General features: G+C 69.4%; 55 protein-coding genes, 1 pseudogene and 1 riboswitch. Of the genes and pseudogenes, 20 read left to right on the top strand and 36 right to left on the bottom strand.

All coding sequences use genetic code 11. From position 1 onward, the window contains the following. Positions 1-23: 23 nt before the first annotated feature. Complete coding sequence (locus tag FHW79_RS04110) at positions 24-899, top strand: TIGR01459 family HAD-type hydrolase (RefSeq protein WP_183177783.1); 876 nt, start codon at positions 24-26, stop codon at positions 897-899. A 24-nt stretch (positions 900-923) separates the two neighbouring features. Here the strand turns inward: FHW79_RS04110 and FHW79_RS04105 are convergent, their stop codons facing one another. Beyond that, the gene (locus tag FHW79_RS04105) at positions 924-1,244 is read right to left on the bottom strand and encodes a ribbon-helix-helix domain-containing protein (protein ID WP_082188189.1); all 321 of its coding nucleotides are present in this window, start codon (positions 1,242-1,244) and stop codon (positions 924-926) included. Between the two features lie 269 nt (positions 1,245-1,513). On the opposite strand from FHW79_RS04105, the gene FHW79_RS04100 reads away from it, so the two are divergent. Further along, complete coding sequence (locus FHW79_RS04100; RefSeq protein ID WP_183177782.1) at positions 1,514-2,650, top strand: hypothetical protein; 1,137 nt, start codon at positions 1,514-1,516, stop codon at positions 2,648-2,650. Positions 2,651-2,658: 8 nt separating this feature from the next. After that, on the top strand, positions 2,659-3,333 hold the full coding sequence (locus FHW79_RS04095; RefSeq protein ID WP_183177781.1) for a hypothetical protein: 675 nt from the start codon (positions 2,659-2,661) through the stop codon (positions 3,331-3,333). Here FHW79_RS04095 and FHW79_RS04090 read toward each other — a convergent pair. The 6 genes from FHW79_RS04090 to FHW79_RS04065 all read right to left on the bottom strand — a co-directional run bounded on the left by FHW79_RS04090 (position 3,330) and on the right by FHW79_RS04065 (position 10,758). Continuing rightward, positions 3,330-5,171: a transglycosylase domain-containing protein gene (locus tag FHW79_RS04090; protein WP_183177780.1), complete on the bottom strand. Its 1,842-nt coding sequence runs from the start codon at positions 5,169-5,171 to the stop codon at positions 3,330-3,332. The genes FHW79_RS04095 and FHW79_RS04090 overlap by 4 nt on opposite strands. 186 nt (positions 5,172-5,357) lie before the next feature. Then, positions 5,358-5,885, bottom strand: a complete 528-nt coding sequence (infC, locus tag FHW79_RS04085) for a translation initiation factor IF-3 (protein WP_035675720.1) — start codon at positions 5,883-5,885, stop codon at positions 5,358-5,360. An 84-nt stretch (positions 5,886-5,969) separates the two neighbouring features. Next, positions 5,970-7,934, bottom strand: a complete 1,965-nt coding sequence (gene thrS / locus FHW79_RS04080) for a threonine--tRNA ligase (protein WP_183177779.1) — start codon at positions 7,932-7,934, stop codon at positions 5,970-5,972. A gap of 151 nt (positions 7,935-8,085) precedes the next feature. Further along, positions 8,086-9,303: an EAL domain-containing protein gene (locus FHW79_RS04075; RefSeq protein WP_183177778.1), complete on the bottom strand. Its 1,218-nt coding sequence runs from the start codon at positions 9,301-9,303 to the stop codon at positions 8,086-8,088. Positions 9,304-9,325: 22 nt separating this feature from the next. After that, a complete protein-coding gene (locus tag FHW79_RS04070; RefSeq protein ID WP_183177777.1) occupies positions 9,326-10,399 on the bottom strand; it encodes a quinone-dependent dihydroorotate dehydrogenase in 1,074 nt (357 codons plus the stop codon). Beyond that, a complete protein-coding gene (locus FHW79_RS04065; protein WP_183177776.1) occupies positions 10,396-10,758 on the bottom strand; it encodes a DUF952 domain-containing protein in 363 nt (120 codons plus the stop codon). Before FHW79_RS04065 ends, FHW79_RS04070 begins: the two co-directional genes overlap by 4 nt. 306 nt (positions 10,759-11,064) lie before the next feature. On the opposite strand from FHW79_RS04065, the gene FHW79_RS04060 reads away from it, so the two are divergent. Next, positions 11,065-11,313, top strand: a complete 249-nt coding sequence (locus FHW79_RS04060; protein WP_183177775.1) for a hypothetical protein — start codon at positions 11,065-11,067, stop codon at positions 11,311-11,313. Positions 11,314-11,409: 96 nt separating this feature from the next. On the opposite strand, the gene FHW79_RS04055 is transcribed toward FHW79_RS04060, so the two are convergent. The 9 genes from FHW79_RS04055 to FHW79_RS04015 form a co-directional block, all read right to left on the bottom strand. Further along, on the bottom strand, positions 11,410-11,892 hold the full coding sequence (locus FHW79_RS04055) for a cell wall hydrolase (protein WP_183177774.1): 483 nt from the start codon (positions 11,890-11,892) through the stop codon (positions 11,410-11,412). Then, positions 11,889-12,224: a hypothetical protein gene (locus tag FHW79_RS04050; RefSeq protein WP_109071805.1), complete on the bottom strand. Its 336-nt coding sequence runs from the start codon at positions 12,222-12,224 to the stop codon at positions 11,889-11,891. Before FHW79_RS04050 ends, FHW79_RS04055 begins: the two co-directional genes overlap by 4 nt. A gap of 87 nt (positions 12,225-12,311) precedes the next feature. Then, positions 12,312-13,868, bottom strand: a complete 1,557-nt coding sequence (terL, locus tag FHW79_RS04045; protein ID WP_183177773.1) for a phage terminase large subunit — start codon at positions 13,866-13,868, stop codon at positions 12,312-12,314. Next, complete coding sequence (locus FHW79_RS04040) at positions 13,868-15,898, bottom strand: glycosyl hydrolase family 28-related protein (RefSeq protein ID WP_183177772.1); 2,031 nt, start codon at positions 15,896-15,898, stop codon at positions 13,868-13,870. Before FHW79_RS04040 ends, terL begins: the two co-directional genes overlap by 1 nt. Positions 15,899-15,936: 38 nt before the next feature. Then, positions 15,937-16,602, bottom strand: a complete 666-nt coding sequence (locus FHW79_RS04035) for a hypothetical protein (protein WP_183177771.1) — start codon at positions 16,600-16,602, stop codon at positions 15,937-15,939. Continuing rightward, on the bottom strand, positions 16,602-18,497 hold the full coding sequence (locus FHW79_RS04030; RefSeq protein ID WP_183177770.1) for a hypothetical protein: 1,896 nt from the start codon (positions 18,495-18,497) through the stop codon (positions 16,602-16,604). The genes FHW79_RS04035 and FHW79_RS04030 overlap by 1 nt, the downstream gene beginning before the upstream one ends. Further along, positions 18,497-19,066, bottom strand: a complete 570-nt coding sequence (locus FHW79_RS04025) for a hypothetical protein (protein WP_183177769.1) — start codon at positions 19,064-19,066, stop codon at positions 18,497-18,499. Before FHW79_RS04025 ends, FHW79_RS04030 begins: the two co-directional genes overlap by 1 nt. A 176-nt stretch (positions 19,067-19,242) precedes the next feature. Beyond that, positions 19,243-19,512: a hypothetical protein gene (locus FHW79_RS04020; RefSeq protein ID WP_183177768.1), complete on the bottom strand. Its 270-nt coding sequence runs from the start codon at positions 19,510-19,512 to the stop codon at positions 19,243-19,245. A 37-nt stretch (positions 19,513-19,549) separates the two neighbouring features. After that, complete coding sequence (locus FHW79_RS04015) at positions 19,550-20,368, bottom strand: phage capsid protein (protein WP_183177767.1); 819 nt, start codon at positions 20,366-20,368, stop codon at positions 19,550-19,552. 419 nt (positions 20,369-20,787) lie between these two features. On the opposite strand from FHW79_RS04015, the gene FHW79_RS04010 reads away from it, so the two are divergent. Next, on the top strand, positions 20,788-21,225 hold the full coding sequence (locus FHW79_RS04010; protein WP_183177766.1) for a PRC-barrel domain-containing protein: 438 nt from the start codon (positions 20,788-20,790) through the stop codon (positions 21,223-21,225). A 56-nt stretch (positions 21,226-21,281) separates the two neighbouring features. On the opposite strand, the gene FHW79_RS04005 is transcribed toward FHW79_RS04010, so the two are convergent. The 7 genes from FHW79_RS04005 to FHW79_RS03975 form a co-directional block, all read right to left on the bottom strand. Next, a complete protein-coding gene (locus FHW79_RS04005; protein ID WP_183177765.1) occupies positions 21,282-23,627 on the bottom strand; it encodes an EAL domain-containing protein in 2,346 nt (781 codons plus the stop codon). A 221-nt stretch (positions 23,628-23,848) separates the two neighbouring features. Then, on the bottom strand, positions 23,849-24,550 hold the full coding sequence (locus tag FHW79_RS04000; RefSeq protein ID WP_183177764.1) for a hypothetical protein: 702 nt from the start codon (positions 24,548-24,550) through the stop codon (positions 23,849-23,851). Between the two features lie 25 nt (positions 24,551-24,575). Then, a complete protein-coding gene (locus FHW79_RS03995; protein ID WP_183177763.1) occupies positions 24,576-24,848 on the bottom strand; it encodes a hypothetical protein in 273 nt (90 codons plus the stop codon). Continuing rightward, the gene (locus FHW79_RS03990) at positions 24,841-26,346 is read right to left on the bottom strand and encodes a portal protein (protein ID WP_183177762.1); all 1,506 of its coding nucleotides are present in this window, start codon (positions 26,344-26,346) and stop codon (positions 24,841-24,843) included. Before FHW79_RS03990 ends, FHW79_RS03995 begins: the two co-directional genes overlap by 8 nt. 4 nt (positions 26,347-26,350) lie before the next feature. Next, positions 26,351-26,782 (bottom strand): hypothetical protein, encoded by a 432-nt coding sequence (locus FHW79_RS33200; protein WP_183177761.1) that lies wholly within the window; start codon positions 26,780-26,782, stop codon positions 26,351-26,353. Positions 26,783-26,848: 66 nt separating this feature from the next. Further along, the gene (locus FHW79_RS03980) at positions 26,849-27,259 is read right to left on the bottom strand and encodes a hypothetical protein (RefSeq protein ID WP_348984034.1); all 411 of its coding nucleotides are present in this window, start codon (positions 27,257-27,259) and stop codon (positions 26,849-26,851) included. After that, entirely contained in the window at positions 27,256-27,621 is a 366-nt protein-coding gene (locus FHW79_RS03975; protein WP_183177760.1) for a hypothetical protein, read from the bottom strand. Before FHW79_RS03975 ends, FHW79_RS03980 begins: the two co-directional genes overlap by 4 nt. Positions 27,622-27,817: 196 nt before the next feature. Between FHW79_RS03975 and FHW79_RS03970 the strand changes: the two genes are divergently transcribed. Both FHW79_RS03970 and FHW79_RS03965 read left to right on the top strand, forming a co-directional pair. Continuing rightward, the gene (locus FHW79_RS03970) at positions 27,818-28,450 is read left to right on the top strand and encodes a helix-turn-helix transcriptional regulator (RefSeq protein WP_014241596.1); all 633 of its coding nucleotides are present in this window, start codon (positions 27,818-27,820) and stop codon (positions 28,448-28,450) included. Between the two features lie 140 nt (positions 28,451-28,590). Then, positions 28,591-28,866, top strand: a complete 276-nt coding sequence (locus tag FHW79_RS03965) for a hypothetical protein (protein ID WP_247884174.1) — start codon at positions 28,591-28,593, stop codon at positions 28,864-28,866. Positions 28,867-28,879: 13 nt separating this feature from the next. Here the strand turns inward: FHW79_RS03965 and FHW79_RS03960 are convergent, their stop codons facing one another. Next, the gene (locus FHW79_RS03960; protein ID WP_183177758.1) at positions 28,880-29,458 is read right to left on the bottom strand and encodes a hypothetical protein; all 579 of its coding nucleotides are present in this window, start codon (positions 29,456-29,458) and stop codon (positions 28,880-28,882) included. Between the two features lie 137 nt (positions 29,459-29,595). Beyond that, the gene (locus FHW79_RS03955; protein ID WP_183177757.1) at positions 29,596-30,444 is read right to left on the bottom strand and encodes a branched-chain amino acid aminotransferase; all 849 of its coding nucleotides are present in this window, start codon (positions 30,442-30,444) and stop codon (positions 29,596-29,598) included. 153 nt (positions 30,445-30,597) lie between these two features. Between FHW79_RS03955 and FHW79_RS03950 the strand changes: the two genes are divergently transcribed. Beyond that, positions 30,598-30,801: a hypothetical protein gene (locus FHW79_RS03950; protein WP_183177756.1), complete on the top strand. Its 204-nt coding sequence runs from the start codon at positions 30,598-30,600 to the stop codon at positions 30,799-30,801. Between the two features lie 84 nt (positions 30,802-30,885). Here FHW79_RS03950 and FHW79_RS03945 read toward each other — a convergent pair whose 3' ends face one another. The 5 genes from FHW79_RS03945 to FHW79_RS03925 form a co-directional block, all read right to left on the bottom strand. Continuing rightward, complete coding sequence (locus tag FHW79_RS03945) at positions 30,886-31,662, bottom strand: succinate dehydrogenase iron-sulfur subunit (protein WP_014241601.1); 777 nt, start codon at positions 31,660-31,662, stop codon at positions 30,886-30,888. Between the two features lie 30 nt (positions 31,663-31,692). Beyond that, positions 31,693-33,474: a succinate dehydrogenase flavoprotein subunit gene (sdhA, locus tag FHW79_RS03940; RefSeq protein WP_035675802.1), complete on the bottom strand. Its 1,782-nt coding sequence runs from the start codon at positions 33,472-33,474 to the stop codon at positions 31,693-31,695. Between the two features lie 6 nt (positions 33,475-33,480). Beyond that, positions 33,481-33,876 carry a succinate dehydrogenase, hydrophobic membrane anchor protein gene (gene sdhD / locus FHW79_RS03935; RefSeq protein WP_035675804.1) on the bottom strand — a complete coding sequence of 132 codons (396 nt, stop codon included), beginning with the start codon at positions 33,874-33,876 and terminating at the stop codon, positions 33,481-33,483. A gap of 11 nt (positions 33,877-33,887) precedes the next feature. Beyond that, entirely contained in the window at positions 33,888-34,277 is a 390-nt protein-coding gene (sdhC, locus tag FHW79_RS03930; RefSeq protein ID WP_014241603.1) for a succinate dehydrogenase, cytochrome b556 subunit, read from the bottom strand. 248 nt (positions 34,278-34,525) lie between these two features. Further along, on the bottom strand, positions 34,526-34,789 hold the full coding sequence (locus FHW79_RS03925) for a hypothetical protein (RefSeq protein ID WP_014241604.1): 264 nt from the start codon (positions 34,787-34,789) through the stop codon (positions 34,526-34,528). 132 nt (positions 34,790-34,921) lie between these two features. Here FHW79_RS03925 and FHW79_RS03920 point away from each other — a divergent pair, with 132 nt between their 5' ends. Both FHW79_RS03920 and FHW79_RS03915 read left to right on the top strand, forming a co-directional pair. Continuing rightward, complete coding sequence (locus tag FHW79_RS03920; RefSeq protein WP_183177755.1) at positions 34,922-35,941, top strand: aspartate-semialdehyde dehydrogenase; 1,020 nt, start codon at positions 34,922-34,924, stop codon at positions 35,939-35,941. Then, positions 35,938-36,405, top strand: coding sequence for an acetyltransferase (locus tag FHW79_RS03915; protein WP_183177754.1), 468 nt, complete (start codon positions 35,938-35,940; stop codon positions 36,403-36,405). Before FHW79_RS03920 ends, FHW79_RS03915 begins: the two co-directional genes overlap by 4 nt. 4 nt (positions 36,406-36,409) lie before the next feature. On the opposite strand, the gene FHW79_RS03910 is transcribed toward FHW79_RS03915, so the two are convergent. Beyond that, positions 36,410-37,288 (bottom strand): NAD(P)-dependent oxidoreductase, encoded by an 879-nt coding sequence (locus FHW79_RS03910; protein WP_247884173.1) that lies wholly within the window; start codon positions 37,286-37,288, stop codon positions 36,410-36,412. 11 nt (positions 37,289-37,299) lie between these two features. Beyond that, the gene (locus tag FHW79_RS32500) at positions 37,300-37,704 is read right to left on the bottom strand and encodes a tellurite resistance TerB family protein (protein WP_038529588.1); all 405 of its coding nucleotides are present in this window, start codon (positions 37,702-37,704) and stop codon (positions 37,300-37,302) included. A gap of 147 nt (positions 37,705-37,851) precedes the next feature. Between FHW79_RS32500 and FHW79_RS03905 the strand changes: the two genes are divergently transcribed. Both FHW79_RS03905 and metA read left to right on the top strand, forming a co-directional pair. Next, positions 37,852-38,799, top strand: coding sequence for an AEC family transporter (locus tag FHW79_RS03905; protein ID WP_183177752.1), 948 nt, complete (start codon positions 37,852-37,854; stop codon positions 38,797-38,799). A 68-nt stretch (positions 38,800-38,867) separates the two neighbouring features. After that, a riboswitch (SAM-I-IV-variant riboswitch) is annotated at positions 38,868-38,972 on the top strand. A gap of 49 nt (positions 38,973-39,021) precedes the next feature. Beyond that, the gene (metA, locus tag FHW79_RS03900; protein ID WP_183177751.1) at positions 39,022-39,945 is read left to right on the top strand and encodes a homoserine O-succinyltransferase; all 924 of its coding nucleotides are present in this window, start codon (positions 39,022-39,024) and stop codon (positions 39,943-39,945) included. Between the two features lie 7 nt (positions 39,946-39,952). On the opposite strand, the gene FHW79_RS03895 is transcribed toward metA, so the two are convergent. Then, positions 39,953-40,441: a hypothetical protein gene (locus FHW79_RS03895; protein WP_247884172.1), complete on the bottom strand. Its 489-nt coding sequence runs from the start codon at positions 40,439-40,441 to the stop codon at positions 39,953-39,955. 749 nt (positions 40,442-41,190) lie between these two features. Here FHW79_RS03895 and FHW79_RS33490 point away from each other — a divergent pair. Beyond that, positions 41,191-42,870 (top strand): methyl-accepting chemotaxis protein, encoded by a 1,680-nt coding sequence (locus FHW79_RS33490; RefSeq protein ID WP_183177749.1) that lies wholly within the window; start codon positions 41,191-41,193, stop codon positions 42,868-42,870. 39 nt (positions 42,871-42,909) lie between these two features. On the opposite strand, the gene FHW79_RS03885 is transcribed toward FHW79_RS33490, so the two are convergent. Beyond that, entirely contained in the window at positions 42,910-45,678 is a 2,769-nt protein-coding gene (locus tag FHW79_RS03885) for an ATP-dependent DNA helicase (protein WP_183177748.1), read from the bottom strand. A gap of 119 nt (positions 45,679-45,797) precedes the next feature. Between FHW79_RS03885 and mtgA the strand changes: the two genes are divergently transcribed. Together mtgA and FHW79_RS03875 are read left to right on the top strand one after the other, a co-directional pair. Next, a complete protein-coding gene (mtgA, locus tag FHW79_RS03880; protein ID WP_183177747.1) occupies positions 45,798-46,484 on the top strand; it encodes a monofunctional biosynthetic peptidoglycan transglycosylase in 687 nt (228 codons plus the stop codon). Positions 46,485-46,636: 152 nt separating this feature from the next. After that, positions 46,637-47,461 carry a hypothetical protein gene (locus tag FHW79_RS03875; RefSeq protein ID WP_183177746.1) on the top strand — a complete coding sequence of 275 codons (825 nt, stop codon included), beginning with the start codon at positions 46,637-46,639 and terminating at the stop codon, positions 47,459-47,461. 14 nt (positions 47,462-47,475) lie between these two features. Here the strand turns inward: FHW79_RS03875 and FHW79_RS03870 are convergent, their stop codons facing one another. After that, entirely contained in the window at positions 47,476-47,799 is a 324-nt protein-coding gene (locus FHW79_RS03870; RefSeq protein ID WP_038529606.1) for a multidrug efflux SMR transporter, read from the bottom strand. A 141-nt stretch (positions 47,800-47,940) separates the two neighbouring features. Between FHW79_RS03870 and FHW79_RS03865 the strand changes: the two genes are divergently transcribed. Further along, positions 47,941-49,509 carry a lysine--tRNA ligase gene (locus tag FHW79_RS03865; protein WP_183177745.1) on the top strand — a complete coding sequence of 523 codons (1,569 nt, stop codon included), beginning with the start codon at positions 47,941-47,943 and terminating at the stop codon, positions 49,507-49,509. A 604-nt stretch (positions 49,510-50,113) separates the two neighbouring features. Then, positions 50,114-51,343 (top strand): DUF2336 domain-containing protein, encoded by a 1,230-nt coding sequence (locus FHW79_RS03860; RefSeq protein ID WP_183177744.1) that lies wholly within the window; start codon positions 50,114-50,116, stop codon positions 51,341-51,343. 31 nt (positions 51,344-51,374) lie between these two features. Here the strand turns inward: FHW79_RS03860 and FHW79_RS03855 are convergent, their stop codons facing one another. Continuing rightward, positions 51,375-51,884 (bottom strand): hypothetical protein, encoded by a 510-nt coding sequence (locus FHW79_RS03855; protein WP_183177743.1) that lies wholly within the window; start codon positions 51,882-51,884, stop codon positions 51,375-51,377. Between the two features lie 272 nt (positions 51,885-52,156). Between FHW79_RS03855 and mdh the strand changes: the two genes are divergently transcribed. The 3 genes and pseudogenes from mdh to FHW79_RS03840 all read left to right on the top strand — a co-directional run. Further along, complete coding sequence (mdh, locus tag FHW79_RS03850) at positions 52,157-53,125, top strand: malate dehydrogenase (protein ID WP_014241628.1); 969 nt, start codon at positions 52,157-52,159, stop codon at positions 53,123-53,125. 250 nt (positions 53,126-53,375) lie between these two features. Continuing rightward, positions 53,376-54,572, top strand: a complete 1,197-nt coding sequence (gene sucC / locus FHW79_RS03845; RefSeq protein WP_183177742.1) for an ADP-forming succinate--CoA ligase subunit beta — start codon at positions 53,376-53,378, stop codon at positions 54,570-54,572. A 1-nt stretch (position 54,573) separates the two neighbouring features. Next, positions 54,574-54,803 (top strand): annotated as a pseudogene (locus tag FHW79_RS03840) (succinate--CoA ligase subunit alpha); the annotation flags it as partial.

The raw sequence follows: 54,803 nt of genomic DNA, 5'->3' as shown, positions 1-54,803 counted from the left end.
CGCCCGTCACACCACCGGACCTCATGACCGACATCGTCCAGCTTTCCGGCATCGCCTCCGTCATCGACCGTTACGACGGGGTCATTCTCGACCTGTGGGGTGTCCTGCACGACGGGGAACAGCCCTATCCCGGCGTGCCGGAGTGTCTGGACCGGCTGCGCGCCGCGGGCAAGGTGATCTGCCTGCTGTCCAACGCGCCGCGCCGCACCGGCGGCGTCATCGCCAAGCTGGACGGCATGGGCATCGGGCGCGAGCGCTATCATCACGTCATGACCTCGGGCGAGGCCGCCTACGACGCGCTGCGCGACCGCGACGACCCGTGGCACGCCGCTCTGGGCCGGCGGCTGTACCACATCGGTCCGGACCGCGACATGGACGTGTATGAGGGTCTGGACTACACGCTCGCGGCGTCGCCGGACGAGGCGGATTTCGTCGTGAACACCGGCATCGTCGACTTCGGGGAGTCGCTGTCGGTCTACGAGCCGGCGCTGGAGGCCTGCCGCCGCCGCAACCTGCCGATGGTCTGCGCCAACCCCGACCTGATCGTGATGGTCGGCGAACAGATGGTCATCTGCGCCGGCACGCTGGCCCAGCGTTACGAGGAGATGGGCGGCGACGTGTTCTGGCACGGCAAGCCGCACGCCCCGGTCTACGACCGCTGCCTGTCACTGATGGGCATCAAGGACAAGGGGCGCATCCTGGCGGTGGGCGACAGCCTGCGCACCGACGTCGCCGGAGCCAACGCCGCCGGGATCGACGTGGCGCTGGTCACCTTCGGCATTCATCGCGAAGAGCTGGGCGGGGCTTGGGGCGAAGCGGTCGATCCGGCCAAGCTGGCCGCCGCCGCCGCGGCATCCGGCCACCAGCCGACCTACGGCCTGCCCAGCCTGCGCTGGTGAGACGGCAGCCGTCCCGTCCCCGGTTCAATCGAAGGGCGGGATGGCGTCGTCCATCGCCTTGCGCAGGATGCTGGACGGTCCGTCTTCGGAAAAGCCGCGGCTTCCGATGGCGTTGCGGAAGTAGCTGACAATGAAGACGCGGATGGAGGCGGTCAGATTCGCTTCGCCACGCCTTTGATCGATCTGGGTGCAGATGTCGTTCAGCGTCAGCCCCTCACGCTCACAGATTTCCTTCAAGGAGTCCCAAATATAGGGCTCCATCCGAAGACTGGTGCGCCGGCCGGAAACCTTGACATTGCGACAGACCAGGACCGGCCCTTCCTTGTTCCCCTGTCTGCCCGCCATATCGTTGCCCTTGGTCCCCTGCCGTTGCGGAAAGGCGCTCGCGTTTCCGGCGAATATACATTCACTTGTATGATGATATTGCAAGCGGCGTGTGGGCACAAAGCCAATTTCGACCGGGGGTCGCGATCCTGGCCCGGGGTTCACCGTTCCAGCCGCTGCGCAACCTTGGCCCGGGCAAAAGCCGCTTCCCTTCCCGGGCGCCTTCGCTGTACCAGTGCTTCGATGGGCCAACACAAGCTGTAGTGGCCGCTTCCGGTGGAGAACGAGCGATGGTGCGACCGGCGGCGTGGGGGATCGCGGTGACGCTGATGGCCGGGCTGGCGCCCGTTCCGCCAGCGCGCGCGTCCGACCTGCCGATCGACCGCATCCGCGCCGAGGTGTCGCGCCTCGTCCCGCCGCCCTGGACCGTCGAGGAGGTGACGGCGGACCCGATTCCCGCCCCGGCGCCCGATGGCAAGGCCACCGCGAAATCCACCGAATCGCGCACCGCCGTCCGAATCGGCGCCAAGCTGCGGCTCGCCAAGCCGACCTACGCGGTCGAAAGCCGCGACGGCGCCGTGACCTTCATCCGCCCCGTCGCCGAAGCCGGGCTGGAGAAGACGCTGACCGCCACGGCGCTCGCCACGCTCGGCCCCAAAGGCTGGAACGCGCGCATCGAATTGCGCAACCCGGAGGTGCTGGAGGGCATCGGCCAACCGCTGGAGGAACTTCCGGGCCGCCCGGTGCTGGCCGGCTCCGCCGAGGCCAACCGCCTGCGCGAGCAGATTGCCCGCGACGCCGAGGCCCGCGGCGCCGAGGAGGACGTCCGGCGACGCCGCGAGGAGGATTTGCTCGCCCGGCAGGCCGCGGCGACCAAGGCGGAGGAGGAGCGCGCCACCGCCGAACGGCGGCAGGAGGAAGCCCGCGCGGCGCGGATCGCCGATCTGCGCACCCGGATTCTGGGCGCCGACCGCCCGACGCGGATCGCCGCCTACGAGGCGGCGCTGGGCGGCAACGACCCGGCGCTGCGTCAGATCGCCCTGGAAGCGGCGCTGCAGAGCCGCGACCCGGTGCTGGGCAATCTGGCGCTGAAGGACTGGATCGCCCGCCGCAGGGCCGTGCCGGTGCAGCTGTACGCGACGAAGGAGGACCCGCATTCCGAAACGGTGCTGAACAATCTGGGTCCGCTGACGCTGGAGATCGATTCCGTCAACCCGGTCAACGGCGCGCTCGCCGGACGGCTGGGCGCTCCCGGCTACAGCATCGCCAAGCCCTCCGCCGCCATCGGCGCGCTGGCGCAGACCACCCTGACGGTGAACGCCTACGGCTGCGCCCTGTCGCTGCGCCTGACCGAGCAGAAGACCCTGGACGGGCTGTTCCGCTGCCAGACCCTGCCCGCGCTCATCGCCCGCGTCACCGTGGACTGAGGCGACGGATGCGCCGGCTTGCGCTTCCCCTTCTCGGCCTGCTGGCGCTGTTCGGTGGCCCTTCGGCCTGGGCTGAGGAGGCCGAGCCGATCGTCACGCCGCGCCCGCCACCGACCGCCGTTCTGCCCGGGATGACGCCGCTGGGAGCGGCGGGGACGGCGGCGCCACAGCCCGTGGCGCCGCTCCTGCCGTTGCCGGTGCTGACGCCACCCGCGCCGGCGACGGCGCCGGAGCCGGCTACCCCCGTTGCCTCTGCCCCTGCCGGGGCGGAGCCTCCGGCGCAGGCCGTCGCCGATACCGTCGCCATCCCCCTGCCCGCCCGCAAGCCTTCCGGTCCGGCACCCGCGGCGGTCGCCGATAACACCCCGACGAACCGCTTCAAGGGCGGCTACGCCAAGGCTTCGAAGGAAGACCGCGGCTGCGCCCTGCCCGGCCATATCACCGAGGAACGCGGCACCGACACGCACCGCCCGGCCATCGCCGTGGGAACACGGGTTCGTGTCCGCGCCGCCGCGAACCTGCGCGTCGCCCCCTTCTGCGACGCCAAGGTGGCGGACGTCCTGGAGCGTGGGGAGACGGTCACCGTGATGGCCGCCTTCGGCTCCTGGTACGAGGTCGGGCGGAACGGGCGGGCGCTGGGCTTCGTCGGGGCGTCCCTGCTCGCCGGGACGAAGGGCCGCTAACCCTTCACCCGGGCGGCCTCGACCATGAAGCGGCGCCAGATCTCCGCCGGGACGGAGCCGCCGGTCACCCCCTTCATCGGCGTGTTGCCGTCGTTGCCGACCCACACCCCGACCGTCAGACCGCGCCCGGCCACGCCGTCGGCGAAACCGATGAACCAGGCGTCCCGATAATCGTTGGTGGTACCGGTCTTGCCCCCCGCCCCGCTCTTGGCGAGCACCGCCGGCAAGCGGGCCATCTTGCCGGTGCCGTCCCGTATGACCGACGCCAGCATGGATTTCAGGGTAGCGGCGGTCTGCGGATCGACCACCCGGTCCGCCTTCGGCGGCGTGTAGCTGTAGATCGTCCGCCCGGCCGGATCGCCGATGCGCTGGAACAGATGGCCGCTGACCTTGCTGCCGCCGTTGGCGACCACCGCGTAGGCCTGGGTGATCTCCAGCAGCGAGACCTCGCTGACGCCCAGCGCGAGGCCGAGATCCGGCTCCAGCGGCGATTCGACGCCGAGACGGCGGGCGGCGGCGGCGATCTCCTCCGCATGGCCACGGGTCAGGCGGGCCGAGGCCGTGTTGGTGGACTGGGCGAAGGCGTCGGCCAGCGTCACCGAGGACGGGTAACGGTTGTCGAAGTTGCGGATGGCCCGCCCGTCGGTGAACTCCATGCGCGAGCCGTCGATGCGGGAGTCCGGGGTCAGCCCGCGCTCCAGCGCCGCCAGGAAAACGAACAGCTTGAAAGCCGAGCCGGGCTGGCGGCGCGCCTGGAGCGCGCGGTTGAAGTGGTCGCGCCGCGCCGCCGCGTCGCGCCCGCCGATCATCGCCAGGATCGCTCCGTCGCCGTCCAGGGCGACCAGGGCGACCTCCGCGTCGCCCAGGCCCTTGGCGTGGCGCTTCAGGGTGGCTTCCACGCTGCGCAGGGCGGCCGCCTGGAGGTCGCGGTCGAGCGTGGTGCGCGCGGTGAAGGTCGGCCCCGGAAGGTCGCCACCGTAGCGGTCGGCGGCGAAGCGGTCGAAGCGGGCCTTGGCCGTCTCGCGGAAATGGCCGGTGGACAGAACCGCCGCCTTGTTGGCGGCGGCCAGCATGGGGCGCTGGCGCTTGGTCTGCTCCGCCGTGCGCTCGGTGATGAAGCCCGCGTCGGCCATGGCGTCGAGCACCAGGGCGGCCTTCGCCTCCGCCTTCTCCAGGTCGGCAAAGGGGTTCAGGCGGGAGGGGGCGGGCAGCGCGCCGATGAGCATCGCCGACTCCTTCAGTGACAGCTTGCCCGCCGGCTTGCCGAAGAAGACGCGGGCGGCGGCGTCCACCCCGTACGCGCCGAAACCGAAATAGGCGCGGTTGAGGTACAAGTACAGGACGTTCTTCTTGCCGAGCTGTTCCTCGAAATCGCTGGCGCTGTACAGCTCGTACGCCTTGCGGGACCAGCGGTTGTAGCGGTTGAGGAAGATCAGCTTCATCGTCTGCTGGGTCAGCGTGCTGCCGCCCTGGCTGAAGCGGCCGGAGGTCACCGCCACGGCCAGCGCGCGGGCCAGACCCTGGAAATCGATGCCGTCATGCTCCAGATAGCGCCGGTCCTCCTTGGCGATCAGCGCCTGGATCAGGTGCTTCGGCATCCTCTCCAGCGTCAGCGTGTCGCCGTACGTCTCGCCGATGGAGCCGATGAAGCGCCCCTGCCGGTCGAGGAAGCGCACACCGTGGCCGCGGTTGTACGCCAGCACATCGTCAACGGTGCGGAACTCGTCCCCGAACAGGTCCATCGCCTGGGCGGGGGGCGGCACTGGGAGGCCGGACAGCAGCGGCAGCGCAAGCGTCAAAGCCAGGGCAGCGCGGCGGAGCAGGGATGATCGGAGCATCGGCCGAATGGTGGAGGCGGAATGAGCCTCACGTCGGCGCACCGTCCCGCTTCCGCAATACCGCTACTCCGTATTTGCGAATCCCCGGAGCGGCACCACCCAACAAAAAAGCCCGCCGGAACCGGCGGGCCTTTTTTGGGGACGCGTGTGCTCTGCGGACGGTGGGCGGGCCGTCGCGCCGAAGGGTCACCTCGGCGCGAGGACCATGACCATCTGGCGGCCTTCGAGCTTGGGCATCTGCTCGACCTTCGCCAGTTCGTCCAACTCGTCGCGCACGCGGACCAGCACGTTCATGCCAAGATCCTGGTGCGCCATCTCGCGCCCGCGGAAGCGCATGGTCACCTTGACCTTGTCGCCTTCCTCAAGGAAGCGGCGGGCCGAGCGCATCTTCACGTCGTAGTCGTTGTCATCGATGTTGGGTCGGAGCTTGATCTCCTTCACCTCGATGATCTTCTGCTTCTTGCGCGCCTCGGCCGCCTTCTTCTGCGCCTCGTACTTGTACTTGCCATAGTCGAGGATCTTGCAGACAGGCGGCTCCGCTTGCGGAGCGATCTCGACGAGGTCGAGGCCCGCATCCTCAGCGGCCAGCAGCGCATCGCGCAGCGAAACGACGCCCACCATCTCGCCGTCGGCACCGACGAGACGGATCGAGCGAGCCGTGATCTCCCGGTTTACCCGCGGTCCATCGCGGGTCGGAGCGGCTTCGGACGGTATCCTGGCTATGGACGCTTCTCCATGACTGGAAACCCACCGGGGCGCGACCTCCCGGAGGGAAGCCCACCCGAACAGTGCGGTCGGTTAAAACGGCGAATCGAAAGCGGCGGCGCCCGCGGGGGACCGCGCCTCCTCATTCAGTTTATTGAGCGCGGCGTCGAGGGCAAGAACTTCCTGATCCTTACCACCGAGGGTACGGAGGGCGACGGTCCGTTCCTCCGCCTCGCGCTTGCCCACAACCACCAGGACGGGAACCTTCTGAAGGCTGTGTTCGCGGACCTTCAGGTTGATCTTCTCGTTCCGGGTGTCGAGTTCGGCGCGGATGCCGCGGCGCTTCAGCAGGCTGACCACCTCCTGCCCGTAGCCGTCGGCCTCGTTGGTGATGGTGCACACCACCGCCTGGACCGGGGCGAGCCACATCGGGAACTTGCCGGCGTAATGCTCGATCAGCATGCCGATGAAGCGCTCCAGCGAGCCCAGGATGGCCCGGTGCAGCATCACCGGACGGTGACGGGCGCCGTCCTCGCCGATGTAGGAGGCGTCCAGCCGCTCGGGAAGGTTCGGATCATACTGGAGCGTGCCGCACTGCCAGGTGCGCCCGATGGCGTCGGTCAGGTGGAACTCCACCTTCGGGCCGTAGAAGGCGCCCTCGCCCGGCAGGTCCTCATACTCCAGCCCGGCGGCGTCGAGCGCCTGGCGCAGCGCGCCCTCCGCCCGGTCCCACAGGTCGTCGGAGCCGGTGCGCACGTCGGGACGCAGCGCCAGCTTCACGGCGATCTTGTCGAAGCCCAGATCCCGGTAGACGCCGAGCTGCAGCTTGAAATACTCCGCCGCCTCGCTCGCCACCTGGTCTTCCGTGCAGAAGATGTGGGCGTCGTCCTGGGTGAAGGCGCGCACGCGCAGGATGCCGTGCAGCGCGCCCGACGGCTCGTTGCGATGGCAGGACCCGAACTCCGCCATGCGGATCGGCAGGTCACGGTAGGAACGCAGCCCGTGCTTGAAGATCTGCACATGGCCCGGGCAGTTCATCGGCTTGATGCCGAGCATCTTCTCGCCGTCGTCGGCCGAGACCTTGAACATGTTGTCGCCATACATGTCCCAGTGGCCCGACGCCTTGAACAGCGAGCTGTCGATGAGCTGCGGCGTCTTGACCTCGACATAGTCCGCCTGGCTCAGCTTGGCGCGGATGTAGGTCTCCAGCGTGCGGAACAGCGTCCAGCCCTTCGGGTGCCAGAAGACCGAGCCGACGGCCTCCTCCTGCACGTGGAACAGGTCCAGCTCCTTGCCCAGCCGGCGGTGGTCGCGCTTCTCCGCCTCCTCAAGCTGGTGCAGGTAGGCCTTCAGCTCCTTCTCGTCGCGCCAGGCGGTGCCGTAGATCCGCTGGAGCATCGGGTTCCGGCTGTCGCCGCGCCAGTAGGCGCCGGCCACCTTCATCAGCTTGAAGCCGTTGCCGACCTTGCCCGTGGTCGGGGCGTGCGGGCCGCGGCACAGGTCCAGCCAGTCGTCCTGGCGGTAGATGCTGATGTCCTGGTCCGCCGGGATCGCCTCGATCAGCTCGGCCTTGTAATGCTCGCCGAGCTTCTTGAAGTAGGCGACCGCATCGTCGCGGGTCCAGACCTCGCGCACGATGGGAACGTCCTTGGCGACGATCTCGCGCATCTTCGCCTCGATCTTCGCCAGATCGTCGGGCGTGAAGGGCTCCTCGCGCGCGAAGTCGTAATAGAAGCCGTTGGCGATCGCCGGACCGATGGTCACCTGCGTGCCCGGATAGAGCTTCTGCACGGCGTCGGCGAGGACGTGGGCGGCGTCGTGACGGATGACCTCGAGCGCGTCGGGATGACTGCGCGTGACGATCTCGATCCTGGCGTTGGTGGTGACGGTGGTGGTGAGGTCCTTCACCTCGCCGTCGAGCTTGACGGCAAGCGCATCCTTGGCAAGGCGCGGCCCGATCGACTGGGCAATCTCAAGCCCCGTCACCGGCCGGTCGAACTCCCGCACGCTGCCGTCGGGCAGCGTGATGGCGATGTTGGACGTCACCGAAGTCACCATTTGACTGTTTGCATCGCACCCGGCGCATGCCGGGAGGCGAAACTTCTAATGCGGGCGGGCTTTCTGTCAAGGGCGCCGGGGGCGTTTCCGGCCTGAATCGGCCGCCCGGACAGCGAATTTTCTTGCATTATTAATTCACGGCAAAATTATCTCATGACGGTTTGCGCGCGGGCCTCGGCTCGCCGAACCGGTAGCCCTGGCCGAAATCGATGCCGCTGCGCAGGATCGCGTCGAGTTGCGCCTCCGTCTCGATCTTCTCGGCGATGAGGTCGATCCCCGTGCCATCCAGGCGGCGGCGCAGCGCTTCAAGGCGCGGGGCCATGACGGGGTCGAGCAACAGGCCGCAATCCAGCTTCACGTAGCGGATTTCGTGGCGAAGCAGCGCATCCACGTCGATGTCCAGGTCGCTCACCCGGTCCATGGAGAAGCGGAAGCCGATGCGCGACAGCTGCGACAGGATGCCCATCGTCACCGTCCCGCCCGCCCGCAGTTCCTGCTGGCTCAACTCGAACACCAGCTTGGGCACCAGCGTCTGGTTCCGGGCCAGCAGATCGAGGAACTGCCGCATAAAGTCCGCGTCGCTGAGCGTGGCGGTGGACATGTTGCAGAAGAAGCCGATGGCGTGCTGGCGCCGCTCCGTCTCGCGGATCAGCTGGATGCAGCGGACCAGCAGGAGATTGTCGATGGTGGCCATCAGCCCCGCGCGCTCCGCGATCTCCAGATAGCGGTCGGGCAGGATCAACGACCCGTCGGCGGCGCGCACGCGCGAAAACACCTCGAAGAAGCGGTGCTTGCCCTGCGGCAGGCTGACGATGGGCTGGAGGTGGATGTCGATCCGGTCGGCGGCCAGCGCGTCGCGCACCGCTTCCAGAACGGCGGCGGCGTCCATCGGCGTTGCCGCGGCGATGGTCGGTGACCGCAGTTCCGGCGGGCGCGGGACCTGGAACGCCGGCCGGACCGGCTGGGGGGGACGCGGCGGTTCGGCGGCCTCGGGCGGGCGGGATTCGCCGAGCCGGGCGACCAGCGTGTGCAGGAGCCTGACCTCCTGAAGGACGGCCTCGTGGGCGGCGGCGGAGTGGCCGGGCTCGGCCGGCGCGGTCCGCCGGTCCAGCCGTTCGACCAGCGCCTCCACACTCTTCTGAAGACTGTCCAGGCGGCGCAGGGTGTCACGCTCCCTCCGGGCCAGCCGGCAATGCAGATCCACGGCGACGCCCGCCAGAAGGACCAGCCCGCCGCCGAGCCACCCCACCGCCGGGTCGGTGCCCGGCGACAGGTCCGGCAGGCCGACGGCGACCGAGGCCGCCGCGGCGACGGCCAACCCATGGATGAAGGCCGACTTGACCAAGGCCGACTTGATCAGGGCCGCCATGCGCCGGTTCTCCCCGCTCGGCTCAGCGGTGATCCGCCCCCACCGCGTCGCTCAACGAGGCGAATCCGTCGCGGCGCAGCAGGGCGGCAAGGTCGCGCCGGATCGCCAGCACCAGCGCCGGCCCGGCATAGACCAGTGCGGAATAGAGTTGCACCAGCGAGGCGCCAGCGCGGATCTTGGCGTAGGCGTCGGCCCCCGACGCGATGCCGCCCACCCCGACCAGCGGCATTTTGCCGCCGGTCAGCCCGTACATCTCGCGCAGGACGGCGGTCGAGGGCGCGAACAGCGGCTTGCCCGACAGCCCGCCGGTTTCCCCGCGCAGCGACTCCGGGATCTCCGACGGCCGGGCGATGGTGGTGTTGGACACGATCAACCCGTCGATGCCCGTCTCCAAAACGACCGCGGCGATGTCGGCCTTGTCCTCGTCGGTCAGGTCCGGGGCGATCTTCAGCAGGACCGGCGGCGCCTTGGCGAGCCTGCAGGCCGACCGGGCGTCCAGCACGCGGCCCAGCAGGGTGCGCAGCGGCTCGCGCCCCTGGAGCGTCCGCAGGCCGGGCGTGTTGGGAGACGACACGTTGACGACCAGATAGTCGACAAGCGACGCCACCCGCGTCACCCCGAGGACGTAATCGTCCGCCGCCTCGACCGTGTCCTTGTTCTTGCCGAGGTTGGCCCCGACGATCCCCGGCGCCTTGCGCCCGCCGGACAGGCGCCGCTCCAGCCGCTGGGCGAAGGGCTCCAGCCCCTCGTTGTTGAAGCCCAGACGGTTGATGACGGCGCCCTGCTCCGGCGCGCGGAACAGGCGCGGCCTGGGGTTGCCGGGCTGTGGGCGGGGGGTGACGCTGCCCGCCTCGACGAAGCCGAAGCCGAGACGCAGCATGGCGTCGACCACCTCGGCGTTCTTGTCGAAACCGGCGGCGAGGCCAACCGGGTTGGCGAAATCCAACCCCATCACCCTGGTCCGCAGGATGGGGTCGTCCTTTTCCCGAACCGGCGGCATCAGCCCGCTCGACAGGACCTTAATGGTCAGCCCGTGCGCCGTCTCCGGATCGAAGCTGCGCAGGACGGGGCCGACGATGGGAAACAGGTCGATCACGGTGTGGTGTCCTTGAAGGTCGCCGGAAAGAGGTGGCGTCCGTCCGGCCCCAGCGGCAGCGGATCGGCGCGCAGCACCGCCGCGGACGGCAGCGGGCCGTAGAGATGGGGAAAGAGTTGGCCGCCGCGCGACGGCTCCCAGCGGAGCGCGTCGCCCAGCGCGGCGCCGTCCACGGTCAGCAGGACGAGGCCGTCCTGGCCGGCGCGGTGCTTGGCGGCGCTTTCCTCGACCTGGGCGCCGGTGGAGAAGTGGATGAAGCCGTCCGCCGCATCCTGTGACGAGCCGTGGTAGACCCCGGCGGCACGCGCCTGATCCCACTCCGCGGCGCGGCACATATGAAAAATGATCCGTTCAGTCATGGCGGGTCGACCTTACCGCAAAGCCGTCCGCCGAAGCCAGCCGTGGCAAAGATGGGAGGGCCGACGGAACGTTGATAATTTCAGAATGGGACGTTGCGCTGTTTGCTTCGCAATTTGCAAATGTGGCTTTGGAAATCCCACGGCATTTTGCAGAAGGAAAATTCGCCGCTCCGCCGGACCGCACCGCGCCGGCCACACGGAAAAGCCGCAGAATCAATGATTCCTCAAGGCATCCGCCCCATTGGCGGCAACTTTTCAGAACTGGCATCGGGTTTGCTGAGAGATGGGCAAGCAAGGAGAAGCCCCATGAACGCGATTGCGATGAATGTTGTGAAGGAAAGCCGCCCGGTGGAACACGCGCTTGATTCGCGCATCCATGGGGTGATCGTGTCCAGCGTGGACAGCGCCCCCTTGGCCGCCATCGTCGAGCCCAGCAGCACGCCCGTTCCGCTGAAGCCTTCGGCGGCGATGCTGGCCGCCGGGTCGCGCGCCGGCGGCGTCTCGGTCGAGACGGCCTGGAAGATCTATCTGGCGATGATCAAGGAAGCCGCCTGACCGGTCCGTTCCAACCTCTCCTTCCGCCACGGCGGTCCGGAATGGCTATCCGGCCCGCCGGAGCGCGACGGGAAGACGCCGTTGCAGAACGAGAGGTCATTCGATGTCGTCGTAGAACTGGAACCCGCCGATCTCGGCACAGACGCTGCGCCCTTGCGCCCATCGCGGGTTCGCCCCCGCCCGGTGCAGGTGAGTCGCTCCACCCGTCGGGTCGTCGAGCAGACCGGCCACCGCCCGGCGGGCGATCCGCTGGGCGGCGGCGAAGACCGGGTCCGCGGCGGTGACCGACAGCAGCCCCAGCCGTCCCGGCGCATCGGGGTCCCAGCAGGGAAACTGTCCCGGCAGGCGGCAGACGGCGGCGACGTCATTCCCCCACCACCACCCCCCGTGGTCGCGCGCCCGACCGACGCGGTTCATCACGACCGCCGCCACCGCCTCCATGGCGCGCACGGACTCGCCGCGCGCCTCTCCCCACAGGGTGCGGGCGAGCGTGTCGATGGCGTGACCGGAAACGTCGGCGGACGGACCCGGAGGCGGATCCTTCGGTCCGGGCTCCGGCTTGAGGACGCGCACCCTCATCGGCGGCCTCCGTCGCCGTAGGGCGGGGCGTAAGGCTGGGCGAACGGCGCGCAGCCGTTTTCCAGCTTGGTCTCGATGCGCAGCAGATGGTCGGTCAGCCGCCGCTCCACATCCTTCAGCGTCGCGACCGAGACGTAGGTCTTGGCGACCTCCAGCTTGTATGCGGCCAAACTCTCGCGGACCTGCGCCTGGGCGGTCTCGGCGCGCGCCCGTACCGTCTCCAGCGCGGACTCGGCGTCCCGTCGCAACCGCGCGATCAGCCAGAACAGCCCGCCCATGACCGGCAGCTCGACCGCCGTGATCCACCAGGACAGGTCGATGGACTCCTGCATCTCCGTTCTCCAAAAAAAGACAAAAGAAAAGGCCGCCTTCCGGTCGGGGAAGGCGGCCCGTCGGACCATCGGACTTTGTGGGCATGGTCACACGTCCCAGCCCCCCGCCGGGGTTGCGGGCGCGCTCGGCGCCGCCGCGGCGCGCCAGTCCGCCTTCCGCCCCGGCGCCGGCTGGCGGTCGAAGCGGAAGGGCTCGCAGGACAGTGCGCCGGCCACCGCGTCCAGCCCGTCGTCGCGGCCCGTGTAACGCCCGTCCGGCGACCATTCGCGCATCTCGCGGATGAAGGGCGTCTCCCACACCGTTGCGTGGGCGAGCAGCCGGCGGTCGGCCAGCAGGGCGTCGAACGCCTCGCGGATGCGCAGCGCCTTGGCGCGGCGGCTGGCCTCCTCGACCACGGCGGCGCCGACCTTCTCCGTGCGAAGCGCCTTGCGCAGCAGGCCGGGCAGGAAGCGCCCGATGCCGTTGATCTCCACATGCACCGCCGGCAGATGGTGCCGCTCCAGGAAGCGGGCGACCTGGAGGCACTGCTGCTCCGCCTCGGTGTCCGGATCGCCGGGGTCCACCGACAGGTAGAGCACGCGGTGCAGGTAGAAGCGCCCGTCCGCGCCGCCGAACACCGCGGCGACGACGCTGGAATCGCCGGGCTTGCCGCCCTCCGCCGCCGGCCGCGCGAAAGCCGGGTCCCACCAGCAGGAGGCCGAGGCCATGCGCAGGCCGTTGAGCGTCAGCACCGCCCGCCCCGCCGACTCGCGGTATTCCAGCTCGCCGTCGTAGCGGCCCAGACGGTCGGGGTCGAGGAAACCTTCCGCCTCGTTGACCGGCTGCAGCAGCATCTGGCTGGTGAACTTGTTGGGGCCGGTCGTCTTGCGGATGCGGTTGACGTGGGCCTCGCCGAAGCGCTGGGGCCAGGCGTAGCGGCGCCGGCCGTCCGGGCTATCGGTGTAGACCGGCAGGACCAGCCGCGCGAAGCCGTCCAGGAAGGGCCGCGTCTCGCCCGCCTCCGTCCGCGGCTCCTCCGCGTAGATGGAGTAGTAGCTGTGCGGCGTCCCGACATAGAGCTGCACCCCGCCCGGCACCAGCAGATAGTCGATCTCCGCCAGCCTCTCGCGCAGGTCGGCGCGCTTGCCCGGACTGCCGGAGGTGCGCGGCACCTCGACGTCGTCGCAGATCACCACGTCGGCGCGGCTGCCCGTGATGTTGCCGCCCACGCCCGCCGCCACCATGGAGGGGTCGCGCAGCTCCTGCGCCCGCACCACGGTGAACTGGTCGGCGGCCCACTGGTCGCGCTCCTTCGCCGAGGGCTTCAGGCCGCGGGTGTCGGGATGGCGTTCGATGATGCGCTTGACGTTGCGCACCATCTTCTTGGCCAGCTTCAGGTCCGCCGCCAGGACGAGCAGCCGGCGGTTGGGGTCCTGGTAGAGCATCCAGGCCGCGAACAGCCCGACGATGGACGACTTGCCCGCCCCGCGAAAGGCCATCAGCAGCAGGCGCGGCCCGATGCCTAAGGACCCGACTCCGACGGCTTGCCGCTCCAGCCACGCGGCGATCTGCAGATGGTGGCGGGGGGTGGTCAGCTCCGATTGCCGGTTCCAGTTCTGGACGAAGGCGAAGAAGCCCTTCTTGCGCGTTTCCGCCGCCTCCATCACGCCACCCGCCCCAGAATGTGCCAGCCGGCGCCGTCGGACATGGCCGTGACCGCGCTGCCGGTGGCGTTCAGGGTCACCGGGGCATTGTCCGGCCCACCGCCGCCCTGCACGGTGACGGTAACCGGATTGCCCGACACGTCGGCCTTCTTGACCGTCACCGTGCGCCCGACCGCATGGAGCGCCCCCGGCGCCGGCAGCCGCACCGTGACGGCGCCGCCGAAGGCGCTGACCAGATAGAGCGCCTGGGTCAGGTCCGGCTCGAACAGGCCCGGCTGGTCGTGGAAATGGGCGTTGCCCGGCCGGTTGTTGCCGCCGACCACCCACCAGCCGGCCCCGTTCGACACGATGGTCACGAAGTCGTAGCGGTTGCCCAGCGCCGCCGTGCGGCCGTCCGGGCCCGGCCCGCCCTCCTCGGTGATGGTCAGGCGGTGGGTGGAGGCGTCGGTCCGCTTCACCGTCACCGCATGGCCGTTGGCCGCCCCCGCCGCCGGCAGCCGAAGCTCCACGTCGCCGCTGTAGGCGCTGACCAGATAGATGGAGCTGGCGAGGTCCAGCGCGACCACGCCGCCCGCTTGCGGCTCCACATACTCGGTGTCGTAGCGCAGGGCCTCGACGACCAGCTCGGAGACGCGACTGCGCGCCAGCCGGTTCTTTTCCGGATAGCCGGCGTTCACCGCCGTGTAGCGGCCGCCCGACAGGTCGTAAATGGCCGGGCCGGCGGACATCGACAGCAGGTTGACGATGGCCGTCTCCACCGACCCGGCGTCGAGCTGCACATTCGGCACGCCGCCCAGCGATTCGGCGTAGAAGTTCTGGATCAGCGTCTTGTCGGTGTTGGCGCCGACGCGGAATCCGGCCAGCGCCATCGTCGACAGGTTGGCCTCGCAGTCCTGGAAGCTGTTGTTGTACTTGCCCTGCTCCACGAAGAAGCCGCAGCCGGCGATGGGTGCCGACAGGGAGTAGACGCGCACCATGGAAAAGCGGTTGGCGTTGGGCGTGTCGCCCTCCCCCGTCCGGGTCAGCCACACACCGTGCAGCGACGGGCGGGCCACGAGCACGCGCGACACCATGTTCCAGTAGCAGGGCCGGTTGGGATCGGTGTGGCCGTCGAGCAGCAGCCCGACCCGCGGCTCCCAGATGGTCAGATCGCTCAGCGTGTTGTGCACGCAGGGGCCGTCCCGCCCGAACAGCCGCACCGCGGCGTCGCCCCGCTCCAGCCGCAGGCCGCTCACCGTGGCGTAGCCGTCCGGCAGATGGATCAGGTCGAACGCGCCCGAGGAGCCGGCGATGACCGACCTCTGCCCCGCCCCGTACAGTGTCTGCCCGTAGCCCACGGTCAGGGTGTTGGTGATCCGGTAGGTGCCCGGCGGCACATGGACGGCGTCCGCGCTGGTCAGCGCGGTCTGGATCGCCCGCGTATCGTCCACGACGCCGTCGCCGACCGCGCCGAAATCCTTCACCGACAGGGCGTCGGCCAGCTTCTCGCGCACCGGGCGGCGCACCGCTCCGGCACCGGGGGCGACGAAGGTCGACAGCGCCTCCTCGTTCACCGGCGGGCGGGCGATGGGATTTCCCACCGTATCGAACGCCAGGAGTTGCCCCGCCCGCACCGCCCGCTCCGGCAACCGGTTGGAGGCCGGCAGGTCGGTGTCGGTGTAGCGCAGCATCAACTCCTGGTCGCCGGCCACCTGCTGGAGCGCCGCGGTGAGCTGGTCGAACTCGCGGTTCAGGCTGGAGGCCGGAAGCGGCCCGCTCTCCAGGAAGTCGCTCATCCGCTCGATGGGCAGGCGGCGGCGCAGCAGCACGGGCGTCCCAGCCTCCGGCGGCGGCGCGAAGGCCACCGTGCCGCCCGCGGTCTCTCCGGCGCCGCGGACCGAATAGCCGGTGGTCTGCCGCGCCGCCCCCAGGAAGACCTGGAGGTCACCGTCCTCGAAAATCGGGAATGGGAAGACGAAGTCGGTCTGCACGCCGTCGGCAAGATATTGGACGCGCGGGGTGCCGCGCGGAAGGTCGATTGCGCTGGGCATGGGGGCGCCCCCTCCTGCTGCGTGGATGGACCGGGGTGTCAGTAGAAGCGGCTCATGAACTCCAGCCGCTGGCGCTCGGCGAGTTGCGCCTGTTCCAGCAGGTTGCGGCGGCGCACGCTGTCCACCTCCTGCTGGATGGCCTCGCGCTTCAGCCGGTCGGTACCCTCCGCCTCCCCGCGCTCCGCGGCGCTGTCCTTGACGACGCCGAGCAGGATCGCCTCGCCGGAGCCGTCGGCCGCGCTGACCCCGTTGGAGCCGAGCGTCGCGCGGGTGCGCGCCACGGTGCGGCGCAGGGCGTCTACGCGCCGCCGCTCGTCGGATTGCGTGGCGGCGGACATCTGGGCCAGCCGCGTGCGGGCGTCGCCTTCCTTGTCCGCCAGCGTGGCGGCCTGCCCGGCGCGGAGTTGCTGGGCGGCCAGGTTCTGGCTCTGCGCCAGCCAGTCCATCTCGCGGCTGCGCTGTCGCTCCGCCTCGGCGCGGGCCTGCTCCTCCTTCTGGCGCTGAAGCTCCTGGTCCTGGCGGCGCAGTTCGTCCTCGCGCTGCCATTGCAGGCGCTGCTGCTCCGCCTGCTGGGCGTAGCGGCGCTCGTCGGCGGCTTGCTGCCGGCGCGCGCTGTCCGAGGTGCCGGAGACGCGGTCCACCGTGTCGGCGACGGAGTTGGCCAGCGGCAGCGCCGCCGTGGCCAGGGTCGTGATTCCGCCCATCAGTCGTTCACCCTCAATTCCATGGTTACGGACAAAAGCGTGAAGGGCAGCGGCGCGTCCTGCCGGATGCTCCACAGCGGCCGGTCGCTGTCGCGCCGCCAGCCCAGCGCCCGCAGCTTGCGGTCCCCGGAGACCAGCGCCGGGACACCGCCCGCGGCCTGCGGCCCCGTCCGGTGCAGCGGCAGTTCCTGAAGACCGCGCCCCAGGTCGGCGTGGAGCGCCGCCGTCTCCTCCAGCCGGAAGCCGACGGAGACCAGCCGCACCGCGTCCGTCCCGCCCGCCTGACCGAGCAGGCTGACCGGCAGCGGCTCGATGCGGTGGCTGTAGGGCAGCCCGGCCTCGACGTGGCGGGCCGGCGGGTCGAGCACGATCTTGCCGGCGGCGACGGTGGCGTCGGCGCGCACCGTCCCGTCGGCGACCACCGCGACGGTCCGCCCCTCCAGATGGTCCAGCCCGCTCCATACCGCGGTTGGGGTGTCATGGTCGCCGACCAGGGCGGCGTCGAGGTTCAGCCCGTCGTCGAAGCGCTCCACGCTCCACCGCCCGGCACGGTCGACCAGCGCGTAGACCTCGTCGCCGACCACCGCGACGGAGCGCACCGCCCCGTCCGTCTCCAGCCGGGTCCAGGCGGTCACCTGCTCCAGCCGGTAGACGGTCAGGGCGCACAGGGCGCCGTCCTCCATCACCACGAACATCAGGCGGCGGCCCTGGTCGTAATCCTGGTCGCGCGGCTTCACCACCAGATGGCGGGCGAGCAGCGCCAGATCGTTGGCCTGATAAGCGGCCTCGGTGTCGGTGTAGAGGAATTCGCGAATCTCCCGCCCGTTGCGCGAGACGAACAGGGTGGCCCCGTCGACATCGCGCGGCGGCACGGAGCGGTCCACGGGCGAGCCGATGCGCGTCTGCCGGTGCACCTGGATGTTCTGCGGGGTCAGCGGATCGCCCGACACCATGTATTCCGCGCCGGAGGTGAAGACCTGGAGATGGCGTCCGGAGAAGACGGCGCGCACCGCGTTCACCTGATCGGACAGGATGCCGAACTCGATGGCCTCGTCATCCTGCCCGGTGCCGAGGTCGAAGTTCCACAGGTCGGCGGAACGCGACAGCCACAGCCGGTTGGGCAGGTCGCGCGACCCGCCGATGACCAGCCGGTCCTGATGGAAGGCCGCCGACACCGGCCAGCCGCGCCGCGGCGAAAAGGACTGCTCGTCCCAGGCCGTCGTCGCGGCGGTTCCGGCCAGCGTCTCCAGCACCGTCGCGGTGGCCTGCGTCGCCAACACCACCCCTTCCACACGAAGCTGCTTGCCCTGGATGCGCAGGCGGGTGCCCTCCTGCTTCGGGTCGAAGACCGGGGCGGAGGCGGTCACCGTCACCAGCCCGTCGGTGCCCGACGGGGTCAGCGTCACGGCGGGATCGGCGAAGCGGTAGAAGGGCATCGCCACCCGCTCCCCCTCCGCGACGTAGCTCCAGCCGGTCAGCGCCCAGGCGTCGGCGCCGCTGCGGGTCAGCTTGCGCGGCGGCACGTCGGGGTGGCAGACCAGCAGCGTGTCGGCGCTCTGCGTCCAGGTGATCTGGGGAAGCTGGGCGGCGGTCCAGGGGGCCTCCACGCTGGCGATGGGCGCGTCGTTGCCGTAGACGTCGATCCGCCCCTCGGAGAAGACCAGCAGGTAGGTCTGTTCCGTGTTGAACTCGAAGGCGACCAGCCGCCCGTCGCCGCGGGCCGGATCGACGAAGGCGAGGCCGGAGCGGCGCGTCACCCCGCCCGTCGGGTGGATGAACAGGTTGCGCAGCGCCAGCGCCCCGTTGTCGTAGGCGCGCAGGTCGCCGCGCCCGAGCAGCCGGCGCGAGATCTCCCCCGCCGTGAAGTTGGTCTTCACCTGACGAACCCGCGCCATCAGCCCCTCGCGTCGATCAGGGTGAAATCCTCGAAGCCCGGCTGGCTGTCCTGCAGGGCGTCGATCTGGCGGGCGCGGCGGAACTCGCTCTCGGCCAGCCGCTGCAGCAGTTCCGCCCGGCTCGTGCTCTCGGTCAGCGGAATGCAGAACTCCGCGGCCAGCCGGGCGATCAGCGCCTGATCGAAGAAGGCGGGAAAATCCTCCTCCGCCGGGCGCCCGACATAGGTCAGCACCACCGCGTCGGACGCCGCGTGTAGCGCCCGCCCGGCGATGCGGTAGTCGAGCCCGCGGCCCCGCCCACCCGACCCGGCGGCGAGCGCGCGCAGGAAGTCGGCGGGAAGCTGGAAGGCCGCGCCGTAATCGGCGACCGGGTCGTCGGCCAGCCGCGGCAGCCGGGCCTGCCGGGTGGCGAAGCTCCAGGCGTTGGCCGACAGCAGCGCGTCGCGCGCCGGCTCAAAGAGCGCCGCCGCGACCTCCGCCTCGGCGGAGCCCTCGTCGAAGGCGGTGATCGCCGTCGCCCCGATCTTGATGAGCGCGCGGCTGCACAGCCCGATAGCCGTCAATGCCATGGGATCGATCCTCCAAAGCCCTCTCCCGCCCCGGGAGAGGGGGCCCGCGAAGCGGGCGGGTGAGGTGGTTGCAAAGATCGAGCGCCAGCCCGTTGCCGGCACCCTCACCCTTCCCGCGCGTTGCGCGGGCCCCTTCCCTCTCCCGGGGCGGGAGAGGGAAAATCGAACGATGTCCGTCAGTCCGTGTTGGACGCGCCGAAGGGCGACAGGTTGGTGACATCCACCACCCCCGCCGCGTTGGCGGCGACCACGAAGACGCCGGCGGCGGGCGTCCCGGCAGTGCCGGTGTTGGCCAGGATCATGTCGCCGCCGCGCAGCAGGTCGGACGCGCCGTTGAAATAGCCGCTGTTGTCCACCAGCGTGGCGGCGTCCGGCGTCGTGTAGTGCCACAGGGTGAAGCCGTTGGCGTAGGCGAGGACGCTCAGGTCCTTCGGAAGATAGGCCATGGGGAAAACTCCGTTTCGATCGTCGGCAGGGAGGGCGTTAGGCTTCCAGGCAGCGCAGGGTGACGACGCCCGCCGCGTCGATCAGTCCGGCGCCCTGCGACATCATGTTGTTGACGAAATGCGCGGCACGGTCGCCGTGCCAGGAGATGTCCGTCTTCACGTCGGCGCCGGAGGCGTGACCGACGGCCGTCTTGTGGTACCAGTGGCACAGCCGCACGCCGCCCTCCGCCTTCAGGCCGGAATGGGGCATCCACAGCGTGCCCAGCCAGCGCTTGGCCTGGGTGCCGCGCCAGGGCAGCTCGTCGGCGCCGACATATTCGGTGCTGGCGAACTCGTCGATGCCCAGGAGCTGGCTCCACTGCTTCCAGCCGACGACGGCGTAGCGCTGGCCGTCGTCCGGCACGTCGGACTCGCCCAGCTTCTCGAAGGCCGTCAGCACCTTCGCCTTGGTCAGCCCGTCGCTGGAACCGCCCGCGAAGTTGGTGGATTTGTTCAGCTCGCCGAGGATGAGCTCGTCGGTCTTGCGACCCAGCGCGTAGGCGCCGGCGCCAGCGATGATCTGCCGCTCGTCGATGTTGGTCTTCAGCTCGTCCAGCCGGTCGACCCAGTCGCCGGCGTAGAAGTCGTAGAGTGTGCATTCGACCGGCGTGTGGTCCAGGTTCATCACCGGAACGGCGCCGTGGCGCGCCTTGGTCGACGCGGTGCCCTTGCCGACCTTCTGGAAGACGGTGGAGGCGCCCTGGACGTTGTTCTTGGTGCGCACCGTGTTGCGCAGCTTGGAGCCCATGCGCTGGTAGGCGTCGTGCACTTCACGTTCGAACTGCTTGACGAAAGCCTGGGCGACCGAGGTGGACATTGGACTGTATTCCTTTCGCGTTCTGCGGGGTCCCGTCCGGCGGGAAGCATTCCGCCACCCGGTTGTCGGGCGCGCCCGGTCCCGGAAAAGGACAAGGGGACGCGCGCCCGGCCGCGGGCGAAGCGCGAAAAAGAAAGAGGCTGGCCGGGCCTTTCGGTTGTCCGGCCAGCCTCTTTCAGGACAGGCATGGAGGGGAGGTTCGGGATGCCGCGGCCCACCGCGTGAGGGGACGCACGACGGGCGTTGGCAAGAGAGTTTCTAGGACATGCGGCCTGTCATGTCAAGAATATTTTCCTTTGATGCGAAGCCATTCCCTTGCCGCGGTACTCCCTCGGGGAACGGAATATCCCCCGAAGCCACGCTGTTGAACGGTTGGCCTCAACGGCCCGAAAACACGGCATAAAAAAGGAACACGCTTCATGAAGACGATCATCACCGCCTGCGGCGTCGCAGCGCTTCTGCTCGCCACGCCGGCCCTGGCCGAAAGCACGTCCGGAACCGCCGCCAAGGAGGTCCCGAGCAACAAGGCGACCGGACAGGTCGCCGCCACCCACGGCTCGCTCGACCCGGCGGTCGCGAAAATGACCGCTGCCCAGCTCAAGGGGAAGGACGTCTACGGCAGCGACGGCAAGGACATCGCCGAGATCGAGGGCATCGTCCGCAAGGGCGGCCAGACCTTCGCGGTGATCGATGTCGATCACATCGCCGACTTCAGCGACAAGGACGTTGTCCTGCCGCTGGAGCGGCTGCACATGAAGGGCAAGCGCCTGACCGTCGACATGACGGAGAACGACCTCAAGGGCCTGGAGTCCTGGCAGAAGGACAAGTACGAGGACGTCAAGGGCGCGCTGCGCTGACGTCAGGGCCGAATCGGGAGGACGGACCGGGGGCGACGGCCCCCGGTTCTTCCCTCTCACGCCGTCCGGCGCAGCCGCACGGCCAGCAGGTCGGCGGCCTGCCCGGCGGGAACGGGGCGTCCGGTCAGCCAGCCCTGGACCAGGGTGCAGTTGTGGTGCCGCAGGAAATTGGCCTGCTCCGGCTTCTCCACCCCCTCCGCCACCACGTCGAGCCCCAGCATGTCGGCCATGGCGATGATGGTGGAGACGATGCCGTTGTCTTCCCGCTCGCTCGGAACGCCGTTCACGAAGGAGCGGTCGATCTTCAGCGTCGTCACCGGCAGCCGCTTCAGGTAGCTCAGCGAGGAATGGCCGGTGCCGAAATCGTCCACCGCCACGCGGATGCCCATGGCCTTCAGCGCGGCCAGGACGGACAGGGCGTGGTCCATGTCCTGCATCACCGCGCCCTCGGTGATCTCCAGCTCAACCAGATCGGGCGACAGGCGGTGGCGGTCGATGATGCGGCGGAAGTCCTCGGCGGAGCGCTGGCGCAGGTGGCGCGGAGAGATGTTGACGGCCACCGGCACCGGCTCCAGCCCGCGGTCGATCCACTCCCGCAACTGGCGGCAGGCCTCGTCCAGCACCCAGTCGCCGAGCGGCACGATGAAGCCGGTGTCCTCGGCGACCGGGATGAACTCGCCGGGCGGGATCATCCCGAAGCCGGGCTTGTCCCAGCGCAGAAGCGCCTCGAACCCCTCCAGCGACTGATCGACCAGCGACACCTTGGGCTGGTAGTGGAGCTGGAACTCCCCGCGCGCCAGCGCCGCCCGCAGGTCGCGGTCCAGCGCCAGATGGCGGTGCGCCTGGTCGGCCAACTCCTTGCGGAAGAAGGCGTGGCGCTTGCCGCCGGCCCGCTTGGCCGCGTAGAGCGCGGTATCGGCGGAGCGGATGAGTTCCTGCGCGCTGTCGGCATGGTCGGGGAACAGGGCGATGCCGATCGACGGGCGGACGTAATGCTCCGTCCCCATCAGCAGCACCGGCTCATCGAAGGCGGCCAGAATGCGCTGGGCGGCGATCTCGGCCTCCTTCGCCTCGCCCACCTCGTCGAGGATCACCGCGAAGTCGTCGGTGCCGATGCGCCCCACCGTGTCGCTCGCCCGCACCGTGACGACGATCCGCGAGGCGACCTCCTGCAGAAGCAGGTCCCCGGCGTGGTGGCCCAGCGTGTCGGTGATCAGCTTGAAGCGCGACAGGTCCAGGCACAGCACCGCGAAGCGGCGGCCATGGCGGCGCGCCCGCTCGATCGAGGTGTCGAGCAGCGACTCGATGAGGGCGCGGTTCGGCAAGCCAGTCAGCCGGTCGCGCGTGGCCAGCCGCAGCAGCTCCCGCTCATGGCGCAGCCGTTCCGTCATGTCGGCCAACGCGCAGACGTAGCTGCGCTGCCCCTGCACATCCAGGCAGGACAGGGAGAGCGAAGCGTCGATCCGCCCGTCCTCGCGCTCGATCGCCAGTTCCTCGGCGCGCTCCGTGCGGCCGCCGGTGCCCGCCCCCGCCGCACCGTCCTCGGCCGGCATCCCCGGCCCGGGACCCAGGCCAAGCAGTCGGGCGACCCGCTCGCGGTCCTCCTCGGCGAACAGGTCGGCGAAGCGATGGCCGTCGAGCCGCTCCGCCGGCACGCCGAACAGCGCGACGGCGGCGGGGTTGTGCTCTTGGACCCGGCCGTCCTCGCCGACCAGCACGATGGCTTCGCCGATGTTGTTCATGATGCCGAACAAACGCTCGTCGCGCACGATCAGCGCCTCGGCGGCCTGCCGGAAATAGTCCATGGCGCGGGCCATGGCACCGAACTCGTCCTTGCGGTCGCGGCCGGGGATGTCGATGCCGGTCTGCCCTTCGGTCAGCCGTTCCATCCGCTCCGACAGCGCCTCGATGGGGCCCAGCACATGCTGCGACAGGAACACCGACAGCGGCCAGCTCAGCACCAGCAGGACGCCGATGAACAGGACGAAGGCCAGGGCCTCCATGGCGAATTCGCGGTCGAGGTCGTCGGTTCCGCTGGCCGCCGCGATGGCCCAGCCCCAGGGTTCGAAGGTCTGGCTGGCGCGGACCGCGTGGCCCTCGCCCATCCACCCGTCTGGCACGCGCCCGTCGGTGAAGACGCTGACATGGAAGGGATCGCGCCCGAGCGCCCGCAGCGCCAGCCGCGCCTGCCCCTGGCCTTCGTCCCGCGGCAGGGCGCCCGCCTCGATGGCCGCGTTGATTTCGCCAAGCATGGCGTGCGCCGACCCGACCAGCGCGTGGGTCAGCCGTTCCCGTTCCGTGATCAAACCGCTGCGCAGCAGGTAAAGCGCCGGTATTGCCGCCATGAGGCAGCCGATCAGGCCGATCCAGGTCAGCCAGTGGATCTTGCGGCGCAGCGTCATCGCGATTCCGGCGGCGGTTATCCCACCCGGCCTCTGCTTGGGCCGGCTGTCATTCTGCGCGAAAGCGTCGCTTTTTTATTTCAAACACGCAACGTCCAAGTTGCCCGCTCCGGCCTTCCCGCACCGCTTTCAAACAGGCTGCGACATTTCGCCCATCCGGCGCGGCGCGGCTTCGCAAAGCTCTTTCGCGAAGCGCGCCGCGCCGCCGGACCGGTGATTGATCAGGCGGTTGGGTACAGGCGCCGGAACCCGTCGGTCACCTTCGACACCACTCCCGGATCGCGGTCCCGCCAATAGCGGGGGTCGCGCATCAGCGCCTGCAATTCCGCTTCCCCACCGGCGGATGGCGCGCCGGCCGGCATGGACAGGGCCGCCGGTTCGCCGCCCGTCATCATCCGGTGAAGCGCCATCACCCCCTCATAGGTGGTCGAGAGGCCTTCCACCGCCGCGGCCGGCAGGTTCTTCACCGCCCAGGCGTGGAGCTGCCGCGACACCTCCCGCCAGCGCTCGGTCCCGCCGAACTGGGCGGACAGCCGTTCGACCTCGCGTTCCGCCTGGAACTCGGCGGCCAGTTCCTGAATCAGCGGGACCAGCCGCTCGGCGGCGAGGTCATAGACGAGTTGGGCCTGCTCCGGCGTGAAGCCGGCGCCGTGCAGGCGGCCGTTGATCGCCGGGTCCGGCTCGAACAGCCCGTGATCGCAGGCGATGCAATAACCTTCCGGCCCGTCCGGCACACCCGGCGGCGCCAGCAGGTCGGGCCGTTCGCCATCACCGAATGCGGGTGCGGACAGCTTGCGCTCCAGCTCCAGGTAGGACTTCAGCAGCGCCTCCACGCGCACCGCGCCGGTCTCCGGATCGCGGAATTTCTCGGGTACCGCGGGCGGGGCGCCGGGAACGGTAGACGTCAGCAGGTTTTCGGCCATGGAAAGCTCCTTGTCGATGAAGGAATCAGGCGCCCTGCCCGCGGGCGATCAGGGCGAGGATGAGGGCGACCAGACGGCGTTGACCCTCCAGGTCGCGCAGCGCGGCGTCGGAGGCGTCGGGGCCGAGCGTGCGCTCCAGCGTCATGGCCTTCAGCGTGGCCAGCACCCGCGCCCCGTCCGGCCCGGCGAAGCAGCGGGCGAAGCTGGGCGCCGGATCGCCCGCCGGAACGGCATCGGCGGGCGGCACGCCTTCCAGCCAGTCCCACCCGGCTTTGTGCGATCCTGCCGGCTCAGCCATGCGGCGCCTCCGCCCGCACCAGCTTGCCGGGCACGCCGAAGGCCTCGCCCAGCCAGCGCGCGGTCGCCGCGACGTCCACCGCCGACAGCGCCTCCGGGCCGAGCTGCCGCGCGGTGTCCAGCCAGCGCAGCGTCGCCTGGACGTCCCGCTGCGCCTGCGCCTGGGCCAGAGGCGAGCGGTGCTGCAGGGCCACCGTGCGCCCGTCCACCGCGATGTCCGGGATCTCGCCGCGGCGGCGCAGGATGCCGACGGCGCGCAGCACCAGCGGGGTCAGCAGCTCCGCCTGCAGCCGCCCATAGGTCGCGCCGAGCAGCCGGGCCATCTCGGCGGAGCGTTCGACCACCTCGGTCGCGGTCATGCGCGGCTGGTCCAGCGGCCCCAGCCGGTCGGCCAGCAGCGCGTGGCGGATGCGCGCCCGCAGGTCGTCGAGCACGAGCTGCGACACGTCGAACCGGCCGGGGTTGGCGAGCGGCGTCAGCCCGGCCGACCCCACCGCCTTGGGGATGATCGTCCCCGGCACCAGCCGGATCGTGGCGGGGTTCAGCACCCCGTCGTCGTCGGCCTGCCAGATGCCGGTGACGGCGACGGAGGCGTTCTTCAGCACCAGCTCCACCACCTTGTTGGCGGTCTTGATGTCGGGCAGCGCCTTCATGACCGGCGACCGGCCATAGGTCTCCCCGGGCGCCTTCAGCCAGCGGAAGTTGATGAACGGCGATTGCGCGAAGCGCCCCTCGGCCAGCGTGGCGGGATCGGCCAGCCCGCTGTCCAGGACCACCGTCCAGCGGTAGGCCAGCCCGTCCGGGAGCACCGCCTCGACCAGCGGAAAGCGGCTGTCCGGTTCCGCAGCGCCGCGTTCCCGCACTTCGTCCGGGATGGTCACGCCGGGAAAGCGGCGCTCGATCTGGGCCAGGGTCGCCTCGCTGCGCCGGAAGGTGCCGTCCAGCCGTCCGTCCGCCCCCTCCTCCAGCACCGCCTCGGCCAACGGCACCGCGGTGAAGCGCAGGCTGGACGCGGCACCGGGCGGCGCCTCCTCCATCAGCAGGCAGGCGGTGCCCACCGTCACGAGGTCGAGGAAGGCCTGATGGATCTCGACGGCGAAGTTGGAGCGGTCGACATGCGCCTGCACGATGCTGGCGGCGCGGTCGAGCATCGGGGCCACACGGTCGCGCTCTCCGTCCGGCAGCGACGGACCGGGCTGGAGCCCGAACCAGCGCGACCAGGGGGGAGTCAGCTCGGCGAGCAGGCTGGCGGCGAGCTGTTCCACGGCGTCGGGCGCCGTTCCGTCGAACAGCCGGTCCACCCGCCGCTCGCCGGGGGTGCCGCCGCCGCGGAAGGGCTGCCCGTTGGGCAGGGCGTGGTCGTAGCAGTCCTGCCAATGGCTTTCCCAGACCGACCGGCGCTCCCGCGCGGCACGGTAGCGCTCCAGCAGACGCTCCGGCCCGTTCGGCGGAGCGGATTGGGTGGAGCCCGTGCGATGCCCATGCTTGGTGTCGCTCACGGCCTCACTCCCCCAACAGGCGCTTGCGCAACGGCACCAGCGCGCCGACGTCCAGCGCACCCCGCCAGGACGTCTGGACCGTCCCCGCCCGCCCCCGGTTGCGCCGCTGGATCAGCGCCTCTGCGGCCTTGGCCGGGTCCTTCTCTTCCTCCGTGGCCGGAACCGGGGTGGTCGGGTCGGCGGCCGGTGGAACCGTGGGAGGTGGGGCCTCCACGACCGGGGCGGCGGGTTCCGGAGCCGGTTCCGGAGCCGTGTTCCACCAGGGCGTCGTGACGGGAACCGGCGCTGGAGCTTCCACCGGCGCCGGGGCCGGCGCGGGGACGGGCTCGTGTGTGGGAGTCGGCGCGGGTTGAGGGATGGGCGCGGGATTCGGGATGGGGTCCGGGGCGGGCGCAGGCGGCGCCGTCGGCCGCGGCGCCTTGAACAGGTTCGCCATGGGCGGGGTGTCCTTGTTCGTGGTGAGACAGGGCGACTGGAAGCGGGGGCGGGACGGCGGCGCCGATCAGGACGCGGCGGGACGCGCCAGCCGTCGGTAAAGCTGCCAGGGCGTCAGGACCGCGGGCGCGTGCAACCCCAGCAGACGCTTGACCGCCTCGACGCAGGTGAAGGGCGCCCAGGGGGCCGGGCGCGTCAGGCCGCGCCGTACCGGTGCCGGAGTCACCGCCATGCCCAACCCGCGGTACCAGCCCGGCAGATCGAAGGCGGCGGGCAGATCGAGGACCGACACGTCGGTGAAGGGCGAGAGTGGATCGACGATCACCCAGCGGTGCCCGTCGTGCAGCAACGCGAAGCAGTGGCGAAATCCCGGCTTCAGCAGGCGCAGCCACCACAGCTCCGCCTCGCCCCGGAAGACCACCCAGGCGCGCGGCGCGTCCGCCAAGGTCCGGCAGGGCTGGGGCAGCGGCGTGCTCACTGGACAATGCCTTTCTCGCGCAGCACCGGGCGGAGCCGGTCGAACGCCTCCCGCCACAGCGTGTGGGCGCGCTGCTCGCGGTACCGCGCCGGGTCCGGCGCCATCAGGCGGCGCCCGTAATGGACCAGCACGTGCAGATGGTCGCGGATCAGCAGTCGGCGGCGGTACAGCCGGTCCACCGCGCACAGCACGTCGCCGGGCTCGCACGGGCGCTGGACCAGCCCGCGGCCGGCGGCGATGCGCGCGCCGGCGGCCTTGGCGTCCTGCGCCTGGACCGACCAGAACCACGCCTCCTCCGCGCTGCCGAACGGTTCCCCGACGACATCGGACAGAACCATGAACGTGTTGCGGTGATGGACCATGCGTGAGGTCTCCCTGGGAATTGCAGCTTTTGCGTTCCTGGGCGCAGCTTCGCTCTCAGGCGGAGCGCCGGATGAGCCGCGGCACGCGCGGCTGGCGAACACATGTTCACGTTATGTACTGATTAAAGTCCTTCGTCAAGGAAAATATGAATAGGTTCCTAGGGACGGGCTGGTCGGTTTATGTGATTATCCTCCCATGCTCAAACATGCGGACATTTGGCGGGCGATTGACCGCCTCGCGGCCCAGCACGGGCTGTCGGCCTCCGGACTCGCGCGGCGCGCGGGGCTGGACCCGACGACCTTCAACAAGAGCAAGCGGACCACCGGCGACGGCAAACTCCGCTGGCCTTCGACGGAGAGCGTGTCCAAGGTTCTGGAGGCAACCGGCGCGTCGCTGTCGGAGTTCGTCAGCCTCGTCGGCGATGCCGCCGGCGCCGGCTCGCTCCAGCGGGTGCCGGTCATCGGCTATGCGCAGGCGGGCAACGCGGGCTTCTTCGATGATGCCGGATTTCCTTCGGGCGTCGGCTGGGACGAGCTTCTGTTCCCCAGCATTGGCGACCCGCACGCCTATGCCCTGGAAATCGCGGGGGACAGCATGGACCCTGTCTACCGCGACGGCGACACCATCATCGTCTCGCCCGCCGCGCAGATCCGGCGCAACGACCGCGTGGTCGTCCGCACCAAGGGTGGCGAGGTGATGGCGAAGCAGCTTCTTCGCGAAACCGCCACCAAGATCGAGTTGATCTCCATCAACCGCGCCCACCCGGACCGCAGCATCCCGCGCGCGGAGGTGGCCTGGATGGCCCGCATCGTCTGGGCGAGCCAGTAAGCGTCAGCCCTGCGGCACTCTGTCCTAGGATATTTATCCTTTACATCGGTCATCAAAAGGCTTACCGTCCAAGGATGACCGGATCCACCGGGGCGCCGCCGCGTCCACTCCCCGCTCCGCTGTCCCTCGTTTCACATCGTTTGGATGATCTTGAACGCCGTCACGACGACGCCCCGCCCCGCGGCGTGCTTCGGACGGCGCTTCTCGACGGGGCGGACCGGCACGCCACCTTGGCCCGCGCCGCGGCGCTTCGCCTGCACGGCCGCTTGGCCGCCGAGGCCCGGCAAGGCGCGGCGCGGCGCCGCCGTACGCTGCCCGCCGACCGGACCGCTGGCGACGCGTGGCTGTCCCGCCTCACCGCCGCTTTGGCCCACCACCGCTACGCCGCCAGCCTCCTGTTTCTTGCGGGGGCTTGAGATGGGGCCGCTTTCACGCGCCCGGAGGAGCGCCGAACTCGTCCGCCTTGGAAACCTTTGTGTTCAGGGCAACGACACGGGCGGTCTTCGCACTCCTTGCGCGCGGCTTGCGAACCGGCGCCCCGGCGGGCGGAACCTCCGCCGGTTCGGCCACCTCCTCCGCAGTGACCTGTACAGCGACCGGCGGCGCCTCGGTCCGCTCCGCGGCCTTCTTCAACAGCTTGTTCTTTGAAAAGCCGGAGCCGCGCAACGCCGTTTTCAACTCCTCCCACGCCAAGCGGATGTCCGTGGCGAAGGCCCGCGCGTCGCCGTCGCGGTGGGTGCGGAAATACTCCGCCGCCTCCCGCATCTGGGCCGGCAGGGTTTCCGCCCCGGCGCGCACCGCCTCGTTGCGCAGCCGGTTGTGACGGTCGTCCAGATAGCTGAGGACTTCCGACAGTTCCTCCGGCGTGCAGCTCTTCTGCAGCTTGTCGGTGACCACGGGAGCGGCCTTGTCGATCTTCCCGACCAGTTCAGACCGCCCACGCTTCAGGTTCGGATCGTAGACGGTTCGGATCACCTGGATCACGCGGCGCCGTTCGCGGAATTGCATGCCCTTCCTCCACGGATTCCTTCGATGGACCGATTCACCGTTGCGGGGAAATCATGCCGCGGACGGCACCGCCCAACAAGCCGGCTTTCGAGCCGCATACCGCCCGAAGGCTGGCATCCAGGGTCAGCCGACGGGGGTCAGCGGAAGGCGAATTCCCAATAAAGCCCCCGCGCCCGCGCGGCCAAGGGGCCGGGGTGCAGTGGGCGGTCCTCGACACGGGTGACCGGCACCACCTTCGCGTAGTTGCCGGTCGAGAACACCTCGTCCGCCTCCAGCACGTCGCGGGCGCTCAGGGTGGCCTCCTCCACCGCCACGCCGTCGTCGCGCAACAGGGCGATCACGCGCTGGCGGGTGATGCCGTTGAGGAAAGTGCCGTTGTGCACCGGCGTGCGCACCACCCCGTCCTTGGCAATGAACAGGTTGGCCGTCGCGAACTCCGCCACGCTGCCGATGGGGTCGAGCATGATGGCGTTGTCGAAACCCCGCTCCCGCGCCTCCTTCAAGGCCAGCCCGGCGTTGGGGTAGAGGCAAGCGGCCTTGGCCTCGGTCGGCGCCATGTCCGGCACCGGGCGGCGGCGGCTGGACAGGCAGGCGGTAAAGCCGGCGACACTGGGCAGGGGCGCCTCGTAGACCGACAGGACGAAGCGCGTGCTCTCGGCGTCGGGCGCGACGAAGCCCTCCTCCGCATAGAACATGGGCCGGATGTACAGCTCGGCCTCCTTGGGAAAGCGGCGGATGCCGTCCCAGCACAGCTCCTCGATCTCCCCGGCGGTCAGCATGGGGGCAAGACCCATCACCTGGGCGGAGCGCACGACACGGGCGCAGTGGCGGTCGAGATCCGGGGCCACGCCCTGAAAGGCGCGGGCGCCGTCGAAAACGACCGAAGACAGCCAGAGCGCGTGAGTCATCGGGCCGACGATGGCGGGGTTGCCCGCGATCCATTCGCCCTGGATGTAGCTCAACGCCTGACCGGCCGTGCTGCCCATGATCTTCTCCCTTTTTGGCTTCGGGTTGGTTCTATCCGGATGGTTCGCTCCCTCGAAAAGCATACCCCCTCATCGCCGCCGGTCAACCTGCGCAGACGGGCCAGCCACACGGTTGATGCAGGACACCCTCATCACATCGGGAGCGACCGACCCATGGGCTGGACCTATTCGAGCGCCTTTCCGCAGCCGCTGCGCGCGGCCCCGCCCTTCCCGCCGCCGGGCCAGGACGTTCCCACCCCGGGGCCCCTGACCGACAACCCGGACCTGCCGACCCCCGGCCCGCAGGAGGACATGCCCTTCCCTCTGCCCAACGACGACCTGCCGCCGTCCCGGCCCACCGATCCCGACTTCGCGTAAGCCGGAACGCCGAACGGCCAAAGAAAACGGGGCGCCCCCTTGCGGAGGCGCCCCGTTCTTCATCGGTGAACCGAAACGGACGGATCAGCGGCGCTGAACCATCAGCTTCTTGATCTCGGCGATGGCCTTGGCCGGGTTGAGGCCCTTCGGGCACGCCTTGGTGCAGTTCATGATGGTGTGGCAGCGGTAGAGGCGGAACGGGTCCTCGAGGTTGTCGAGGCGCTCGCCCGTCATCTCGTCGCGGCTGTCGACGATCCAGCGGTAAGCCTGGAGCAGGATCGACGGGCCGAGGTAGCGGTCGCCGTTCCACCAGTAGCTGGGGCAGGAGGTCGAGCAGCAGAAGCACAGGATGCACTCGTAGAGGCCGTCCAGCTTGGCGCGGTCCTCCGGCGACTGCAGGCGCTCGCGGCTCGGGGCCGGCGACTGAGACTGCAGCCACGGCTTGATCGAGGCGAGCTGGGCGTAGATGTGCTTCAGGTCGGGGACAAGATCCTTGACCACCGGCATGTGCGGCAGCGGGTAGATCTTGACGTCGCCCTTCACCTCTTCGATGGCCTTCAGGCAGGCCAGCGTGTTGGTGCCGTCGATGTTCATCGCGCAGGACCCGCAGATACCCTCGCGGCAGGAGCGCCGGAAGGTCAGGGTCGAGTCGATGTTGTTCTTGATGTAGATGATCGCGTCCAGGATCATCGGGCCGAACTTGTCGAGGTCGACGACGTAGGTGTCGACCCGCGGGTTCTGTCCGTCATCCGGCGACCAGCGGTAGATCTTGAAGGTCTTCGCCCGCTTGGCGCCGCTGGCGGCGTTGATGGTCTTGCCGACGCCGACCTTCGAATTGGCGGGCAGGTTGAATTCGACCATGGTTCGTATCCTTGCCTTGCTCTTGCCGCCTTAGTAGACGCGGGCCTTGGGCGGGAACACCTGGACCTCGTCGGTCAGGGTGTAGAGATGGACCGGGCGGTACCCGATCTTCGTCTCGCCCTTGTCCGACACCTCGATGACGGTGTGCTTCATCCAGTTCTCGTCGTCGCGGTCCGGATAGTCCTCGCGGGCGTGGGCGCCGCGGCTTTCCGGCCGGTTCTTCGCCGAGTGGAGCGTGGCGACCGCCTGGTACAGCAGGTTGTCCAGCTCGATGGCTTCGACGAGGTCGGAGTTCCAGACCAGCGAGCGGTCGCTGATCGCCATGTCGCTCTTCTTCGCGAAGGTCTGGTCGATGAGCTTGACGCCCTCCTCCAGCACCTCGCCGGTGCGGAAGACCGCGCAGTTGTTCTGCATGGTCCGCTGCATTTCCAGGCGAAGCTCCGACGACTTGATGGAGCCCTTGGCGTTGCGGATGCGGTCGAAGCGCTCCAGGGCGACGTCGGTCGCGGCGGCGGACGACGACACCGACTTGCCCTTCTCGACGATCTCGGCGGCGCGGATGGCCGCCGAACGGCCGAACACCACGAGGTCGAGCAGCGAGTTGGAACCCAGGCGGTTCGCGCCGTGCACCGACACGCAGGCCGCCTCGCCGATGGCCATCAGGCCGGGCACCACACGATCCGGGTCCTCGGCGGTCGGGTTGACGACCTCGCACCGGAAGTTGGTGGGGATGCCGCCCATGTTGTAGTGCACCGTCGGTAGAACCGGGATCGGCTCCTTGGTGACGTCGACGCCGGCGAAGATCTTGGCCGTCTCGGCGATGCCGGGCAGGCGCTGGTGGATGATCTCCGGCGGGAGATGCTCCAGGTGCAGGTGGATGTGGTCCTTGTGCTCACCGACGCCGCGGCCTTCGCGGATCTCAATGGTCATCGAGCGGGACACCACGTCGCGCGAGGCGAGGTCCTTGGCCGACGGCGCGTAACGCTCCATGAAGCGCTCGCCGTTGGAGTTGGTGAGGTAGCCGCCCTCGCCGCGCACGCCCTCGGTGATGAGGCAGCCGGAGCCGTAGATGCCGGTCGGGTGGAACTGCACGAACTCCATGTCCTGCAGCGGCAGGCCGGCGCGCAGCACCATGCCGCCGCCGTCCCCCGTGCAGGTGTGGGCCGAGGTGGCGGAGAAGTAGGCGCGGCCGTAGCCGCCCGTCGCCAGAACGACGAGCTGGGCGCGGAAGCGGTGGATGGTGCCGTCGTCGAGGTTCCAGGCCACCACGCCCTTGCAGACGCCGTCCTCCATGATGAGGTCCAGCGCGAAATACTCGACGAAGAACTCCGCCTCGTGCTTCAGCGACTGCTGGTAGAGGGTGTGCAGGATGGCGTGGCCGGTGCGGTCGGCGGCGGCGCAGGTGCGGTAGGCCTGCTGCTTGCCGTAATGGGCGGTCATGCCGCCGAAGGCGCGCTGGTAGATCTTGCCTTCCGGCGTGCGCGAGAAGGGCACGCCGTAGTGCTCCAGCTCGATGATCGCCGGAATGGCCTCGCGGCACATGTACTCGATGGCGTCCTGGTCGCCCAGCCAGTCCGACCCCTTGACGGTGTCGTACATGTGGAAGCGCCAGTCGTCCTCGCTCATGTTGCCGAGCGCCGCCGAGATGCCGCCCTGGGCGGCCACGGTGTGCGAGCGGGTCGGGAAGACCTTGGTGATGCACGCCGTCTTCAGGCCCTTCTCGGCCATGCCGAAGGTGGCGCGCAGGCCCGCACCGCCGGCACCGACGACGACGACGTCATAGGAATGATCGATAATATCGTAGGCGGCCATGGCTCGTCAGGCTCCGAACGAAATCTTGAGGACGGCGATGACGCAGGCGGCACCCAGCACGAAGCACAGGGCTTTCACGGCCAGGATGCTCAGGATCTTCGCCATCTCATTGTGCACGTAGTCCTCGATCACCACCTGCAGCCCGGCCTGGGCGTGGTGGAAGGTGACCACGGCGGTCAGCACCATCATCAGCGCCGAGAAGGGCGACTGCAGCCACGCGACGAAGGCCGCATGGTCGGCACCCAGATGGCGGATCACCCCGAAGACGAACCAGATGGTCAGCGGGACCAGGGCGATGGCGGTCACGCGCTGGTGCCACCAATGCTCGGTGCCGTGCTTGGCGGAGCCCAGGCCGCGCGCGATCTGCAGCGGCGAGCGGAGGGTCTTGCTGTTGGACGCCATGTCTTCTCTCCTCACCACACGGCCAGGCCGATGATCCAGGTCAGCACGGTCAGCACGGCCGCCGCGCCGATGACGATCTGGTTGCCGCGGTCGGCCTCGCTCAGCTCGAACGCCTTGCCGGCGTCCCACACCAGATGCCGGATGCCGTTGCACAGGTGATAGTAGAGCGCCAGCGACCAGCCGAACATCAGCAGCAGCCCGAAGAAGGAGCCGATGAAGTGCTGCGCGCGCTCGTACGCGGCGGGGCTGGTGGCGGCGGCGACCAGCCACCAAGTGAGCAGAAGGGTGCCCACGGCCAGCCCAACGCCCGTGATGCGGTGCGTGATGGACAGGAGCGCGGTCCTGGGGAGTTTGTAGACCTGCAGATGCGGAGAGAGCGGCCGACCGCTGCCGTTTGCCATTGCGTCGTCCTCAGTTCGGCGACCGGTCGCGGCAAGGAGGGCTGTTGCCGCGACGGCGGGTGATGCGAGACCGAAAGTTTTAAGCCCTGCTGTGTTTGGCGATTGAATTACGCCTCTACCGCACACGAGTCAACGGCAGGGACTTGGCCGTGGCCAAAATGGCGCACCGCGGGAAGTGCCTGAAAACTAACGGGCTTTGCTGCAGCTGGTATTACCAGGGCCGAAACGCGGTTTTGCCGTTCAGCCTATTACTTGTCGAAGCGGCGAACATTCTCCACCATCATCGAATACATCTGGGTAATCAGCTCCGCCGGACGCAGCCGGCCGAAGGGGATGTTCTCCTTGGCCCACTCCACCAGCCCCTCGGGCGGTCGGACCGGCGCGACCTCGTAACCGGCCTTCTTCAGCGCGTTCATCACCGAGCGGGCCTGCTTGGTGTAGTCCTCGTTGAAGAAGGACTTGTCCGCGTCCTTGATCGCTTTGGCGATGATGTCTTCGAGCGGAGTGGCCATGCCCCGGTGTGCCGGTCGCGGTCGTTCGTGATAGGGCGGACACGGTGTCACAACGCGGGCGCTGTTGCAATTCCATTGGGAACCGCATACCTCAAGCCCTCTTCGCACCGCATACCACAGGGATTAACCGCCATGGGCTACACAGTCGCGGTCGTCGGCGCCACCGGCAACGTCGGACGGGAAATGCTGGCCACCCTCGCCGACCGCCGGTTCCCGGCCGACGCGGTGATCGCCCTGGCCGCCGACAGCGCGGTCGGCAAGGAGGTGTCCTTCGGCGAGGACGCGGTGCTGAAGGTCGAGGACGTCGGCCGCTTCGACTTCAAGGGCGTGGACATCGCGCTGTTCGCCGCGGACGCCAAGGTCTCGGCGGCCCACGCGCCGCGCGCCGCCGCGGCGGGCGCCGTGGTGATCGACGTCAGCCCGCAGTTCCGCATGGACCCCGACGTCCCGCTGGTGGTCCCGGAGGTCAACGCCGACGCGCTCGCCGGCTACACGACGAAGAACATCGTCGCCAGCCCCGGCGGCACGGCCATCCTGCTGGCCATGGCGCTGAAGCCCCTGCACGAGCAGGCCACGATCAGCCGCGTCGTCGTCTCCACCTACCAGGCGGCCTCGGACGCCGGCAAGGAGGGCATGGACGAGTTGTTCGGCCAGACCCGCGCCATCTACGTCAACGACCCGGTGCAGAAGTCCGTCTTCTCCAAGCAGATCGCCTTCAACGTCATCCCCCACGTCGGCCCCTTCATGGAGGACGGCGCGACGCGGGACGAATGGGCGCTGAACGTCGAGACGAAGAAGGTTCTCGATCCCAAGATCAAGGTGAGCGCGACCTGCGTCCGTGTTCCCGTCTTCATCGGCCATTCCGCAGCCATCACCATCGAGTGCGTGGAGCCGCTGACCGCCGAGGAGGCCCGCCAGATCCTGCGCAAGACCCCAGGCATGCAGGTGATCGACCAGCAGGAGAACGACGGCTACATCACCCCGGTCGAGGTGGCCGGCGACGACCCGGTCTTCGTCAGCCGCGTCCGCGAGGACTACACGGTGGACAACGGCCTGTCCTTCTGGGCGTCCACCGACAATCTGCGCAAGGGCGCCGCGCTCAACGCCGTGCAGATCGCCGAGCTTCTGGTGAAGGAGTATCTCGACGCGTGATCCCGATCCGGTCCTCCCGCCCCGACGACGCTCCGGCCCTCTTTGCCGTCTGGCTCGCCGCGGTGCGCAGCACGCACGATTTCCTGGGAGAGGAGGACATCGGCTTCTACGCCGACCTCGTGCGCGACCAGTATCTTCCGGCGGCCGTGCTGCTGGTCGCGGTGGACGGTGACGACCGGCCGGTCGGTTTCCTGGGCATGAGCGGGCGCAAGATCGACACGCTGTTCGTCGACCCGGCGTGGCATGGCCGGGGGATCGGCCGCGCCCTGGTCGCCTCCGCGTTGGACAGCGGGCCGGGACTGACGGTCGACGTGAACGAGCAGAACAACGCCGCACGGGCCTTCTATCGGCGTCTCGGCTTCCGGGAGGTCGGGCGCTCCGCGCTGGACGACAGCGGCCGCCCGTTCCCCTTGCTGCATCTGGCCCTCGATGGCTCCGGCCAGGGCGGCCCGACCGGAGCCTGAGGGCTTACTTGACGAACAGCCGGTAGAGGGCGGAGTGGTCCAGCCCGCCGTCGCCCTGCTCGGCCAGCAGTTCGAACAGCTCCAGGCTGAGGCCCAGAGCGGGAAGCTGGATACCCGACTGCTCCGCCAGTTCCTCCGCCTGTTTCAGGTCCTTGATCTGGGTGACCACGCGGCCCCCCGGCGTGAAGTCGCCGGAGACCATGCGTTGGCCGTGCAACTCCAGGATGCGCGACTCGGCGAAGCCGCCGCGGATGGCGTCGCGGACCTTGCCCGGCTCCACCCCCGCCGCCTTGGCCAGCGCCAGCGCCTCGGCCACCGCGCCGATGCTCAGCGCGACGATCACCTGATTGGCCATCTTGGCGACCTGCCCGGCCCCGCTGTTGCCGACATGGGTGATGCGCTGGCCCATCGCCTGGAACAGCGGCAGGGCGCGGGCGAAGGCTTCCTCCGTGCCGCCGGCCATGATGGTCAGGGTGCCGGCCTCCGCCGCCACCGTGCCGCCCGACACCGGGGCGTCGACCCAGTCCGCGCCCTTGGCGCGGACCGCCTCGGCCAGCTTGCGGGTCGCCCCGACCGCCGTGGTGCCCATGTCGATGACGAGATGGCCGGGCCGCAGCGCGTCGATCAGGGATGCGGCCACCGCCTCCACCGCCACGGTGTCCGACAGCATCAGAACGATGGCGTCGGCACGGGCGGCGACCTCGGCGGGGTTGGCGGCCGGGCTCATGCCCTCGGCCGCCAGCTCCTCGACCGGGCCGGGGCTGCGGCTGCTGATCACCAGGGCAGCACCGGCCTTCGCCAGATTGCGGGCCATCGGCCGGCCCATCAGGCCCAGCCCGATGAAGCCGACCGTCCGCCTCGCCAGACCTGTCTGTCCGGTCATGTCCCGGTCCGTCACAGCCGTGTGTGGCGCGCCCGCGCGCCACGTTCGATGGCGGCGGCGCACAGCCGGTCCACGCCCAGCTTGTGCCGGATCAGTTCCAGCATGCGCAACTCCTCCTGCGAGGCCGCCGGGTCCGCCGCGGCGATGTCGCAGGCGAGCGCGTAGGCGGTCTCGGACAGCTTGGACGGAATGGCCTCCTTGACGATCTGGAGCGTCGTCTCCAGCCCGTCGGCGTCGGCCAGCAGGCCGGAGCATTCGCGGGTCACGTCGGTCAGCCGGTCGATGTCGAAATCCTTGAAGATCGGCAGGTAGCGGACGTTCTCGCCGATGGCCTCAAGCTCCGCGTCCGTCATGTCGCCGTCGCACGCCGACACCAGCACCATGACGTAGATGAGCGCGCTGTGATGGTTGATCATCGAAACTCCTGCGGAAAAAGGGCCCCGCCCAATCTTGCCCGCCCCCCGCGCGCCGTCAAGGGAGGGAGCGCCGTCAAGGGAGCTATGCCCGTGCCGGACGGGTGGGTCCCTCGACAGGGGACGGGTTGCCCCTTAAGGTCGGCCCCCATGTCGGTGGTCTTCAACGTGGCGCTCCCGGTCTTCGCCATCATCCTGGCGGGCGTCCTTTCCGGTAAGGCGAAGCTTCTCGGTCCCGCCTCGTCGGAGGCGCTGAACAAGTTCGTCTACTGGATGGCCCTGCCGCCGGTGCTGTTCCTCGGCACCGCCAAGCGCTCGCTGCCGGAGATCTTCAATGGGCCCTTCATCGGCGCCTTCCTCGGCTCGATGCTGGCGGTCTACGCGCTGGGCGCCCTGCTCGGCTGGCTGATCCACCGGGAGCGGACGCAGATCCGGTGCATGCAGGGGCTGAACGCCTGCTTCTCCAACACCGGCTACATGGGCATCCCCCTGTTCCTGGCGGCCTTCGGCCCGGACCGTCTGGCCCCGGCGATCCTCGCCACCGTCATCATGAGCGCGATCATGGTCGGCATCGCGGTGATCTGGCTGGAGTTCGCCAACAGCCAGGGCGGCGGCATCGGCAAGGCGCTGCGCGACGTCGGCCGGGCGCTGGTCAAGAACCCGCTGATCATCCCCACGGCCCTGGGGCTCGCTTGGTCGGTCTTCCTGTCCGGCGTGCCGGTGCCGCGCCCGATCGCCATCTACTGCGACCTGATGGGTGCCTCCGCCGGCCCCTGCGCCCTGTTCGCCATCGGCCTGTTCCTGGCGACCCAGAGCCTGAAGGCCAACCTGATGGAGGCCGGCTGGATCAGCGCCCTGAAACTGGTGGTGCAGCCGGCGCTGGCCTGGCTCCTCATCCGGACCCTGTTCCCGCTGGACCCCTTCTGGGCCGGGTCGGCCATCATCCTCGCCGGCCTGCCCACCGGCGCCCTGACCTTCGTGGTTGCCAGCCAGTACCGCGTCTATGTGGAGCGCACCTCCGCCGCGATCCTGATGTCCACCATCGCCAGCGTGGTCACCCTGTCCTTCCTGCTGGCCACCTACGCGCCGCCGCTCTGACCCCAGGGCCGACGCCCCCGTCCGCACACCTCCGCTGTTGCCAAGCCGCCGCTGCCCCTATAGTGTGCGCCGCGCATCAAGAGTTGAGCGGACGCTCAACGCCAACCTGCTTTCCCGAGCAAGGTGGCGTCCCGAAGGGGGATGTGGCCGGACCGGCAAACAAACGGGGTTCGCCATGACGTCTGTTCCGACCGATGCACCGACAGCGGAGCCGGACGAGTCATGCCCATCAAGATACCCAACGATCTTCCCGCTTTCACCGCCCTCCAGGCCGAGGGCGTCATGGTCATGCAGGAGGCCGACGCCATCCGGCAGGACATCCGGCCCCTGCGCTTCGGCCTGCTCAACCTGATGCCCGACAAGATCCGGACCGAGACACAGATCGCGCGCCTTCTCGGCAGCACGCCGCTCCAGGTCGAGCTGTCGCTGATCCGGATCACCAACCATGTGCCTCGCAACACCGCGGCGGACCATATGAGCGCCTTTTACCGGTCGTGGGAGGAGGCCCGCCGCGAAAAGTTCGACGGCTTCGTCATCACCGGCGCCCCGGTCGAGACGATGCCCTTCGAGGAGGTGTCCTATTGGGACGAACTGTGTTCGGTCTTCGACTGGACGCAGAGCCACGTCCACGCTTGCCTGAACATCTGCTGGGCGGCCCAGGCCGCTGTTCATCATTTCCACGGCGTGCCGAAGCATCTTCTGCCGCGCAAGGCGTCCGGCGTCTACCGGCACCGCAACCGCGCCCCCGCCTCCCCCTATCTCTGCGGCCTGTCCGACGGCGCCCTCATCCCGGTCTCGCGTTGGACCGAGGTGCGCGAGGAGGACATCCCCCCCGAAAGCGGGCTGCGCGTGCTCCTGGATTCCCCGGAGGCCGGCCCCTGCCTGCTGGAGGATTCCGCCCACCGCTCGCTGCACATGTTCAACCACATCGAGTACGACACGGACACGCTGCGCAACGAGTATGTCCGGGACGTCGCCAAGGACGCCGCCACGCCGGTCCCGCAGGGCTATTTCCCCGACGACGACCCGGGCCGCCCGCCCGAGAACCGGTGGCGGAGCCACGCCCATCTGCTGTTCGCGAACTGGATCAACCGGATCTACCAGACGACGCCCTTCGACCTTTCCCACATCGGCACGGCCGGCTAAGCCGCTGTCAAGGCGACCCGACCGTCCCGTCACCCTCCCCCACCGCCCGCACCGAGTCGTCCATCTGCAAGGCGAGCCAGAGCAGATGCGCCGCGGCGGACGGGCTGACGCGTGGCGGATGGGTGCCGCTCCCGCCGCCGTCCTCCCCCGCCAACGCCAGACCGTACAGGGCCGCCACCAGGTTGCCCTTGCCGCGGGGCGACAGGTGCCGGCCCCGGTCGGCCAGCCCCTGCTCGACAAGGGCGACCGCCTCGCTCAGCAACGCGAGGTCGAGCACCGGCCGGGTTGCGCCGGGCTCCGGCGAAGCGGGCGGAAGCGCACCGTCACCAGCCGCCGAATGGCCGGGCGATGCCCGCATGCTGCCCTGGCCTGTCAGCAGCCAGTTCATGTCGATGCCGAGCGCGGCGAGGTCCGCCAGGGTCTCCCCCTTCGGAAGCTTGCCGTTCAACTCGTAGGACTGCCACGTGTTCTCCCCGAGATGGAACCGGCGAGACATTGTTTTTTGTGTCTCACCAAGAAATTCGCGCACGGTTTTGAGCCGATCCCCAAGCTGCACCATGCCGGTTTCTCCCAAGCCTGGAGAGGAAGCCTCCATTTCCACGGTGAAATTGCTTCCCACGGCGCCCCGCTCGCGACGAGGCCGATCGTCGGTTGCACGCTTTCTCATGTTGCGACGATACGTATTATCGTGTAAAAAACGCTGGGATACGCGGTGCGCAGCACTTCTACGCATGGATACGACATGGCCATTCTCGGTGTGCGCTCCATTCATTCCGCCTTTGGTCCGGGCTCCGCGCGGCCGCTGGTCAGCGCCTGCACGCGACACTAGAAACCGTGTATCCCCGAAGGGCGTTCAGGTTCTGCACCGGTAGAGTAGCGAAGTCTCCTTCACCGCCCGCGGGAGCACGGCGGCCATCATGACTGTGGGACGCCAGTTTCTTCCGGACCGACGTCTTCGGAGGCGTCCTGAGAATCTCTCCGCATGGTCGCCCTTTGGCCGCCGACCAGTCCTTCAACTTATCGCAGAACATGTGGGCTTTTGCATTGCCCATCCGCACCGCCATGCGGCCGGGGGTGCGGACCATGTGAGGCATCGCCCCACTGTCACACAATGAACAATTTTGCCGCAACCGGTTCATTGCGTAATCGATAATTATCAACGAAGACGAACAGAAATAAAAGGACCTCCTTTGCTGATCGCGCGAGGAAACCGACCGCCAAGACAACAGAAAAGAGAAAAACACTGTGAATGACATCAGCGTCAGAACAAAAACCTTCGCTGTTTTTGCGTTTCTATCCCTGCTTCTCGCCGGAATCGGCGCCTTGGGAATCAACCGGCTGTCGGTGGTCAACGACAGCTCGACGGAAATCGCCACCTTCTGGATGCCGCGGGTCGTTCAGGTCAACACCGTGAACGACGCCGTGTCGGACTTCCGCATCCTGCAGAGCGTCCACATCCTCAGCGCCACCGAAACGGAGATGACCGCGGCGGAAAAGCGGATGGACGCTCTGGAAGCCAGCATCGCCAACGCCCGCCGGACCTACGAGGCGACGCTGCGCACCGCCGAAGGGCGCGGGCTGTTCGCCCAGTTCGAGCAGCAATGGGGGCAGTATCTCACCCTGCACCGCCAGATCATCGCCCTGTCGCGCCGCAGCGAGAACGCCGCCGCCAACGCCCTGTTCCGTGACGCGGCCGACAAGGGCTTCCAGGAGGTCGGACGGACGCTCGACGCCATGATCGACCACAACAACCGCGGGGCCTCCAAGGCGAGCGACGACGCCGACGTGATCTATGCCCAGTCCAGCACGATGCTGATCGTCGCGCTGGTTATCGGCATCGCCGTCTGCCTGGGCGGCGCGCTGATGATGATCCGCGGCGTCTCCGCGCCGATCGGCGCGATGACCGAGGCGATGCGCCGTCTGGCCGGCGGCGACAAGACGACGGCGATCCCCTTCGCCAGCCGCGGCGACGAGATCGGCGCCATGGCCACCGCGGTCCAGGTCTTCAAGGACGGGCTGATCGAGGCCGACCGGCTGGCCGCCGAGCAGGCCGCCGAGCAGGCCGCGAAGCTGCGGCGGACCGAGGCGGTCGAGCGGCTGATCGCCTCCTTCGAGGAGCAGGTCGCCGACGCCCTGCGCAACGTCGCCGCCGCCGCGACCGAGCTGGACACCACCGCCCAGAGCATGGCGGCCACCGCTCGCCAGACCAACGACCAGGCGGCCAACGCCGCCGCCGCCGCGGAGCAGACCAGCGCCAACGTGCAGACGGTCGCCAGCGCCGCGGAGGAGATGTCCAGCTCCATCGGAGAGATCGGCTCGCAGGTCACCCGCTCCACCGGCATCGCCGGCCAGGCGGTGCAGGAGGCCGGGCGCACCACCGACTCCGTGCGCGGGCTGGCCGATGCCGCGCACCGCATCGGCGCGGTGGTGCAGCTCATCACCAACATCGCCGGCCAGACCAACCTGCTGGCGCTCAACGCCACCATCGAGGCGGCCCGCGCCGGCGAGGCGGGCAAGGGCTTCGCCGTCGTGGCGTCGGAGGTGAAGCAGCTCGCCACCCAGACCGCCCGCGCGACGGACGAGATCGCCGCGCAGATCCAGGCGATCCAGGAAGCCACCGCCGGCTCCGTCGGCGCCATCGAGGGGATCGGCCGCACCATCGCGGCGATCAACGAGATCTCCACCTCCATCGCCGCCGCGATCGAGGAGCAGTCCGCCGCGACCAACGAGATCTCGCGCAACGTCCAGCAGGCGGCGATCGGCACGCGCGAGGTGTCCAGCAACATCGCCCAGGTGACCGAGGCCGCCGGCACCACCGGGGCCGCCGCCCATCAGGTGCTGGGTGCCGCCGGCGGGCTGGCCTCCCAGGCGGAGAACCTGCGCCGCGACGTGGAGAGCTTCCTGGCGGCGATCCGCGCCGCCTGAGGCCGCCCGCCGAGGCCCTGCCCGGTTCCTGCGGTGGCCTCACCAGCCCCGCAGGAACTCCGCGGTCGCCTCCACCGCCTCCTTGATGCCGACGCGGCGGACCTCCACCCCCTCGGGGAAGGCGCCGAACAGGCGGCTCGGCATCATCGGGTCGAGCAGGACGAACACCCCGGTGTCGTCGGCCCGCCGCACCAGCCGGCCGAAGGCCTGCTTCAGCCGCAGCCGCGCGATCATGTCCTCGTAGCGCCGCCGCCCGAAGGCGTCGCGCCGGGCGCGGTGCAGGATGTCGGGGCGCGGCCAGGGCACGCGGTCGAAGACGATCAGCCGCAAGCTGCGGCCCGGCACGTCCACCCCGTCGCGCACCGCGTCGGTGCCGAGCAGGCAGGCGTGCTCCTCCCCCCGGAAGATGTCGATCAGGGTCGCCACGTCCAGCGGGTCGACATGCTGGGCGTAGAGCGGGATGCCGGTGGCGTCCAGCGGCTCCACGATGCGGTCGTAGACGGCGCGCAGCCGACTGATCGCGGTGAACAGCCCCAAGCCCCCGCCCCCCGCCGCCTGGAACAGCGTGCGGTATGCCGAGGCCACCTGCCCCAGATCGTCCTTGCGCACGTCGGTGACCACCATCACCCGCGTGCGGTTGGGGTAGTCGAAGGGCGACGGCACCTGGGCGCGCAGCGCCGGCTTCGGCAGGTGGCTGGCGCCGCAGCGGTCCTCCGCCGCCTGCCAGTCCATGGCGGTGTCGCCGGTGCCGTCGGTCAGGGTGGCGGAGGTGACCACCATGCCGTGCGCCGGCCCGGCCAGCGCCTCCGCGAAGGGAACGGTCGGGTCGATCCAATGGCGGTAGAGCCCGACATCGACGTCGCGCCCGTCGATCCGCTCCACCGCGAACCAGTCCACGAACTGCGCCGGCGTCTCCAGCGGCAGAGTCTTCAGCATGGCCCGCCACGCCTCGACCGTCAGCACGCCGCGTCGGGTCAGGCTGCGGGCCATGGCGTCGATGCGCCGCCGCTGGTCGCCGTCCAGCTCCGCCGCCTCGTCCTCCAGCCGCGCGGCCAGCCGCTTGGCCAGCCCGTCCAGCGGCTCCGCCAGCCGGACCAGCGCCGTCTCCAGCGCCTCCGCGGCGTCGAGCAGCCCGTCCACCGGATAGGCCTTGTCGGCCTCCAGGCTGTAGGGGCCGCCCTGCCCCGCCGTGCGGGAATAGACCTGCCGGCGCGCGGCGAGCAGGAAGGCCTCGGTCGGCCCCTGCGGGTTGTCGGCGGACAGCCGCGCCGCCCAGCCCTCCGCCGGCAGGACGCGGGCGCCCAGCATCACGGCGTCCATCAGCTCCTGCGCCCGCTCGTCGCTGGCGACCAGATCCTCGATGCGGCGCTTCAGCCCGCGGGCGCGGCTGCGCCCGGTCTCCTCCGCCCCCAGCAGCCAGCGCCGCAGCTCCTGCGTCTCGCGCCCGGTCAGATGCCCGGCGAAGGCGCTGTCCGCCGCGTCGAAGACGTGGTGCCCCTCGTCGAAGACGTAGCGGGTGGGCAGCGTCGGCTCCTCGCCGCCGCCGAGCGCCGCCTGCACCATGACCAGCGCGTGGTTGGCGATCACCACGTCGGCCTTGCGGGCGCGGCGCACGCTCTTCTCGATGTAGCAGCGGGCGTAATGGTCGCAGGCGGAGTAGATGCACTCGCCCCGCCGGTCGGCGAGGCCCAGCGTCCGCCCGCGCCCGGCGATGTCGACCAGCCAGCCGGGGAAGTCGCCGCCGGTCAGGTCGCCGTCGCGCGTCGCCGCGGCCCAGCGCGCCATCAGCCCCACCCCGATGGCGTGGTGCGGCTGCATCGGCATGCCGCGGACGGCCTCCTCCAGGTTCAGAAGGCACAGGTAGTTTTCCCGGCCCTTGCGCAGCACGACCTTGCGCGCCTTGGTCGCCGGTTCGGGGTAGAGGCGGTCCAGCTCCGCGTCGATCTGGTGCTGGAGGTTGCGGGTGTAGGTGGAGATCCACACCGGGCCGCCGTTCTTCTCCGCCCACACGGTGGACGGCGCCAAGTAGCCCAACGTCTTGCCGACGCCCGTTCCGGCCTCCGCCAGAACGACGTTCGGCGTGTCGGGGGCGGAGCGCGGGGCGAAGGCGGCGGACACCGCGCTGGCGTAGTCGGCCTGCTGCGGGCGCGGCTCGGCCACCTTGCCGGGCACGCTGGCCGACAGCATCACCGACAGCCGGCGGCGCGCCTCGTCCGGCTCCACCGGGTGGTGGGCGGGCGGCGGCTCGGGCGGGCCGTCCTGCCACTCCTTGATGCGGGTCCAGACGCGCAGGCCGGCGCGGCCAGCGCCCTTCTCCGGCCCGTCCGGCTTGCCGAGCGCGGCCAGAACGGCGGGCGCCCACAACCAGCCGGCGCGCCCCATCTCCCAGGCGAAGGCCACGGGGTCGGACGCCTCCTCGCGCCCCGGCGCGCCCAGCAGGCCGAGCAGCTTGCGCACCGCCCGGTGCAGGGCCAGCGCGTCGTCCTCCAGCCCGTCGGGGATCGGCAGGTCCAGCGCCTCGGCCAGCCCGCGCGGGGTCGGCACGCAGAAGCGGGCGGGCAGGACGAAGGCGAACAGCTCCAGCAGGTCGAAGGCGGCGAAGGGTTCCGTCCCCAACCGCCGCGCCATCGCCCGCGCGTGGCAGACCAGCGGCGGCTGGCGGCGCGCCCGCTTGGCGGCGGCGGCGGGCGGCAAGTCCTCAACCTCCCCGTCGCCGGTCAGCAGGACCACGCGCCGCGCGCCGGCGACCAGGGCCGGCGCGTCATCGAGGCTGAAGGACGGGAGGGAGGGCGCCGAGGTCAGATCCATGGCGCGCAGTATAATGGCCCCCGTCGCCGCAATGCGAGCAAACCCGTGTTGACCGATCGGCCCGCCCCCTCGAAAGTGCTCCCCCCGTCCTTGAGCGTCGCAGAGGAGAGGTCGAGCGCATGCGGTTTCCGGTCCGGCGTCTGCTGAGACTCCTGATGGCCCTGGCCGTCGCCCTGGTGGCCTTCAGCGTCGGCTGGGCGGCGCTCTACCGCGTGGTGCCGGTGCCGGCCACGCCGCTGATGCTGATCCGCGCTGCGGGGGGCTCCGGGCTGGCGCACGACTGGGTGCCCATGTCGCACATTTCTCCCCACCTCGCCCGCGCGGTCATCGCGTCGGAGGACACGCTGTTCTGCGGCCATGGCGGCTTCGACTGGGCGGCCATCGAGGGGGCCTTCGAGGACAACGAGGAGGGGCGGCGACTGCGCGGCGGCAGCACGATCAGCCAGCAGACCGCCAAGAACGCCTTCCTCTGGCCGGACCGCAGCTGGACCCGCAAGGGCGCGGAGGCGTGGTTCACCCTGCTGATCGAGACGCTGTGGCCGAAGAGCCGCATCCTGGAGGTCTATCTGAACAGCGTGGAGTGGGACGACGGCGTCTACGGCGCCGAGGCCGCCGCCCGCCACCATTTCAAGAAGCCGGCATCGGCCCTGACCCGCCGCGAGGCCGCCCTGCTGGCCGTCGTCCTGCCCAACCCCCGCAACTGGTCCCCGAACCCGCCCGGCGCCTATGTGGCGCGGCGGGCCGGCGTTATCGAGCGGCGCATGGCGGTGGTGGAGCGGGACGGGCTGGCCGATTGCGCCCGTTAGATTTCAACAGGCGCGCTCAACCTGAAAACTTGTTTCTCGACCAGTATTGCATCCGGTGGTAGATTTCCTTGATTGCCATGCATGGTTCCGGCGCGGTCCGCCGCCCCGCCCCCTTCGTCGTTGGCAAGCCTCGGCAACGGGAGAGCCGCCTGATGAACGTCACGGAACCATCGGTGGGTGTGGCTCGGCAGCCGGCCCCCCTGTTCGCGACCGCGCCATCCGCTTCCAAGAGCGCCGCGGCGGCAAAGGATGCCGCCGGTGGCGCCTCCAGCGGTACGGGCGATGCGGCCGCCGTCGTCACGCTGTCGGAAGCGGCCCAGGCGTCCCTGGTGACCCAAACGGTGACCCAGACCGTGGGCAAGAAGGATTTCGCAACCGTCGCCAAGGACGCGCGGGCGGCCATCGACGCCAAATACGCGGAGCTGGCCGCGAACGGCAAGCCGATGGACTACATGCACGCCACCCAGGAAAGCTGGGACACCGTCTATGGCGGGCTCGACCGTCGCGCTCTCTTCGCCATCGCCAGCAACAGCGACGGCAGCTTTTCCAAGGACGAGCAGGACACCGCCCAATCCATCATGTCGCAGCAGCAGGGGCGGGCCATGATGGCCGCGGACCCGACGGGCAACGATCACGCGTCCCGCTACCGGGCCGGCGTCGCCTTCCTGGAGGGCGTCAGCGACGAGGAGAAGGCATCGGCCAACTGGGCGGTCCAGCGCGCCGCCAACCAGTTCGGGTACGAGCAGTCGATGCGGAGCAGCGGCCGGGAGCCGGACGATATCGACAGCGAGAGCCCGCTGGTCGCCATGATCAAGGGCGCCATGGACCGCCTCAAGGATAAGTCGCCGGAGGCCATCGCCACGGGCGGCTATGTCAAGGATCTGAAGGACATGCCCCTGTTCCGCGACGGCGTGCCGGCGGTCGCGGCCGGCGCCGGCCCAATGCCTCAGATCATGGCGCTCGACATCAAGGCGTGACCGGCGGACGGATCCTACGCCCCGCCCCCCGACATCCGAAGGCTGACCACCCCCGCGACGATCAGCAGAATCCCCGCCAGCTTCAGGAAATTCAGCGACTCGCCGAACACCCAGATGCCGATCGCCGCGATGGCCGCGGTGCCCACCGCGGACCAGATGGCGTAGGCCACGCCCACCTCGATCTCGCGCAGCGCCTGGGCCAGCATCGCGAAGGCCACCAGATAGCAGGCCACCACCGCCAGGCTGGGCCACAGGCGGGTCATGCCGTCGGACATCTTCATGGCGACGGTGCCCACGATCTCGAAGGCGATGGCGACGGACAGAAACAGCCAGCTCATGCGGGTCCTCGGCGGGTGATCCACATCCAGACATGCGCCCGAACCGTGAAACGGACAAGCGGCGCCCGTTGACGGACGGCGCGCTGCGCCCTAGGGTCGCTGCCTTTCTACACTTCCGTCGAGTTTTGAAGGGGCTCTACCATGACCGGCGAGCGGGAATTGGCGTTGCAGGCGAAGGCGTGGCCGTTCGAGGAGGCGCGCAAACTCGTCGCGCGCTTCGCGAAGGAGCCGCCGGCCAAAGGCTACGTCCTGTTCGAGACCGGCTACGGTCCGTCGGGCCTGCCGCACATCGGCACCTTCGGCGAGGTGGCGCGCACCACCATGGTCCGTCAGGCCTTCCAGCGGATGAGCGACATCCCGACCAAGCTCTTCTGCTTCTCCGACGACATGGACGGGCTGCGCAAGGTCCCGGACAACATCCCGAACAAGGAGATGGTGGCCGCCAACCTCGGCAAGCCGCTGACCCAGGTCCCCGACCCGTTCGGCACGCACGACAGCTTCGGCGCGCACAACAACGCGCGGCTGCGCGCCTTCCTCGACGGCTTCGGCTTCGAGTACGAGTTCCAGTCCTCCACCGACTGGTACAAGTCCGGCCGCTTCGACGAGGCGCTGCTCGGCGTGCTGCGGCACTATGACGAGATCATGGCCGTCATGCTGCCGACGCTGGGCGAGGAGCGCCAGCAGACCTACAGCCCGTTCCTGCCCGTCTCGCCCTCCACGGGGCGCGTGCTGCAGGTTCCGGTGCTGGAGCGCGACGTGGACGCCGGCACCATCGTCTTCCAGGATGAGGACGGCAAGAAGGTCGAGGTCCCGGTCACCGGCGGCCATGTGAAGCTCCAGTGGAAGCCCGACTGGGGCATGCGCTGGTACGCGCTGGGCGTCGATTACGAGATGTACGGCAAGGACCTGATCCCGTCGGCCGAGCTGGCCGGGAAAATCGTCAACATCCTCGGCGGCACCCCGCCGCAGGGCTTCAATTACGAGCTGTTCCTGGACGACAAGGGCCAGAAGATCTCCAAGTCCAAGGGCAACGGCCTGACCATGGAGGAGTGGCTGGCCTACGCCCCGCCGGAGAGCCTCGCCCTCTACATGTTCCAGAAGCCGAAGTCGGCCAAGCGCCTGTATTTCGACGTGATCCCGCGGGCGGTGGACGAGTATCTGGCCTTCGTCGCCAAGCTGCCGGTGGAGGAGCCGGCCAAGGCGCTGGAGAACCCGGCCTGGCACATCCACAACGGCACGGCCCCGGCGGTGCGCTCGGACGTGTCCTTCAACCTGCTGCTCAACCTCGCCGGGGCGGCCAACGCCGAGACCAAGGACGTCATGTGGGGCTTCATCAGCCGCTACGCGCCCGAGGCGACGCCGGAGAACAGCCCCTTCCTGGACAAGCTGGTCGGCTACGCCGTCCGCTACTACCAGGATCAGGTCAAGCCGACGAAGCGCTTCCGCGCCCCCACCGACGCCGAGCGCGCCGCGCTGGAGGACCTGCTGAAGCGGCTGGACGGCATCCCCGCCGACGCGGCGGGCGACGTCGTCCAGAACGAGGTCTTCGCGGTCGGCAAGGAGCACGGCTTCACCGAGCTGCGCGCGTGGTTCCAGGCGCTCTACGAGGTGCTGCTCGGCCAGACCACCGGCCCGCGCATGGGCTCCTTCATCCAGCTCTACGGCCTTGACGAGACCAAGGCCCTGATCCGCGAGAAGCTGGCCGCCTGAGCACCGTCTCCCTTTTCCCTCCCCCGCGCCGCCGGTTCGCCGCGGGGGAGGGCTTTCCCAGCGGACCGGCAGCCCCATGAACAATCCGCCCGACACACAAAACTGCCTTCAAGGAAGGCGGCGCCCAAGGGCATGCCCGAATGGACATGGCTCAACATCCGGTGAGACTTCACCCGTCATAGCTCCGATTACAAACAATATTCCAAATCTGATCGTTTGCGCTCCCATCATCCGCCCATCCGGCTCGAATGTGTGCAAACGGTCGAAATCCTGCCCACCCGCTGGGCAAACAACATTTTATTCCCGCATCGCCATGCGCACACCGCACCGCACCAATACCAACTTGGTATTACCATCCGCCAGGGTCTGGGCCTATGATCCGCCCCGTTACTGCTTTTGCAGTGCGTTTCCTCCCTAAACTCTTCAAGGCCGCGCCCCATCGGGGTTGCGGCCCTTTTTCTTTTCGAACTCCGCTTCCCGACGCTTCGATACCGAAACCCGACGGAAGGACCGGGGACGCAGAGCCTGGTTGCTTGCGCCGGGCGTCGATGACAAGTTCAGCTCCGTTAGCAGCCCGTTAACCGGCCCCTCGTTGGATATCCGGATGCAGCCACGTCAGGCCCCCCACTCCGATCAAGGGGACGACCGTCCCGGCGCGGCCCGCTCGGCGCCGCGGGAAATCCCTTCCGCGGACGACGGGGTGGACCCGGAACTGCTCGGCTATCTGTTCGACGATTCCCCTCCCGCTCCTCCTGCGCCGGAAACGGTCCGCCGCCGCCTCGGCGCGGCGCTGGTCGAATCGCGGCGGGCCGGCATGGGCGACGCCGGGGTTCGCGCGCTTCTGGCGCGCAAGCTGTGCCGGCTGCTGCCCGACCTGCCGCCGGACCGCCAGGACAAGGCCACCGCCGCCGCCCTGCGCACGCTGGAGCGGCTGGCCCGCGACCACGCGACCCATGTGAGGATGGCGCTGGCCGGGGCGCTGAAGGACGTCGCCTGCGCCCCGGCCGCCGTGGCGCGCACGCTGGCCCGCGACGTGGAACGCTCGGTGGCGGAGCCGATCCTGCATTGCTGCGCCACCCTGACCGACGAGGATTTGCTGGAGATCGTCGCCGCCCACCCCGCCGGCTGGGCGCTGTCGGCCATCGCGCGGCGGCCGGCCGTCAGCGCGCCGCTGTCCTGCGCCATTGTCGACACGGGCGACGCGGAGGCCACGGGCGTCCTGCTGGACAACGACGGCGCGGTCATCCCGGACGACCGGCTGGAGGATCTGGTGGAACAGTCCGGCGGCCATCCGGACTGGCAGGCCAAGCTGGCCGGCCGCCCCGCCCTGCCGCAACGGCTGGCCCTGCGGCTGGCGGAGTTCGTCGACGACTCGGTGGCCGACCTTCTGCGCCGCCGCACCGATCTGGACACGGTCACCGCGGCGGAGGTCGCCGCCGTCACCCGGCGACGCGTCGCCTGGTTCGAAGGGCGGGATCCCGCCGAATCACCGGGACGCCGCGCCGTCCGCCTGCACCGCCAGGGCGCGTTGGATGAGACGGCGCTCGGCGACGCCCTGTCCTGGGACGAAACGGATTTCATCCGCGCCGCCCTGGCCCTGCGCGCCGCCGTCCATCCGGGGATCGTGGACGACATCCTGCGCTCCGGCGACCCACGCGCCGTCACCGCGTTGGTCTGGCGGGCGGGCTATTCGATGCGCTGCGCCATGCGGGTGCAGATCCGCGCCGCAGGCATCCCGCCGCGCGCCGTGCTGAACGCCCGCCAGGGCACCGACTACCCGATGCCCGCGGCGGACATGACCCGTCACCTCGCGCTCTACGGCGTCCGCTCCTGACGCCGCGGAGCAAGCGCCGCCGAGGTCTCCGTTACTGAATTTCCAGCGGCCGGCGGGCCGGCGCACGCCCCGTGTCGGGAGCCAGCGTCGGATCGTTCTGGTACAGCGGGCGCGACGGGTCGGTGTCGATCAGCTGCGGCGGGGTGACGATCTCCTCGCCCGACCCGGAATCGAACTGGATCACCGCCATCTGCCGCACCGTCTCGCACAGGGCGCGCTTGCGCAGGGTCGCCGGGTCGCTCGGCCCATCGAAGGCAACGAGGGGCACCACGATGCCGCTGCGCTCCCCCGGCGGGACGGAGGTGTACACATAGTTTGACACGGGCCGGCAATAGAGCACATCGGTGGCCGACGGGGCATCCGCCGCCGTGGTCGCCGAAGCAGCCGCCGGACCGGTCGCCGCGGTGCCGGGCGCCGCCGTGTTCAACGGGGCCTTGGCCAGAGCGGCCTCATAGTCTGCGACGGTTTGTCCCAAGGCCGCGCCGCCGCTTCCCAGCGCCAGCGTCACGGTCAGGCAAAATGCCGGTGCAAAGCGAATCATGGTTCTTCCCCCCATGCCGAACGGCCATGAAAACCTATCCAAAGAATAGTGCGCCGCACCCGCAACGCCAAATTCCTGTTTGCCGTTCCGGCCATTCGCCGTAATCGATTGCACAGTTCCGTGCCCCGTGCTTGCGGTCACGCTTGCCCTCGGGCCGGAATCGCGCTAGGAACCGCCCTCGAAATCTCAGGGCGCTGGACCCCTAGGACGCTACACTCAATCGGTTCTGTCCTCCGCTGAATGGGGGACGCTCACGCTTAGGGAAACGCTCCATGGCTCGCAAGAAGATTGCGCTCGTCGGCGCCGGCCAGATTGGCGGTACGCTGGCTCTGCTCGCTGCCCAGAAGGAACTCGGCGACGTCGTCCTGTTCGACATCGCCGAAGGCATGCCGGAGGGCAAGGCCCTCGACCTGGCTGAGACCTCGCCGGTCGAAGGCTTCAACGCCAAGCTCAGCGGCGGCAACGACTATTCGGTCATCGAAGGCGCCGACGTGGTGATCGTCACCGCCGGCGTGCCGCGCAAGCCGGGCATGAGCCGCGACGACCTGATCGGCATCAACACCGGCGTCTGCCAGACCGTCGGCGAGAACATCAAGAAGTACGCCCCGAACGCCTTCGTCATCGTCATCACGAACCCGCTGGACGTGATGGTGTGGGTGCTCCAGCAGGCCTCCGGCCTCCCGCCGGAGCGCGTCGTCGGCATGGCCGGCGTGCTCGACTCGGCCCGCTTCCGCTACTTCCTGGCCGACGAGTTCAAGGTGTCGGTCGAGGACGTCACCGCCTTCGTGCTGGGCGGCCACGGCGACACCATGGTCCCGCTCGTCCGCTACTCGACCGTCGCCGGCATCCCGCTGCCGGACCTGGTCAAGATGGGCTGGACCACGCAGGAGAAGCTGGACGCCATCGTGCAGCGCACCCGCGACGGCGGCGCCGAGATCGTCAAGCTGCTGAAGACCGGCTCGGCCTTCTACGCCCCGGCCGCCTCCGCCATCCAGATGGCCGAGTCCTACCTGAAGGACCAGAAGCGCGTCGTTCCGGTCGCCGCCTACCTGACCGGCCAGTACGGCCAGAACGACCTCTACGTCGGCGTCCCGACGATCATCGGCGCCGGCGGCGTCGAGAAGATCATCGAGATCGATCTCTCCGCGGAAGAGAAGAAGATGTTCGATCACTCGGTCGACGCTGTGAAGCAGCTCGTCGAGGTGGTCAAGAAGCAGCAGGCTGAGAAGGCCGCCTCCTAAGGCGGCCTGTTTTTTGCCTGCGCGGCGGCCTGCGGCCCTGTCGCGCCGGGGCGGACGGTTGAACCGTCCGCGCCCGGTGGTACAGTGACCGCGGACGTTCGCGCCAGCCGGCGTAAGGCTTCCCGAAGGACTCGTTCCCCCGAAGACTTGCGCCCTGGCGCGTCCGCCAGCAGGAAACGCCTGCCCGATCTTCGCCCATCGTCAGCCGACCACACTCTGTCAGCCGACCATAAAAACAGATGGACGCCCGATGAACATCCATGAGTATCAGGCCAAAGGCCTGCTGAAGAAGTACGGCGTCGCGGTGCCCCGCGGCGGCGTCGCCTACACCCCGCAGGAAGCCGAGACCGTCGCCCGCGAGCTGGGCGGCCCGGTGTGGGTCGTGAAGTCGCAGATCCACGCGGGCGGCCGCGGCGCCGGCCGCTTCAAGGACAACCCCGAGGGCAAGGGCGGCGTCCGCGTCGTCAAGTCCATCGAGGAGGTCGGCAAGAACGCCGGCGAGATGCTGAACCACGTGCTGGTCACCAAGCAGACCGGTGCGGACGGCCGCGAGGTTAAGCGCCTCTACGTCGAGGAAGGCGCCGACATCAAGCGCGAGCTGTATCTCGGCCTGCTGACCGACCGCGCCTCGGGCCGCGTCACCATCATCGCCTCGACCGAGGGCGGCATGGAGATCGAGGAGGTCGCCCACAACACGCCGGAGAAGATCGTCAAGGTCGCCATCGACCCGGCCACCGGCATCCAGGGCTACCACACCCGCAAGGTCGCCTTCGCGCTGGGCCTCGAGGGCAAGCAGGTCTCCGCCGCCGCCAAGTTCATCCAGGCCGCCTATCAGGCCTTCGTGGACCTGGACTGCGCGATCGTCGAGATCAACCCGCTGATCGTCACCGGCTCGGGCGACATCCTGGCGCTCGACGCCAAGATGAGCTTCGACGACAACGCCCTGTTCCGTCACAAGGACGTCGAGGAGCTGCGCGACGAGGCCGAGGAAGACCCGGCCGAGATCGAGGCCGCCAAGCACAGCCTCAACTACGTCAAGCTGGACGGCAACATCGGCTGCATGGTCAACGGCGCCGGCCTGGCGATGGCGACCATGGACATCATCAAGCTGTACGGCGGCGAGCCGGCCAACTTCCTCGATGTCGGCGGCGGCGCCACCAAGGAGCGCGTCACCGCGGCCTTCAAGCTGATCCTCTCCGACCCGAACGTCGAGGGCATCCTGGTCAACATCTTCGGCGGCATCATGCGCTGCGACGTCATCGCCGAAGGCGTGGTCGCGGCCGCCCGCGAGGTGCACCTGCACGTTCCGCTGGTCGTGCGTCTGGAAGGCACGAACGTCGAGCTGGGCAAGAAGATCCTTGCCGAGTCCGGTCTGCCGATCCTGTCGGCCGACAACCTCGCCGACGCCGCCGAGAAGGTGGTCAAGGCCGTGAAGGAGGCCGCGTAAGATGGCTGTTCTCGTCGATAAGAACACGAAGGTGATCTGCCAGGGCTTCACCGGAGCCCAGGGCACCTTCCATTCCGAGCAGGCGATCGCCTACGGCACCAGGATGGTCGGCGGCGTCACCCCGGGCAAGGGCGGCACCAAGCACCTCGACCTGCCGGTCTTCGACACGGTGGCCGACGCGGTCGAGAAGACCGGCGCCAACGCCAGCGTCATCTACGTGCCGCCGCCGTT

It is taken from the genome of Azospirillum sp. OGB3 (assembly GCF_014192915.1).
In the GTDB taxonomy this organism is placed as follows: Bacteria; Pseudomonadota; Alphaproteobacteria; order Azospirillales; family Azospirillaceae; genus Azospirillum.
Note: the sequence above shows the minus strand (reverse complement) of the source record. Positions and strands in the feature narration are given on the sequence as shown.

Bases quoted from the DNA above. Each gene is read 5' to 3' on its own strand.
- FHW79_RS04110 (WP_183177783.1), top strand. From the start codon at position 24: ATGACCGACATCGTCCAGCTTTCCGGCATCGCCTCCGTCATCGACCGT.
- FHW79_RS04105 (WP_082188189.1), bottom strand. From the start codon at position 1,244: ATGGCGGGCAGACAGGGGAACAAGGAAGGGCCGGTCCTGGTCTGTCGC.
- FHW79_RS04100 (WP_183177782.1), top strand. From the start codon at position 1,514: ATGGTGCGACCGGCGGCGTGGGGGATCGCGGTGACGCTGATGGCCGGG.
- FHW79_RS04095 (WP_183177781.1), top strand. From the start codon at position 2,659: ATGCGCCGGCTTGCGCTTCCCCTTCTCGGCCTGCTGGCGCTGTTCGGT.
- FHW79_RS04090 (WP_183177780.1), bottom strand. From the start codon at position 5,171: ATGCTCCGATCATCCCTGCTCCGCCGCGCTGCCCTGGCTTTGACGCTT.
- thrS (WP_183177779.1), bottom strand. From the start codon at position 7,934: ATGGTGACTTCGGTGACGTCCAACATCGCCATCACGCTGCCCGACGGC.
- FHW79_RS04075 (WP_183177778.1), bottom strand. From the start codon at position 9,303: ATGGCGGCCCTGATCAAGTCGGCCTTGGTCAAGTCGGCCTTCATCCAT.
- FHW79_RS04065 (WP_183177776.1), bottom strand. From the start codon at position 10,758: ATGACTGAACGGATCATTTTTCATATGTGCCGCGCCGCGGAGTGGGAT.
- FHW79_RS04060 (WP_183177775.1), top strand. From the start codon at position 11,065: ATGAACGCGATTGCGATGAATGTTGTGAAGGAAAGCCGCCCGGTGGAA.
- FHW79_RS04055 (WP_183177774.1), bottom strand. From the start codon at position 11,892: ATGAGGGTGCGCGTCCTCAAGCCGGAGCCCGGACCGAAGGATCCGCCT.
- FHW79_RS04050 (WP_109071805.1), bottom strand. From the start codon at position 12,224: ATGCAGGAGTCCATCGACCTGTCCTGGTGGATCACGGCGGTCGAGCTG.
- terL (WP_183177773.1), bottom strand. From the start codon at position 13,868: ATGGAGGCGGCGGAAACGCGCAAGAAGGGCTTCTTCGCCTTCGTCCAG.
- FHW79_RS04040 (WP_183177772.1), bottom strand. From the start codon at position 15,898: ATGCCCAGCGCAATCGACCTTCCGCGCGGCACCCCGCGCGTCCAATAT.
- FHW79_RS04035 (WP_183177771.1), bottom strand. From the start codon at position 16,602: ATGGGCGGAATCACGACCCTGGCCACGGCGGCGCTGCCGCTGGCCAAC.
- FHW79_RS04030 (WP_183177770.1), bottom strand. From the start codon at position 18,497: ATGGCGCGGGTTCGTCAGGTGAAGACCAACTTCACGGCGGGGGAGATC.
- FHW79_RS04025 (WP_183177769.1), bottom strand. From the start codon at position 19,066: ATGGCATTGACGGCTATCGGGCTGTGCAGCCGCGCGCTCATCAAGATC.
- FHW79_RS04020 (WP_183177768.1), bottom strand. From the start codon at position 19,512: ATGGCCTATCTTCCGAAGGACCTGAGCGTCCTCGCCTACGCCAACGGC.
- FHW79_RS04015 (WP_183177767.1), bottom strand. From the start codon at position 20,368: ATGTCCACCTCGGTCGCCCAGGCTTTCGTCAAGCAGTTCGAACGTGAA.
- FHW79_RS04010 (WP_183177766.1), top strand. From the start codon at position 20,788: ATGAAGACGATCATCACCGCCTGCGGCGTCGCAGCGCTTCTGCTCGCC.
- FHW79_RS04005 (WP_183177765.1), bottom strand. From the start codon at position 23,627: ATGACGCTGCGCCGCAAGATCCACTGGCTGACCTGGATCGGCCTGATC.
- FHW79_RS04000 (WP_183177764.1), bottom strand. From the start codon at position 24,550: ATGGCCGAAAACCTGCTGACGTCTACCGTTCCCGGCGCCCCGCCCGCG.
- FHW79_RS03995 (WP_183177763.1), bottom strand. From the start codon at position 24,848: ATGGCTGAGCCGGCAGGATCGCACAAAGCCGGGTGGGACTGGCTGGAA.
- FHW79_RS33200 (WP_183177761.1), bottom strand. From the start codon at position 26,782: ATGGCGAACCTGTTCAAGGCGCCGCGGCCGACGGCGCCGCCTGCGCCC.
- FHW79_RS03975 (WP_183177760.1), bottom strand. From the start codon at position 27,621: ATGGTCCATCACCGCAACACGTTCATGGTTCTGTCCGATGTCGTCGGG.
- FHW79_RS03970 (WP_014241596.1), top strand. From the start codon at position 27,818: ATGCTCAAACATGCGGACATTTGGCGGGCGATTGACCGCCTCGCGGCC.
- FHW79_RS03960 (WP_183177758.1), bottom strand. From the start codon at position 29,458: ATGCAATTCCGCGAACGGCGCCGCGTGATCCAGGTGATCCGAACCGTC.
- FHW79_RS03955 (WP_183177757.1), bottom strand. From the start codon at position 30,444: ATGGGCAGCACGGCCGGTCAGGCGTTGAGCTACATCCAGGGCGAATGG.
- FHW79_RS03950 (WP_183177756.1), top strand. From the start codon at position 30,598: ATGGGCTGGACCTATTCGAGCGCCTTTCCGCAGCCGCTGCGCGCGGCC.
- FHW79_RS03945 (WP_014241601.1), bottom strand. From the start codon at position 31,662: ATGGTCGAATTCAACCTGCCCGCCAATTCGAAGGTCGGCGTCGGCAAG.
- sdhA (WP_035675802.1), bottom strand. From the start codon at position 33,474: ATGGCCGCCTACGATATTATCGATCATTCCTATGACGTCGTCGTCGTC.
- sdhD (WP_035675804.1), bottom strand. From the start codon at position 33,876: ATGGCGTCCAACAGCAAGACCCTCCGCTCGCCGCTGCAGATCGCGCGC.
- sdhC (WP_014241603.1), bottom strand. From the start codon at position 34,277: ATGGCAAACGGCAGCGGTCGGCCGCTCTCTCCGCATCTGCAGGTCTAC.
- FHW79_RS03925 (WP_014241604.1), bottom strand. From the start codon at position 34,789: ATGGCCACTCCGCTCGAAGACATCATCGCCAAAGCGATCAAGGACGCG.
- FHW79_RS03920 (WP_183177755.1), top strand. From the start codon at position 34,922: ATGGGCTACACAGTCGCGGTCGTCGGCGCCACCGGCAACGTCGGACGG.
- FHW79_RS03910 (WP_247884173.1), bottom strand. From the start codon at position 37,288: ATGACCGGACAGACAGGTCTGGCGAGGCGGACGGTCGGCTTCATCGGG.
- FHW79_RS32500 (WP_038529588.1), bottom strand. From the start codon at position 37,704: ATGATCAACCATCACAGCGCGCTCATCTACGTCATGGTGCTGGTGTCG.
- FHW79_RS03905 (WP_183177752.1), top strand. From the start codon at position 37,852: ATGTCGGTGGTCTTCAACGTGGCGCTCCCGGTCTTCGCCATCATCCTG.
- metA (WP_183177751.1), top strand. From the start codon at position 39,022: ATGCCCATCAAGATACCCAACGATCTTCCCGCTTTCACCGCCCTCCAG.
- FHW79_RS03895 (WP_247884172.1), bottom strand. From the start codon at position 40,441: ATGTCTCGCCGGTTCCATCTCGGGGAGAACACGTGGCAGTCCTACGAG.
- FHW79_RS03885 (WP_183177748.1), bottom strand. From the start codon at position 45,678: ATGGATCTGACCTCGGCGCCCTCCCTCCCGTCCTTCAGCCTCGATGAC.
- mtgA (WP_183177747.1), top strand. From the start codon at position 45,798: ATGCGGTTTCCGGTCCGGCGTCTGCTGAGACTCCTGATGGCCCTGGCC.
- FHW79_RS03875 (WP_183177746.1), top strand. From the start codon at position 46,637: ATGAACGTCACGGAACCATCGGTGGGTGTGGCTCGGCAGCCGGCCCCC.
- FHW79_RS03870 (WP_038529606.1), bottom strand. From the start codon at position 47,799: ATGAGCTGGCTGTTTCTGTCCGTCGCCATCGCCTTCGAGATCGTGGGC.
- FHW79_RS03865 (WP_183177745.1), top strand. From the start codon at position 47,941: ATGACCGGCGAGCGGGAATTGGCGTTGCAGGCGAAGGCGTGGCCGTTC.
- FHW79_RS03860 (WP_183177744.1), top strand. From the start codon at position 50,114: ATGCAGCCACGTCAGGCCCCCCACTCCGATCAAGGGGACGACCGTCCC.
- FHW79_RS03855 (WP_183177743.1), bottom strand. From the start codon at position 51,884: ATGATTCGCTTTGCACCGGCATTTTGCCTGACCGTGACGCTGGCGCTG.
- mdh (WP_014241628.1), top strand. From the start codon at position 52,157: ATGGCTCGCAAGAAGATTGCGCTCGTCGGCGCCGGCCAGATTGGCGGT.
- sucC (WP_183177742.1), top strand. From the start codon at position 53,376: ATGAACATCCATGAGTATCAGGCCAAAGGCCTGCTGAAGAAGTACGGC.